A 55393-nucleotide genomic window follows, 5' to 3' on the forward strand; every position below is an offset into this window, starting at 1 on the left:
ACATCATCAGCAGGACCTCGAGCCCCGCCAGCTTGAGCAGCGCGTGCGGCTTCCCGTCGACGACGCCCTTCACACCGCGCTCGCGCTGGAAGTACCCGAACACGCCGAGCAGCAGCAGACACGCGACCTTGCCGAGCGTCAGCCAGCCGTACGTCGATGTCACGAGGTCGGCCGGTGTGACGCGCACGAGCGCGTTCACTACGCCCGAGACGGCCATGACGATCCAGCAGACCAGCGCCACCTTCGAGAACCGCGTCGCGGCGAGGGGAAGGTGCGCTCCGCCACGCCTGCCGTGCGCGAGCAACACGATCAGACCGCCCACCCACAGCACCGCGGCGATGAGGTGGAACAAGAGACTGTTCGTGGCCATGTCGTGCGAGCCACCCGACGACGAGTGTCCGGTGACCGCGACCGGCACCAGCGCGAAGATCGCCAGGAGCAGCAGGACCGTCGTCCACCCCCACGACAGCACGAGACGGCAGCCCAGTGCGAGCAAGCTCACGATGATCGCCGTCAGCAGCCACGCCTTCGACTGCTCCAGCAACATCGCCGTCGCGATCATCTGGCTGAAGGTGAACGAACTCACGGGCCGGTCGATCGCCGCCGCAGTGTTGAACGGCACGGAGAGCACCGCGCCGACCAGCCACACGAGCGCGAACCACCCGGCGGTGCGCATCGCGGCGTAACCGTCCGCTGCGAGAGTGCCGGACTTCTGCGGTGGCACGAGAAACGCCGCCAACAGCAACGAGCCGATGGTCACCACCGCGCCTGTCTCCGTCAGCACGCGCACGATCAGCAGCCCTGCCGGAGGGTTGGGCGAGAGCGCGCTCAACGCGACGGCGACGAGAGCCGCCACCGCGAAGCCGATGACGACGAGGGGCACCAATCCCGTTCTGGTGGAGCGTTCGATTGCCACGTCCTGGAGCCTACGACCCTCCGGCGCGGCGGCGTCGCTCACACGGATGCCGGCTGCCTCGCAGCCCGCCTGGCCAGCCAGGTCGCCGGGATGATCAGGGCCGTGACCAGCGCCACGAACCCCAGCGACACCACGAGAGAACTCACGTGCGCGAGCCCGCCCACGATCGGCGGCCCGGCGAGGAACCCCGTGTAGGCGATCGTCGTCACCAGACCCAGCTCGCGTTCACCGCCGCTGCCGTCCGCGCGTTTGCCCGTGTCGCTCGCGAGGTCCATGACCACGGGGAACGAGAACGCGAGCCCCAGCCCGGCCAGGCCGAACCCGAGGTAGCCCGCCGCGGGGAACGGCACCACGACGGCCAGCGCCAGACCCGTTGCCGCGAGCCCACCACCCGTGGCGAGAAGGCGATGCGGGCCGAGCGTGCGTTGGATCGGTTCGCCGAACCACCGTGCGAGCGCCATCGCCATGGAGAACCCCGCATACGCGTATGCACCCGCCGCGTCACCCATGCCGCGCTCACGAACCATGAACAACGCAGACCAGTCCGCCGCCGCACCTTCCGCGATGGCACTGCACAGCGCGACGCTCGCCAACAGCCAGAGAACTGGGCTCTTGAGCACGTTCGTGCGTTCGGTGGCCTCTGCCCTATGACGCTCCCCCACTCCTCCGGGAATTCTCTTGGCGATGAGCGCCGTGACGATGAGCCCCACCAACGCCGCGAGGAGGAAGTGCTTCATGGGCGACCAGTGCGCCTGAGCGGCGGCGGCGCTGCCCAACGACCCGATGAGGCCGCCGAAGCTGAATCCCGCGTGGAACTGCGGCATCAACGGCCGTTGCAGATCACGGACGACGACGACCGCCGCAACGTTCATCGACACGTCCATCGCCGCCACGCTCGCCCCCAGTGCGATGAGGATCAGTCCGAACTGCACTGGCGACTGCGAAAGCGCGAGCACGGGCAGAAGGAGCGGACTGAGGAGGCTGCTCGCCAACAGGACGTTGCGCGACCCGTGCACCGCGCAGATCCGTGCCGCGATCGGCGCCGTGACGGCCAGCCCGGCACTCGCCCCGAGCAACGCGAGGCCGAGGCTGCCGGGTTCGGCACCGATCTGCTCGGCGAGCGCGGGCACGCGGGCGGCCCAGGTGCCGAAGACGGCGCCGTTCAACAGGAAGACGACGAACGTGGCCAGACGTGGGGACATGCGTTCCAGCATGACTGAAGCGCTTCAGTCCCGCCACTCATCAGTGTCGGACCTCTCGCCTACGATGCTGTTCGTGGACTCCGATCGCCGACGAAGGCCGACGCTGGACACCGTCGCCGCCGCGGTCGGGGTCTCCAGGGCAACGGTGTCGAACGCGTACAACCGCCCCGACCAGCTCTCGTCGTCGTTGCGCGAACGCATCCTCGAGACGGCACGCTCTCTGGGCTATGCGGGCCCCGACCCCGTCGCCCGCTCCCTGGCCACACGGTCGTCAGCGGCCGTGGGTTTCATGCTGCCGCAGGGCCTGTCCGGCGCGTTCTCGGATCCGGCGCTGTCGATCGTGCTCGACGGCCTGGCCTCGACCGTCGACGGCCACGACCACAGCCTCGTCCTGATGCCCGGCGACGCCACGGGCGGTCCACGTCCCTCGATCGTGGCGCGCGCACAGGCGGACGTGATGGTCGCGTACTCACTCCCGGACTCCGCCCCGGCACTGGACGCGGTGGCCGCCAGAGGCCTCCCCCTGGTCGTGATCGACCAGCCGGTACTGCCGGGTTCGGCGCGGGTCGAGGTGCAGGACTACCTGGGCGCGACGCTCGCCGCGTCGTTCCTGCTCGAACTCGGCCACACCTCGTTCGGCGTGCTGATGTTCTCGCTGCACCCGGACGGAGTATCCGGCCCGGCATCCGTCGAGCGCCGTTCGGCCGTGTCGTTCCGCGTGAGCCGCGACCGCCTGGGCGGCTACCTCGACACTTTGGAAAAAGCCGGGGTGAAACCGGACAATGTTCCGGTGTGGGAGGCGCGCGGCAGTGATCGCGAGCTCGGACGTCTCGGCGCGCGGTGGTTGCTCACCCGCACGCCACGCCCGAGCGCTCTGCTGTGCGCGTCGGACCAACTCGCCTTCGGCGCCCTTCAGGCAGCCCGCGACCTCGGCTTGACCGTGCCGCGGGACGTTTCCGTCGTCGGCTTCGACGACGTCCCCGAAGCGGCCTACAGCGACCCGCCGCTGACTACCGTGCGTCAACCCCTGGCCGAAAAGGGCCGACGCGCGGGCGAGCTGGCGCTGAAGTTACTGGCCGGAGGCAGACCGCCGCGGCCCACGAGACTCGACGTTTCACTCGCGCAGAGAGACTCGACGGCCCCTCGGACGTGATACGCGTCACGTTTAGACCGTTTTCGTCACCCGTTCGGCGGTAAGGCGGAAACGGTCGATCGACTTCGGACGATGTGTCCGGTGGGGGCAGCGGCGACCACACATCGTGGCCGTCTCGGTCTCCTCAAGCCTCCGTAGCTCAGTGGAGAGAGCGAGGGACTTCTAATCCCGAGGTCGCAGGTTCGAATCCTGCCGGGGGCGCTCCACGACGAAGGCCCCTGACCTGCACCGACAGGTCAGGGGCCTTCTTCTGTACTGGTCGACCGGCGAGGCAGCAGCACCGGCTGCACGACTCGGCGCCGGTTCACCCCGGCGCGGCCGTTGACGAGAGCGATCAGCAGGTCGACCGCCTCATCGCCGACCCGGTCCGGGCGGAGCAGGAGGCGCACGGCCGCGTCGTGGTCGGGGTCCACCCACGCGTCGTCCCAGCGCGGGTCGGGTGGGCGGCCGTCGCTCATCATCGGGATGCCGCGCTCGTGTGCTGCTAGGCCGAGCACTCCGGTGCCGGTTGGGGCATAGCCGAATTCGCGGACGGCGGCGATCACGCGTTGCCTGGTTGCTTCGGAGAGGCGGCCAGTGCCGTTGAGCGCGTTCGACACCGTGGCCGTGGACGCCCCGGCTAGTGCGGCCACTGCCCCGAGCGTGGGACGCCGCCAGACACCCGTGCTCTTCAATGCCCATCCCGGCCAGCTTGTGGTTAAGGCGTTAATCACGCACCGTACCGGCGACAGCGGCCGGAACGGTCGCCGGTGTCATGTGGACGAAGGAGTGGCCGTGGAGGCGAGGATTTCTCAGGTGCGGCAACGCGCCGTACCTCCGGTTGTTGCGGCGCGGTGGGCGTTGTGGGCGTTCGTCATCGTCAACCTGGCGGTCGTCGAGGTCCTGTTCCTCACTGCAGGGACCGGCAAGAACGGGGTGCTCACGGTCGCCAGGTTCTTCGGCATGCACGCCGCTGTGCTGATGGTGTTCCAGCTGCTGCTGGTGGCTCGGCTGCCGTGGCTCGACCGGCGGATCGGCATGGACCGGCTGACGGTGTGGCACCGGTGGCTCGGCTTCACCTTGCTGTGGACCGTTCTCACCCACGCCGTGCTGGTGGTGCTGGGCTACGCGACGCTCGACGACGCGTCGATGGGCAGGACGTTCCTCGCGCTGGCCGGAGTGCCCGCGTCGCTGCTCGGGATGTGCGCCGCGCTGATCATCGTCGTGGTCGCGGCGGGTGCGAGCGCTGGTCGCGGACCTGGGTGGGCAGCTGCACCTGCTCACCGGCCGCACGGCCGACGGCGCGTCGCCGTTCGAGCCGGACAACCTCCGCGTCCTGGTGCCGGACATCGCCGAACGCGACGTGTACGTCTGCGGGCCGCCCGGGATGACTTCGGCTGTGCTCAGCGCGCTGCGGAAGCTGAAGGTTCCCGGCCGGCAGGTGCACTCCGAGCGGTTCGGCCTGGCCTGACGCGGCTCGCTGCCCCGGCGTTAGCGCCAGGTGGTGGCCACGTAGGTGTCGAAGCTCGTGGCCGGGCGGCCCAGCAGGCGGGGGACGTCGTCGGTCGGGGTGGCCAGCAGGCCCTGGCGCATGCCCTCGAACATCGCGTTCAGCTCATCGGCCTCGTGTTCGGGGACGCCGTGGGAGAGCAGGAGTTCGCGGTATTCGGCCGGGGTCAGCTTCACCAGTTCGGCCGTTGGAGAGATCTTGTTCAGGGCCGCGGTGAAGGTGATGGCTTCGGGGCCGGTCAGGTTGTAGGTCCGGCCGTCGTGGTCGCCGGATGACAGCAGGGCCAGTGCGGCCACTTCGGCGATGTCCTGGACGTCCACGAACGGTTCCGGGGTGTCGTCGACCGGGAGGGAGAGGCGGCCTGCGCGGACCTCGGCTTCCCAGACGTCCTCGGAGAAGTTCTGGTTGAAGTTGTTGGCGCGCAGGATGGTCCACGGCAGGTCGGTGGCGCGGACTGCCCGTTCGGCCGCGAGCATGCCCTGGAAGAACTGGTCGGGGATCTCGTCGAGGCCTCGGCCGGAGAGCAGGACGAGGCGGACGCCTTCTGCTTGGGCGAGGTGGACGAACGGGGTGGCCGCGGCCGGGTCGGGCGGGGCGATCACGTAGGCCGCGGTGACGCCGTGGAGGGCTGGGTGCCAGGTGGACTCTTCGGACCAGTCGAAGCGGACCGCGCTGGTGCGGGAGGCCGGGCGGACCTTCGCGCCGGACTCCTCGAGGGTGCGGACCACGCGGCGGCCCGTCTTGCCGGTTGCGCCCAGGACCAGGATCTCGTGTGACATGAGTTCAGCCAACGGCACGGCACTCGGATGGGCCATGCGTGAGAGTTCATCGATGATGTTCGATCGTATGGTGGTGGGCATGGAGGCGTTCGACGAACTGCTGCGCGGGGTGCGCGCGGACGGAGCCGGGGTGCGCCGGGTCGAGGTCGACGGCACGGAGGTCGTGTCGGGCTTCACGTTGTACGCGGTGGCGTCGGGGGCGCTGCGTGTTCTGGGGTGGACGGCGACCGCCGGGGACATCGTGGTGGTGCGGGAAACCGTTGCGGTGGAAGGACGTGCGACGGTCATCAGCGGGACCTACGACGTCATGGGGGCGGTGGCGCGGCGGCTCACGGCGGTGTTGCCCGCCGCGTTGGTGGTGGCCGGGTCCGAGGAGTGTGCGGGGTTCTATTCGAGCGTGGGCACCGATGGGCCCGGTGTGGTGGCCGATCGGTTGCTGGACTGGATGATGGTGTGCGCGTTGCGGGAGTGGTTCGACCGCGAGCACGGTGACGGGTGGCTGGCGGCGCTCGGGGACGAGGTGGTCGGGCCCGTGTTGCGGGCGATGCACGCGGAGCCGGCACGGCCGTGGACGTTGGCGTTGCTGGCCAAGGAGGCCGGGGTGTCGCGGACGACGCTGGCCGGGCGGTTCGCCCGGCTGGTCGGGGTGCCGCCGCTGACGTACCTGACGGAATGGCGGATGGCGGTGGCGGCGGATCTGCTGGCCGAGCCGGAGGCGACGGTGGCCTCGGTGGCGCGGCGGGTCGGGTACGCGGACGCGTTCGGGTTCAGCGCCGCGTTCAAGCGCGTGCTGGGGATGAGTCCGAGCGAGTGCCGGAGCCGGTGTGCCGTGAGCGCGTGAGCACCAGCGAAAGCTGGTGATCCACCAGCTCTTCCGCCGCTTCCGGTGACACCTGACCGATCAGCACCTGGAGCATCAGGCCGTCGGCGAACGCCAGCAACGCCGCCGCGTCCCGCTTCGGATCACCACCCGGACGCACCGCGGCGATCAACCCCGCCAGCCACACCACCATCTCGTCGTTGCCCCTGCGCAGCACCTCGGCGAAGCGCGGTTCGACCACGGCCTGCGCCAGGAACGCCGCGAGCACCGGGGCCTCGGCGCGGGCGGCCGGGCTCAGCGGCAGGAGTTCGAGCAGGATCGCGCGCAGGTACGTCGCGGGGTCGTCCGAGTGCACGGCGCCGAGGCGGGCTTCCACGCGTTCGCTGATCAGGTCGAACGCGAACATCAGCATCTCGTCCTTGGTCGCGAAGTAGTGCTGGACGCGGCCCATGGACACGCCTGTCTCCGCGGCCACGTGGCGCAGGCTCACCGTGTCCAGGCCTCGCGCGGCGATCACCCGGCACACGGCGTCGCCGATCTCGCGTCGGCGCTCGTCGTGGTCGACCTGCTTCGGCATGCGACATCTCCAATGCAATCGCATTGCATCCTACGCTCGGGCTGTTTTACGATGCGTTCGCATTGCAAAACGTCAGGGGGACGTCATGCAGCTCTGGGACTTCGCCGCACTCACCTACTACCGCGTGCTCGACCGGTTCTCCGGCACCCTCAACCGGCTCGCGATCGACGAGCTCGGACTCGAACCGGGCGAGGCCGTGCTCGACATCGGGTGCGGGACCGGGGCGTTGATCCCCGCGCTCGCGGAAGCCGTTGGGCCGCAAGGACGTGTGGTCGCGATGGACTTCAGCCCGCGCATGGTGGACGTCGCGAGGAAACGGGCCGCCAGGTGGCAGAACGTCGAGGTGCGGCTCGCCGACGCGTGCGACACCAACCACGGGGCCGGGGAGTTCGACGCGGCGGTGGCGCTGGGGGCGTTCAGCGCCATGCCGGACATGCGCCACGCCATCGCGAACGCGGCTGATGCGCTCCGGCCGGGCGGGCGGCTGTTCGTGTTCGACGTACGGCTGGCCAAGAAGACCCGCACCACGAGGTTTCTGCGGGCCGCCTACCGCAGGATCGCCGGCTTCGGCGGGGCCGACGTCGTCACGGAGCTGCGGGAGGTGTTCGACGAGGTCGAGCCGGTGTTCCGGATCGAGGGCGAGACCACGACGGTGGTCATGGCCAGGAAGTTCAGGGATAGGGCCACGGATTCGGCTTGCACACCTTTCCGTCCTGCGGGATGACCGCGCCCTGAGGAACACCGTTGGTGATGTGGACGATCTCGTCGTTGGACACGCTGAACGTCTGCTGCATCATCACCGGGGCCGGGGCTCCCGCCGCCTCGCAGGCGCGGTGGCCCTGGCCGAAGGCGTGACCGGTCTCGTGGTTGACCATGTACTGGCGGTACGAGGTCAGGTCCGGCAGGTAGGCGACGGCGCCGCGGAACCAGCGGGCCGCGCTCAGGAACACGAAGTTGCCGTCGCGGCACGAGACGTCGACCGGGATCTCGAAGCCGCACACCGAACGCGCGGTGTTCTGGGAAGTCAGCCTGATGCGCAACGACGCGGGGCCCGCGACGCGCTGGACCGAACGGGCGCCGCGGGCCGTCCAGCCGCGCGGGTCGCCGAGCGTGGCGTCCACGAAGGACGCGAACGCCTGCTCGTCGACGGTGATGCCGTCCTCGACCTCGACGGCGTAGGTGCGCAACGGACCCGTGCCGACGACCGGGCCTGATCCCGGGACCACGTGGAACGTGCCGGTGCCGGACGCCGGGAAGTCCGGGCCGTCGGGCAGTTCCGAGCTGGACGCGTAGACGCGAGCCGGTGGCGGAGGCGGGGCCGCAGAAGTGGAAGGCGGCACGGAGGACGACGTCGTGGCCGGGGCTGCCGCCGGGGACGTTTCGCCTGCCGGTTGGGTCGTCGTCAGCAGCAGGGCGGTGAGCGCCACCGCCCCCAGGACCAGGTGCACCTTCATGACGGCAACGCTCGCCGGAACTGATGAAGAACCTGTTTACGTTCCGCTTGACTGTCGTGAAGGACTGCATACTGCAGTGGTGTGTGCCCACATCCTCGTGGCCGAGGACAACGTTCACCAGGCGGAGCTCGTGCGCCGGTACCTCGAGCACGACGGGCATTCCGTGGTGGTCGTGCACGACGGGCGGGCGGCCATCGACGAGACGCGGCGGCGGAATCCGGACCTGCTGGTGCTGGACGTGATGATGCCGTTGGTGGACGGCATCGACGTGATGCGAGCGATCAGGACCGAGTCGGACGTGCCGATCGTGCTGCTGACGGCTCGGTCCACTGAGGACGACGTGCTGCTCGGGTTCGACCTGGGGGCGGACGACTACATCACCAAACCCTTCCGGCCGCGGCAGATGGTGGCTCGGGTGCGGACGATCCTGCGGCGCACCGGGCGGGCGCGCGAGACGAACGCGACGGTGCTGAAGGTCGGCGATCTGACGATCGATCCCATCAGGCACGAGGTGCGCATCAAGAACGAGCTCGTCGGCCTCACGCCCGCGGAGTTCCGGTTGCTCGCGAAGATGGCCGCGCAGCCGCAGCGGGTGTTCACGCGCGAGCAGTTGCTGGAGGACGGGTTCATCACCGCGCGCACGGTGGACGTGCACATGATGAAGCTGCGCCGCAAGATCGAGCAGGACCCGCGGCGGCCAGAACGGCTGCTGACGGTCTACGGCATCGGGTACAAGCTCGTATGAACAGCCTCCTGGTCCGGTTCTTCCTGTTCTCACTGGTGATCGCGGCGTGCTCGATCGCGGTCACGGCGTGGCTCGCGAGCCAGGCGACGACCGGCACGATCCGGCAGGAGCAGGGCGAGGCGCTCGAGACGGACGCCCAGATCTTCGACGAGGTGGTGAAGTACGCGGCCACGCACGAGGACTGGTCCCGAGCGAAGTCCGAAATGGACAGGATCGCCCGGCAGCACAACCGTCGCATCGCGCTGGCCGACCACAACGGCAAGAAGTTCCTGGACACCGGAGATGCGAACTCGCCACAACTGCCCATCACTCCCAAGGCGATCGTCGACCCGCTGAACGTCAACGGCAAGATCGACCCGAGAGCCGTCGGCCCGTTCAAGCTCACCGACGAGGAGTACGACAAGCTGCACGCCTACGCCAGGGAACTGTCGGCGTGCAACCCGCACATCAAGATCGTGGACGCACCCAACGGGCGACCTCGGCTCTCCAACGACCAGCCCGGCAACCTCTCGGTCTGGGAGGAGTGTCAGGTGGGTTACCGGCTGTACACGCTCACGGCGACCGAGCAGGCCGCGTACGACCAGTTGCAGCGGTTGTTCGACGGGTGTCTCGCCAATCTGCCCACGAGCCCGCAGACCGCGACCAAGCTGCCGGGCCTGCGGACGTTCGACTGGGAGATCACGACGGTGCGCGACTCTCCGCCGGAGGTGGGTGCCTGCATGGAAAGCGCGCGCCGCACCCAGCTGGAGCCGTACGTCGCCGACCAGGCACAGCTGTACCTCACCCCGCTGACCGGCGAGGAGCCGAGGCCGATCGACCTGTCGACGACGGGCGTCACGCGGATCACGGTGGTGGCGCTGGGAATCCTCGCGCTGGCCGGGTTCGCGTCGTGGATCACCGCGACGCAGCTGGTGCGGCCGATCCGCGCGCTCACCGCCGCCACGAAACGCACCGCGGAGGGCGACCGCACCGCACGGGTGGACGGCGGCGCCGGCGAGATCGGTGAGCTGGCCAAGTCGTTCAACGCGATGTCGGAGAAGCTCGCCGAGACCGAACGGCAGCGGCAGGCGATGGTCAGCGACGTCGCGCACGAGCTGCGCACGCCGCTGGGCAACATCACCGGCTGGCTGGAGGCCGCGCAGGACGGGCTCGCCGAACCTGACCCGCACCTGATCGGCATGCTGCTGGAGGAATCCCTTCTGCTGCAACGACTCGTGGACGACCTGCACGACCTGGCGCAGGCGGACGCCGGCACGCTCAGGCTCCACCCGGAACCGATCGCGCTCGACGACGTGGTGGACCAGGTCGTCAACGCGCAGCAGAACCGCGAGATCCTGCTGCGCGCCGAAACCGCACCCGTGCACGTCACGGCGGATCCGGTGCGGCTGCGGCAGGCCCTCGGCAACCTCGTCGCGAACGCCGTCCGCTACACCCCTCCCGGCGGCGAGGTCGTCGTGAAGCTGTTCGAAGACCAGGACAACGCCGTTCTCGAAGTCACCGACACCGGCACCGGGATCGCGCAGGACGACCTGCCGCACGTGTTCGACAGGTTCTGGCGCGCGGACAAGTCCCGCAGCCGCACGACGGGCGGCAGCGGGCTCGGCCTCGCGATCACCCGGCACCTGGTGGAGGCTCACGGCGGCACGGTGTCGGTGACCAGCACGCTCGGCGAGGGCTCGACGTTCCGCGTGGAACTTCCGCTCGACCGATGAGTTCCGCCGGGCCCGACGGTCTACCCGATCGAACCAAGGGAGGCAGTCATGATCACGCACTTCGTCCACCAGTCGGCCGACGGCTTCATCGAGGGCCCGAACGGCGAGTTCGACTGGCCGCTGATGGGCCCGGAGATGTCCGCCCACTCGCTCGAGCTCTCCGGCCAGGCCGACACGCTGCTCTACGGGCGCAAGGTCTGGGACATGATGTCGTTCTTCTGGCCCCAGGCCGAGCAGCTCGACCAGTCCGAGCACACGCTGCGGTACGCGCCGATCTGGCGCGAGTCACCGAAAGCCGTGGTGTCGCGGACGCTCACCGAGGCCGGCTGGAACACCCGCGTCTTCCACGACCCCGCCGACCTGCCGGACGAGCGCATGATCCTCTTCGGCGGGTCGACGCTCGCCGCGAGCCTGACCGAGCGGGACATGATCGACGAGTACCTGATCTTCGTCCACCCGGTCGTGCTCGGCGGCGGCAAACCCGTCTTCGAGCACCCCAAGCGGTTCGACCTCACGCTCAGCGAGTCGAAGATCTTCGACGGCAGGGTCGTGATGCTCAGGTACCGGCGGTGATCAGGTCCATGTTGATCATTCCGGCTGCCTGGGCGCCCTGCGCGGCGGCGACAATCACGATGGCCATCGGGTCCGTGACGTTGCCCGCCGCGTAGACGCCCGGCACGCTGGTGCGGCCCTTCGCGTCCGTGCGCACGAACGGGCCGACCGGCGTCTCCTCGGTCTCCGCGCCCAACGCCAGCAGGAACTCGTCGCGCGGCTTGACCGGCGCCGAGTACACGAGCGCGTCAGCGGGAATGCGCTGCGAACCGGAGAGCACCGCGACCAGGCGGTCGTCCTCCACCTCGATGCCGTCCACCGACGGAACGTGCGTGACGTCGTCGGACCACTGCCGCACCAGCGCGACCTTCGTCTCCTCGCCGAACACCACGAGCTTCTGGTCGCGGACCTCGTAGCCGTGGCAGTACGGGCAGCTGAAGACGTCACGGCCCCAGCGGTCCCGCAGGAAGTCCGGCACCTCGTCGACCAGGCCGGTCGCGAACAGCAGCCGCTTCGCCGTGACCACGCGGTCCGTGAGCTCGACCGCGAACCCGTCGTCGATCTTCGTGACACCGCGGACCGTGTCGTTGACGATCTCTCCGCCGTAGCCCTCGACCTCGGCGCGACCGTGCTTGAGCAGGTCCAACGGTGAGAGCCCGTCACGAGAGAGGTAGTTGTGCATGTGCGCGGCCGGCTTGTTGCGCGGCTCGGCACCGTCGACCACGAGCACGCTCCTGCGCGCCCTGGTCAGCATCAGAGCGGCGCTGAGCCCGGCCGCTCCCCCACCGATGATCACCACTTCGTGTTCCATGCCTCCACAGTGCGTTCGACAGTTCGGATTTGGCAACGTAAGTTGCTGTTATGGCAACAACCGTGGGGCAGAGGCTCGCCGCGCTGCGAGCGGAGCACGACCTGACGCTGGCCGCGTTGTCCGAGATGACGGGCATCTCGAAGTCGACGCTGTCGCGACTGGAGACCGACCAGCGCAAGCCGACGCTGGAGCTGCTGCTGCCGTTGTCGCGGACCTACCAGGTGTCGCTGGACGACCTCGTGGGCGCGCCGGAGGTCGGTGATCCGCGGGTCGTCATGAAGCCGCGCCAGCTCGACCACGGACGGGTCGGCATCCCGCTGACCAGGTCGATCGGGCCGCTGCAGGCGTGGAAGATGATCATCAAGGATCCGGTGCTGCACGAGCCGCGCGTGCACGAGGGGTACGAGTGGTTCTACGTGCTGAGCGGGCGGATCAAGCTGCGGCTCGGCGACAAGGAGGTCGTGCTGCGCGCGGGCGAGGTCGCAGAGTTCGACTGCCGGCAGCCGCACGCCCTCAGCAGCGCGGACGGCAACCCGGCCGAGATCATCAGCCTGTTCGGCAAGCAGGGAGAACGCATCCACACCCGCGCGGCGCCACCGAAGGGGTCATAGTGGAGCCATGTGCCGAAACATCCGGGTGCTCCACAACTTCGAACCGCCGGCGACGTCCGACGAGGTGCAGGCCGCGGCGCTGCAGTACGTGCGGAAGGTGAGCGGGTCGGCGAAACCGTCGGCGGCGAACCAGGCCGCGTTCGACAAGGCGGTCGCGGCGGTGGCGGCGGCCACCCAGGAACTGCTCGACGCGCTGGTGACGACGGCGCCGCCGAAGGACCGCGAGGTCGAGGCGGCCAAGGCGAAGGCCAGGGCTGCGGAGCGCTACGGGCGCTAGTTGCGGACGCGGGTGTCGAGGTACATGCAGATCAGCTTGGCCGCGACGCCCGCGGAGCCGACGATGAACGCCTGGTCGGGACCGAGCGTGAGGGCGATGGCCCACAGCAGCAGGGCGATCAGCACGAGGATGACCGTCACCTGCGCGGCGTGCGGCCAGTGCGCGAAGTGGACGAGCCACCTCGTCGGCTGCCGCGGCTGCGGAACTTCCACGTCACCCGCACTATCGGGTGAACGCTCCGCCTGTACCGCCATCTCGCTCCTCGCTCCGGTTACTCCTGCTGGACCTATTCTCCTGAGTTGATCTTCTACGGAGTGTTACTTCTGTCCACCATGCGGTGAGCGTTGCGTGAGCATCGCCGAACGGCAGACGAACGGTCATCACCGTGATCGGTTGCCGGTCCGTCACAGTCCGTTTACCGATTGAGGTCCAGGCCACCACATTGAGTGGTGCCCTGTGGAGTAGTCGCTCAACTCTACGTAGTCGTTACACCGTTCGGAGCAGCGCCGTTTTTGTCAGACCCCTCGGATAACGTCAGGTGAAGAGAGCGGTACGAGGGGAGAAAGCGTTGCCGGACAACAACGTCAGCGTCACCGCACTGTCGTTCACCGAGTACGTCATGAGCGGACAGCGTGGACGCATCAACATCGTGTCGGAGCAGCGGGGGATGTACCTGACCGACGACCCCAGGGTGTGCGGGTTCTACAACCCGATCCGCGACGCCATGCGACGAGCGGTCAACTCGACCGAACCTGAACTGGAGCTGAAGAAGGCGATCCTGAACGCCAACCGCACGGGGCAGCCGCGGGCGTTCGAGGAGATCGCCGACGGGTTCCTGCCCTGGCTGGCGTCGTTCAAGGCCACCGGGGTGCCGGTCGAACCGGCGACCTACCGGGTCGGCGACCTCACGCTGAAGGTCCGCCCGCACCTGGGGTTGCGCAAGAAGGACGGCTCCACCTACGCGGTGCTCGTGCACACCAAGGAGGTGCCGCTGACCAGGGAGGCGGCGAACGTCGGCCTGCGGATCCTGCAGCACACCATCTCGGACACGTTGCCGGGGGCGACGCCGATGGTGCTCGACGCGCGGCGGGGCAAGGCGTACCAGATGCCGGCGCGGACGAACCTCGGGAAGCTGGACGTGCTGATCGCGGCCGAGGCGATGGGGTACGTGACGCACTGGCAGCTGTCCGGTCTGTTCGAGTCCGTCAAGGCGGTGTAGGGGGAACGGACGTCGCGGCCCGTCCGGGGGGTCGGGCCGCGACGTCCGCTTCGGCCGTTCTGCCGTGGGCGGAGTCGCAGGCACGCGCGGGCGAGCTGAGGCAGGGTCGGGGTCATGAGCACGACAGGCCTGGGGTTCAGCGGCGAGGTCGCCGCCTACTACGCGAGGTTCCGGCCCGGCTATCCGCCGCCGGTCGTCGACGCGGTGGTACGCGAGCTCGGATTGACCCGCGAACACCGGGTGCTCGACCTCGGCTGCGGCACCGGCCAGCTCGCCGCACCGCTGTCGAGGCACGTCGAGCACGTGCTCGCGGTCGATCCCGAGCCGGACATGCTCGCGCACGCGCCGAAGCTGCCGAACGTCGAGTGGCGCGTCGGGTCGGACGCGGACGTGCCGCGGCTCGGCCGGTTCGACGCGGTCGTGGTCGGGCAGGCACTGCACTGGATGGACCACGAACGGCTGTTCCGCGAGGCGGACACGAGGAAGTTCGCGATCATCGCCAACGGAACGCCGCTGTGGCACCAGCACCCGGCGATCCGGAGAGTGCTCGAAGAGTGGTTCGGCAAGCCGATGACGGCCGGTTGCGGCACGGATGCCGATGCGCGCCGACGGTATGCGGACGCGTTGCGCGAGGCCGGCTACGAACCCCGCGAGTGGACCGTGAGCCACTCGCACGTGCACACGATCGAAGAACTGGCGGGCAGCCTGTTCTCCGCCATGTCACCGGACACCCTGCCGAAGCCGCACGAACGTCCGCTGTTCCAGGAGAACCTCCGCGCGGCGCTCGGGAGCGACAGCTACGTCGAGCCGATCACCGTGACCGTGCTCAGCACGCCTTGAGCATGGACGCGAGAGCGTCGTGCTCGGCCTGGTCCGCCGTGAGCTTGTAGGTGATCTTCACCGAGATCCAGTGCTGCGCGTAGGTGCACCAGTAGGCCTGCACCGGCGGCTTCCACTTCGCCGGGTCCTGGTCGCCCTTGGCGCGGTTGGACTTCGCGGTCACGGCGATGAGCTGGATGCCGCCGAGGTCGTTGGCGAACGCCTTGCGCTCGTCGTCGGTCCACTTGTCCGCACCGGAACGCCACGCCTCGGCCAGCGGCACGGTGTGGTCGATGTCGACGTCACCGGCGTCCTTGATCACCACGTTGTCGTAGGGACTGTTCCAGGTGCCCGACACGGCCTTGCAGTCCTTGTCGGACTTCACGTCGGTGCCCTGGCGCTGCAGCACGATCTCCCTGGTGTCGCAGGAGTTTCCCTGCGAGGCCCAGTGCGGGAAGCGGTCGCGGCTGTAGCCGGCCATCTTCCCCTCCGGTGCGATCTGCAGCGCGCCGAGATCGGACGAACCGGTCGGAGCGGACCCCGTGGGCGCGGGCTGGTTCTCCTTGGAGGACTGGAGATTCGTCAGGTACCAGCCCACGGCCACGAGCAGCAAGAAGACCACCAGTGACGTCACCGCCGCGCGATTCATGCGCCCATGATCGAGCATGCCGATCACAGACCGATCAACCGGCCTGTGATCGGCATGTCGTCGTTACGGACGCGACGTCAGGTAGCCGCCCATGGTCTTGAAGTACTCGTGGGCCTTGAGCTCGACCCCGTCGGCGGTGCGAACCTTCTTGACCAGCAACGCCTTGCTGCGGCCACGCCGGGCCTCCGCGCCAGCGACGATCGCCACGCCGTCACCCTCGCGGTAGAAGATCCGGCCGGGAGTGCCGCCGTAGACGGCCTCGGACACGTCCGCCTCGATGATCTCCAGGCGCTGTCCGCGGTGGAAGCAGAACGCGCTCGGGTACGGCGCGCACTGCGCGCGCACCAGGCGGTCGAGCTCCTCCGCGGTCCAGGTGAAGTCGATCCGCAGGTCCTCCTCCGCGCGCTTGTGGAAGAACGAGGCCTGCGAACGGTCCTGCTTCACGAAGTCGGTGCGGCCGGACGCGATCTCGGCGAGGCCGTCGACCGTGATCGGGCCGAAGAGCTCCAGCGTCTTGGCGAACAGGTCCGCCGTCGTGTCGCGCGGGCCGACCGGGACCGAGCGCTGCAGCACGATGTCGCCGGCGTCGAGCGTGTCGTCCATCATGTGCGCCGTCACGCCGACCTCCTTCTCGTCGTTGAGCAGCGCCCAGATCAACGGCGAGAAGCCCGCGTACTTCGGCAGCAGCGAGTCGTGCACGTTCAACGTGCCGTGCTTGGGCAGCGCGAAGACCTGCGGCGGGATCCACGTGCGCCAGTTGCAGGCGACGATCACGTCGGGGTCGACGGACTTGAGCTTGTCGAGCAGCTCCTGGTCCTCAGGGCGCTCGCGGACGACGACCTCGATGCCGTTCTCACGAGCGAGGTCCTCGACCGAATCGCTCCAGATCTTCTCGTACGCGCCCTCACCCCTGGGATGGGTCACCACCAGGACGACCTCGTGCTCGGACGCCAAAAGTGCCTGCAGGGTGCGGTGACCCCAGGTCTGGAACCCGAACATGACGACCCTCATGGGGGTGTCCTCCTTCACTCCGGTGAGATACGGTCAGGCTAACCTAACCGGCGGCTTGCAAGGGAAGCTTAGCCTCACCTAAGTTCAATGCTCATGCATCCGATCTACGACATCGTCGGCATCGGGTTCGGTCCCTCGAACCTGGCGCTCGCCATCGCTCTGACCGAGCACAACGAGCAGGCCGAAACCCCTGTCACCGCGGTGTTTCTCGAACGCCAGGAGGCGTTCGGCTGGCATCGGGGCATGCTGCTCGACGACGCCACCATGCAGGTGTCGTTCCTCAAGGACCTGGTCACGATGCGGAATCCGGCCAGCCGTTTCTCGTTCCTGTGCTACCTGCGGGATCGCGGCCGGCTCGTCGACTTCGTGAACCACAAGAACCTGTTCCCGCTGCGCGTCGAGTTCCACGACTACTTCGAGTGGGCGGCGGCGCAGGTCGACGACCTGGTGGCCTACAACACCGAAGCCGTTGGCGTGCAAGCGATCCAGGACGACCTGTTCGAGGTGACCACCGCCACTGGTGACGTGTACCACGCCCGCAACCTCGTGTTCGCCACGGGACTGCGGCCCACCGTGCCGGACGGCGTCGAGCTGTCGGACCGCGTCTGGCACAACAGCCAGTTCCTGCACCGGATCGGCGAGCTGGAGAACCCGAAGCGCTGCGTCGTCGTCGGCGCCGGGCAGAGCGCCGCGGAAGCCGTGGCGTACCTGCACCGCGAGTTCCCGGGCGCCGAGGTGTGCTCGGTGTTCTCGCGCTACGGCTACTCCCCCGCGGACGACAGCTCGTTCGCGAACCGCATCTTCGACCCCGAGGCAATCGACCACTACTACGACGCCCCGGACGCCGTGAAGCAGCGGTTGATGGACTACCACCGCAACACCAACTACTCGGTGGTCGACGTCGACCTCATCGCGCAGCTCTACCGCACCGTGTACCAGGAGAAGGTCCTCGGCAGGCAACGCCTGCGGATGATGAACATGACCCGGCTCGTCGCGGTCGAGGAGACCTCGACGAGCACGCGAGCGGTGATCCAGTCGCTCGTCACCGGCGAGCAGGAGGTCCTGGAGGCCGACCTCGTGCTGCTCGCGACCGGCTACGACGAGGCCGCGCCGCTCCTCGGGTCGCTCGACGAGACCTGCGCCCGCGACGAGCGGGGTCGCCTGGTCGTGGGACGGGACTACCGCGTGCAGTCGTCGTTGCGCGGCGGCATCTACCTGCAAGGCGGCACCGAGCACTCGCACGGCATCACGTCGTCGCTGTTGTCCAACGTCGCGGTGCGTTCGGGTGAGATCCTTGCCTCCGTACTGACCAACACTGCCGTGCTGACCAACACTCCTGTGCCAGTCCTCGCGACCGCGTGAAACTCGACCTGAAGCTGACGGGCTGCCGGGCCGTCACGATGGACCCGGCACACCCGGCCGCGCACACGATCGGCATCTGGCAGGGCCGCATCGCGGGCCTGGACGACCAGGTCGCGGACCTGCCCGCCGCCGAGACCGTCGACCTCGGCAACGCCGTGGTGCTGCCCGGTTTCATCGACGCCCACACGCACCTCGCGTGGAACGGCCGCCGCAGCCGCACCGTCGACGTGACGGGCCTGACCACGGTCGCCCAGATCCTCGAACGGCTGGCGACCGCGCCGGGCGAGGGCTGGATCGAGGCCTCCGGCTACGACCGGCGGATCATGGACCGGCCGCTCACCGCCGCCGACCTGGACCCGGTCACCGGCGACCGGCCGCTCTACGTCGCGGACATCTCCGGCCACGCGTGCGTGGTGAACTCCGCGGTGCTGAACCAGCTTCCGGGTGTCACCGGCGACGGCTGGCTGACCGAGAACGAACAGCTGGCCGCGCGATCGTTGCGGCTGCCGTACTCGCTGGAGGAGATCACCGCCGAACTGCACGAGAGCGCGCGGCAGGTCCTGGCCGAGGGCGTGACGATGTGCGCGGAGGCGGGCATCGGCGCGGGCCTGATCGCCAGCAGCCCGCTGGAAGCGGCCGCGTACCAGCGCGCCCGGTTGCCGATCCGCGTGCAGCTCATGGTGTCCGCGTACGTGCTGCACGACGTCGCCGCCGACCCGGCCGACGGCATCGCACGGGCGATCGACCTCGGCCTGCACACCGGGTTCGGCGACGACATGCTGTCGATCGGCGCGATGAAACTGTGGACCGACGGCGGCATGATCGCGCGCACGGCCGCGTTGTCCGAGCCCTACGCCGGCACCGAGAACTCCGGTCAGCTCGCGGAGTCCGAGGAGTTCATGCGCGCGGCGATCGTCGACGGGCACAACGCGGGCTGGCAGCTCGCGATCCACGCGATCGGCGACCGCGCGATCGACTTCACCCTGGACGCGGTGGCGGAAGCGCAACGGCAACGCCCGCGCGCCGACGCCCGCCACCGGATCGAGCACTGCGGCCTCGTGCGCCCTGACCAGCTCGACCGCATCGCCGCCCTCGGCCTGATTCCCGTTGTCCAGCCGACGTTTCTCTGGTCCTACGGCGACGACTACAGCGAGATCATGGGACCGGACCGCGCACCCTGGATGTACCGCGGCCGGTCGTTCCTCGACCGCGGGATCACCGTCGCGGGCAGCTCGGACCGGCCGGTCGCGGACGGTTCCCCGTTGCGCGCCATCGAGTTCATGGTGCGGCGGCGTTCCTCCGGCGGCCGCGCGGTCGGCCCGGACGAGGCGATCACCGTCGAGGAGGCGCTCCACGCGTACACGCTCGGCAGCGCCTACGCGTGCCGCAAGGAGCACGTGCTGGGCAGCCTCACTCCGGGCAAGCTCGCGGACCTCGTGGTGCTGGGCGACGACCCGCGCACGAGCGACGCGATCGCGGACATCCCCGTGCTGGCCACGATGGTCGGCGGCACCCTCACGACTCAGCGATCTTCTTGATCGCCGCGAGCCGCCGATCCCACTGGGAGGCGAGCGAGGCCATCCACGTGGCGGTGGCGTCGAGAGCGCCGGACCGGACGGAGAAGTTGTTCTCCCGACCGGCCCTTTCGGACGCCACGAGCTCGGCCTTCTCCAGCACTCCCAGGTGCTTCACGATCGCCTGACGGCTCACTGGCAACTCGGCGGCGAGCGCCGACGCCGAGATGGGCCCCTTCTCCGCCACGAGATCGAGCACCCGCCGCCGCATCGGATCAGCGAGCGCGGCCAGCACGTCGTCGACCTGACTCACTTCTCCAGGTACTCCCGCAGCTCGTCCAGTTCGTGACCCCAGCCGTCGACGTTCCCGGAGGCGTAGCGCTCCTGCTCCTCCGACGGCAGGTCGAGCTGCGTGAACCCGCTCTCCACGACCTGCAGCAACGTGCCGCCGTCCGCGGGCGTGAGCGTGAACTCGACCAGCGTCGCGTTGCCGGGCACCGGATCCGGCCCGAGCGGACCCGACCAGCGCCACGAGAAGAACGACTCGGGCTCGACCTTCTCGATGATCGCACGCCCGGTGCCGTGCTCGGCCCACGTGAGCGTGACCTCGCCACCGGGCTCGAGCTTCGACACGGTCGCCCCGGAGTCGCCGAACCACGTCCCGAGGTGCTCGGCGGAGGTCAGCGCGGCCCAGACGCGCTGCGGTGACGCGTTGATCAGCACATCGCGTTCGATCCGGTCCACGCCCCACCTCCTGCAACCGAGCGGTTGCAGAAAAGCCTACTGCAGGTGGAACGTGGCGGCCAGCGTCGTGAGCCGGTCGGTGATGTCCGCGTAGACGTTCGTGCGCCGCACCCAGTTCTGGCACCCGCTCGACGCCGACGGAGGCGTCCCGAGCGGCGACACCGCGTCCGTCACGCCGTACTCCAGCCGATACGCGAGCACGGCGATCGCCGACTCGAGCCAGAACGACGGATCCGGCGTGGGGATCTCGCCGAGCCCGACCCGGAACCACACGGGCATCCGCGCGTACTGCCCGAGCGCCTCGGAGATGCGCCGCGCGGCCGCGTCCTTGATCTCCCCGCGAGCCTTGTCCCCGGCGAGCACCGCCTCGGTCCGCCACTCCTCGCTCATGGCGTCCTCATCGGCCGCCAACCGCTCCGCAGCCCTCTTCGCGCTGGCCTCGTTGGCGTTGATCAGCCACTCCATCTGGCGAACCTCGTGCGACAGCGCGTCCCGCTCGAACCGCGGCACCCGCCCACCGTCCAGCTTGGACCGAGCCTCGTCCCGCCGAGCCTTGAGCCCGTCGAACTCGAGCACCTCCTGCTTGAGCTCCACCCGAGCCGGATCGGCCAGGATCTCCTGCTCGGCGTCCCAGGCCTTGCGCAACGCCTCGACCAACGGCGCAACGTCCCCGGTCACCGCGTCCAGGTCCACCAACGGCCCGTCCCCGGCCCCGGACAGCCGCCTCTCCAGCACGGTCAACCGAGCGGTGACGCGTTCCAGCTCCGCCGCCAGCTGACCGACATGACTGATCAAGGTCGCGACCTGCGGCTCGACCACGTCGAGCCGTTCCTTCTCCGTGGGCACGCGCCCAGCGAACCGGACACCACACCCCCGGCCAAGGCACTGATCACCAAATGCACGCATTAGGGGCCGGACTTCCGCCCAGCCGTGGCACCCGCCCCTCACGCACCGTCACCGCGGTGGGTGAACAGCGACAAAACGAGGTATTACTAGTAAATGGCGACCTCCGTTACTGAGACCGAACGCAAGTACGAGGCACCATCGGACGCGAGCCTGCCGGACCTCACGGAGATCACCGGCGTGGCGAGTGGCCCGGAGGAGTTCGACCTGGCCGCCACGTACTACGACACCGACGACTACCGCCTGGCCCGAGCCGGCGTGACCCTCCGCCGTCGCGTGGGCGGCGAAGACGAGGGCTGGCACCTCAAACTCCCCGCAGGCGAAGACTCCCGCCAGGAAGTCCGAGTCCCCCTCGGCCGAGCGGCGAAACAGCCCCCGAAGGACCTCTCCTCCCTGGTCCGAGCCCACACCCGTGGCTCCACCCTGACCCCCGTCGCCGAAATCCACACCAACCGCCGCCGCTGGCAACTGACCAACGGCAACGGCGAACTCCTGGCCGAGGTGGTCGACGACGTGGTGACCGCCCAAACCATGGGCTCCTCGACCACCACCACTTCCTGGCGCGAAATCGAGGTGGAACTGGGCGAGGACGGCGACCGCACCCTCCTCGACACCGTCGAACGCCACCTGGCCGACGCGGGCATCCACCCGTCGTCCTCAAAATCCAAGCTCTCCCAAGTGATCGGCGTGAAACGCGACCCGATCCCCACCGTCGGCAAAAAGGCCACAGCAGGCGAAGTCGTCCTCGCCTACCTCCACGAACAACGCGCGGCCCTGCAAAACCAGGACCCCCGAGTCCGCCGCAACGAGCCCGACGCCGTCCACCAGATGCGCGTGGCCACCCGCCGCATGCGCTCGGCCCTGCAAGCCTTCGGCACAATCGTGGACCGCGAAGCCACCCGCCCTCTGACCGACGAACTGAAGTGGCTCGCCACCGTCCTCGGCACCTCCCGAGACCTGGAAGTCCTCCGAGCCCGCTTCGAAAACGCCCTCCACACCCTCCCCCCGGAGCTGGTGCTCGGCGATGTGGCCGCCCGCCTGACCCGACACTTCGCCCCACTGGAAGCCAAGGCGCACAACGACTCCGTGGCAGCCCTCGACGGCAAGCGCTACCTCGCCCTCCTCAACTCCATCGACACCTTGCTGGCCACCCCACCTCTCACCACACTGGCCTCGGGCAAGGCGAAGGACGTCCTGCCCAAACTCGTGGAAAAGGCCCGCCACCGCCTGGACGTCCGCATCAAAGCCGCCCTGGCAACCAAGAACAGCGACGAACCCCTCCACGAGGCCCGCAAGGCGGCCAAACGCCTCCGCTACTCGGCCGAGGTGGCCGAGCCGGCCCTGGGCAAGCACGCCAAGGCACTGCGAAAGCGAGCCAAGGACGTCCAAACCCTCCTGGGCGAACACCAGGACTCGGTGGTGGCCCGCCCCGTCCTGCTGACCCTGGGCCGAGGCGACGAGAACGGCTTCACCTTCGGCCTGCTGTACGGCCGAGAGGTGGAGTTGGCGCACAAGACCGAGGCAGCACTCCCAGCGTTGTGGCAGAAGCTGAGCAAGGAACACCTCTAACGCCCAGGCAGCCTTCGCAAGGCGAGGCCGCAGGCGAGCCCCAAGCGAAGGCGCAGCCGAGCAGTCCTTGGCATACCGGGCTGGTGGGGTGGGTCCCGTCACGAGTCGTGCCTGATCGTTCGCCGCGCCCAGGGAGGGATGTCAAGCGGGCACGCTTTTCGCCTCTTCAGTCTCAGCTGAGTTGACACAGTTCGTGTCACGGAGCAAGTGACACACCCTGGCTGGGTGATGTTGCGGGGTCTGTCGCCTGATCGGCGTTGTGGTGTCGGCCATGGCGCGGAAAGAGGCGATGATGCGGCTGATGGACGCGATGCATGCCGCCGGGGTGCATATCCCGAACGTGTCGGAGTGGTGCCGGGTCAACGGGGTGGACCGGCGGACCTTCTACCGGCATCGGGCTCGTGCGCTGGCCGAGGGCCAGTGGACGCCTCGATCCCGGCGGCCGAAGACAATCCCGCACGCCACGCCGGAGCTGGTGGTGGCCGAGATCGTGCGGTTGCGCGGCGCTTTGGCTCCGGACAGCGGCGCGGACTACATCCGCGACGCGCTCACCACCCTCGCCGCCGAGCAGGACTGGGCCGGGCAAGGCCTGCGGGTGCCGTCACGGGCCACGATCAACCGAATCCTGGCCCGGCACGACCTGCTCGAATCCAACCCACGCAAACGACCCCGCTCGTCGTGGCGGCGCTTCAGCTACGCCCGGCCGCGCGACTGCTACCAGATCGACGCCACCCAGACCCAGCTCGCCGACGGCACCACCGTGGTCGTCTTCGACGTGCTCGACGACCACAGCAGAATGCTGGTGGCCTGCCACGCCGCCCCCAGCGAGACCAGCCCCGCGGCCACCGCCGCGATCACCGCCGCCTTCGCCGACTACGGCGTGCCCGCAATCGTGCTGTCCGACAACGGATGCGCGTTCACCGCCCGGCGCCTGCGCGACGACGCCGGACCCACCCAGTTCGAACTCGCCGTCACCACCGCCGGCGCCCGGCTGATCCACTCCAGCCCCTACCACCCGCAAACCTGCGGCAAGGTCGAACGCCACCATCAGACCCTCAAGAAATGGCTCGCGCACCAGGCCGCACCCGCCACCCTGGCCGACCTGCAGACACTGCTGGACACCTACCGGACCCGCTACAACACCCGCGCGCACGGCGCGCTCGGCCGCCGCACACCCAAGCACGTCTGGGACCACGCACAACATCACGGCGGCCCCGGTCACCCGCCCGCCCAGACCGACGCCACCGTCCACCGCCTCACCGTCGACCGCCGCGGCGTCGTCAGCATCGGCAGGAAACTGACGTTCCGCGTCGGATCACACCACGCAGGCCACGCCATCACCCTCATCCGCGACCTCGACCGCGTCACCGCCTACACCAGCGACGGCCATCCGATCGGCTACATCCACCTCGACCACACCAAGCACTACCAAGGCACAGTCATCCCGGCCGCCTAACCTTGTGTCACAACAACCGAGACAAAACCGCGGCAGATCACCCGAGACACGACAGGCACGCTTTTCGCCCGCTTGACATCCCTCCCTGGGCGTGGCTCGCTCCGGTACGGCTCGTGACGGGACACGCCCCACCCGGAACGCAACCACCTACGCAACAGCAAGCCGCCCAACGCAACCGGCGTGCCATCAACCCGCCCGCGGCGCTGGTGGGTCTTTGATCAGATTGGCGGGGTCTGGGGCGGAGCCCCAGAAATCAACCGGCACATACGCACGCAACAGCACCACCTACGGACAACAAACAGGAAGACGCCAACGCACCAGGGGGACGACCTACGGACCCCATGCGCCCCCCATTGGTCTAAACCTTGACACCCCACCCCACCACCTGAAACGGTAACGATTCGCCGCCACCAAGGTCCCCCCTTGCCCTGGAGGATTGGCGTGACATCAATCCGAGTGCCAGCAGCACTCACAGCGCTGGTGATCGCCGCATCAGGAGTCCTGGTGACCAACCCAGCAGCAGAAGCCGCAACCTCCCTGCAGGAACTGGTCCCCCAACCAGCCCAGCTGCAACCAAGATCAGACTCCTTCACCCTGACCACGAACGCCAGGATCCAACTGACCACGGAAGAGGCCCGCAAACCAGCGGAACTCCTGGCAGGCATCCTCCGCCCGTCCACCGGGTTCGCTCTCCCGATCACCCCAGGCGTGTCCGGCGACGGCATCGTCCTCACCACAGGCGCAGACCCGAAAACCGGCCAAGAGGGCTACCAGCTGGACGTGACCCCGAAGCAAGTCATCATCCGAGCCAACACAACAGCAGGCCACTTCAACGGCATAGCAACCCTCCGCCAACTCCTCCCGGCAAAGGCGGAGGCGAAGACCAAGCAGCCGGCCCCCTGGACCGTCCCGGGCGCCAGCATCCTGGACTACCCGAGGTACCACCACCGAGGCGCCATGCTCGACGTGAGCCGCCACTTCTTCACCCCGGACCAGGTGAAGCGCTACATAGACCAAATCGCGGCGTTCAAAATCAACTACTTCCACCTCCACCTGTCCGACGACCAGGGCTGGCGCCTGGAGATCAAGAGCTGGCCGGACCTCACGAAAATCGGCGGCAGCACAGAGGTGGGTGGCCGCAAGGGCAACCTGTACTACACCCAGGACCAGTACAAGGACCTGATCACGTACGCGGCCAACCGCGGCATCACGGTGATCCCGGAGTTCGACATGCCGGGCCACACCAACGCGGCCCAGGCGAGCTACGGCGAGCTGAACTGCGACGGCAAGAAGCGCCCGCTCTACACCGGCACGGACGTCGGTTTCTCCTCGCTCTGCATCAGCAAGGAGATCACGTACAAGTTCATCGACGACGTGGTCAGGGAAGTCTCCGCGATCACCCCGGGCCAGTACTTCCACATCGGCGGCGACGAGGCCCACAGCACGCCCGACGCCGACTACGTCAAGTTCATGGAACGGGTTCTGCCGATCGTGAAGAAGTACGGCAAGACCACCACGGGCTGGCACGAGTTCATCAAGACCACCAAGGACACCGCGCTGGTGCCGCAGTTCTGGGGCACCACGACGTCCGACGCCAACGTGGCCGCGGCGGCCCAGCGCGGCCACAAGGTCCTGATGTCGCCGGCGAACCGGCTCTACCTCGACATGAAGTACAACAAGAACACCAAGCTCGGCCTGAACTGGGCGGGCTACGTCGAGGTCAAGGACGCCTACAACTGGAACCCCGGCGCGTACCTCAACGGCGTGACGGAAGCGTCGGTCCGCGGCGTGGAGGCTCCACTGTGGACGGAGACCATCCGGACGAACGCCGACATCGAGCAGATGGCGTTCCCGCGCCTGCCGGTGGCCGCCGAGCTCGGCTGGGCGCCGGCAAGCGTGCACAACTGGGGGCACTTCGCGCCACGGCTGGGTGCGCAGGCTCCGCGGTGGAAGGTCCAGGGCATCAACTACTACGCGAGCAGCCAGGTGCCCTGGAAGAAGTAGGTCCTAGAAGTAGCCCTGCGCGCGGTCGGAGTAGCTGACCAGCAGGTGCTTCACGCGGCGGTACTCGGCGAGCGCCGCGGTGTTCGCCGGGTACGCGTAGTAGTTGTTGACCCACACCCGCTCGGCGGTGAGCTCCTGGCCGACGTTGTGCGCCAGCGCGACGTCGCGGCTCCAGATGCCGGCGCCGAGCTGGGCGGTGGCCTCGTTGGCGATCTTCACCGCGTCGTCGCGATCGTCGAACCTCGTCACCGAGACGATCGGGCCGAGCACCTCTCCGGAGAACACGGCGGAGCGGTGGTCGCCCTCGAAGATCGTGGGCTGGACGTAGTGGCCGGAGGCCTCGCCGCCGGTCACCAGCCGCGCGCCCTCGGCCTTGCCGCGCTCGATGTAGGCGAGGACGCGGTCGCGCTGCCGCAACGACACCATCGCGCCGACCATCGTGTCGGTGTCGAGCGGGTCGCCGGATGTGAGCTGCTCGGTGCGCTGGGTCGCGAGGTGCAGCAGCTCCTCGTAGACGCCGGTCTGGATCAGCGCGCGGGACGGAGCCGTGGAGACCTCGCCCTGGTTCGCCGCGAACATCGCGAAGCCCTCGAGGGCCTTGTCGAGGAAGTTGTCGCGTTGCGCGGCCACGTCGGCGAAGAAGATGTTCGGGCAGCGGCCGGCCACGACCGGGTGATCTTCGGATCCGGTGACGACGTTCACCACACCGGGCGGCAGCAGGTCCGCGATGACGTCGAGCAGGACGTGGATCGACGCGGGCGTCTGCAGTGCGGGCTCCAGCACCACGGCGTTGCCGGCGGCGAGCGCGGGGGCGAGCACGCGGCCCGCGTTCATCAGCGGGAAGGTCCAGGAGAGCCGTTCGTGCACCACGCCGAGCGGCTGGAACGAGCGGTAGTCGCAGGTGTCGCGGCCGACCTGCTCGACCTCGCCGACCTCGGTGCGGATGGCGGCGGCGAACTGGCGGAACTGCTCGATCAGCAGCGGGACGTCGGCGACCAGGGCCTCGCGGACCGGCTTGCCGTTGTCCCACGTCTCGGCGACCGCGAGCTCCGTCGCGTGCTCCTCCACCCGGTCCGCGATCTCGCCCAGGACCGTGGCGCGCTCGCGGGCCGTGGTGCGTCCCCACGACCGCGCTGCTCCGCTGGCCGCGTGCAGCGCGCGGGCCCGGTCGGCGTCGGTACCGCGGGCGACCTCGGTGAACACCTCACCCGTCACCGGCGTGACGTTCTCGACGTACTCGCCGGAGACGGGCGGCACGTGGTCACCGCCGATGAAGTGGTCGTACCTCTGCCGGTACGCGACCACGCTGCCGGGCTGACCCGGTGCCGCGTACTGCGTCATTCTCGACTCCCGTGGATGAACGGCCCGCTGAACCGTTGAGGTGCAGCAGGTGAGAAAGTAGGCAGCAGAACGTTGCATGCTCGTTGCAAGCCGTGGATGGACCAGTGACCCACGACCCCGTGCAACACGCACTGTTGCTGAGTCGCGTCAGAGATGCCGTGTTGAGTGGTACTCGCACGGCGAATTCGCCACGCTCGGTGATTTCCGCGTCGTGGCAACGGTCACTCGCCGCCAACGTCGATCCCGACCTGCACACCGCGCCCACCGTGTTCGCCGCCGACGAGCTTCCCGGCCTGCGGGAGCGGCATCCGCTGCACCAGAGCCTGCCGGTGCTGCGCGAGACCCTGCTCGGCTTCGCGGAAGAGGCAGGGCACATCATGATCGTCGCGGACGCGCAGGGCCACATCCTGTGGTGCGAGGGCGCGCACGACACCCGCACGAGCGCGGAGGACGTCGGCCTCGCGGAGGGAACGCGCTGGTCGGAGGACGCCGCGGGGACGAACGGCATGGGCACTGCGCTCGCCACGAACTCGGCCGTCACGGTCCACTCCGCCGAGCACCTCGTGCGGACATACCACCGCTGGACCTGCGCGGCGAGCCCGATCCGCGACCCGGACACCGGCACGACGATCGGTGTCGTCGACCTCAGCGGCCCGATCCAGACCGTCCACCCCTCGATGGTGGCGCTGGTGTCCGCGTCGGCCCGGCTCGCCGAGTCGGAGATGCTCACCAGGATGCACGCGCAGGACGAGGAGCTGCGGGCGCGCAACATGCGGCACCTGATCGCGTTGCGCGGCGAGCCGGGCGCGCTGCTCAGCCCCACCGGCCGGGTCGTCGCGGTCGAGCCGTACGGACTGCTGCCCGCCCGCGTCGACGTCTCCAGCGACCGGCTGCGGCTGCCGGACGGCCGTGAGGCGCTGCTGGAGCCGCTCGCCCAGGGCTACCTGCTCAGGGTGCCGAGGCAGCGGCACGTGCGACGCTCGGTGCTGTCGCTGTCGTTCCTGCTGCAGGAGCCGAAGGTCGTGCTGGACGGCCGCGAGGTGCCGATCTCGTTGCGGCACGCGGAGATCCTGTGCGCGCTGGCGTTGCACGGGCGGCTGTCGGCCGACCAGCTCGCGTTGCGGCTCTACGGCGAGCGCGGCAACCCCACGACCGTACGCGCGGAGCTGCACAGGCTGCGGGCGCAGCTGGGCGCCAATGTGCTCACGACCAGGCCGTACGGGCTGACGGCGGACGTCGAGGCCGACTTCCTCGCCGTGCGCGCGGCGCTCAAGGAGGGCGACGTCAAGCTGGCCGCCTCCCGCTACCGCGGCGCCCTGCTCCCCCGGTCCGAGGCGCCGTTCGTGCTGGCCGAGCGGGACGAGCTGGCGAGCGGCGTGCGCAAGGCGGTCCTGTCGCGCGGTGACGCGAACGCGCTGTGGACGTTCACCCAGACCGACTCCGGCGAACACGACTGGGAGGCACTGGAACAGCTGGTCAGGCTGCTGCCGCCGAACGACGTGCGGACCGCGATCGCGAACGCGCGGATGCGGAGACTCAGTCAGGAGGATTGACAAGAGTCTCAGGAACTGAATATCTTCCCAACTAAGAGACTTAGTGGGGAGGATTCTCATGCGCGTACTCATCATCGGAGCGGGGACCGGGGGCCTGTGCCTGGCGCACGGGTTGAAGAAGGCCGGCGTGGACGTGGCGTTGTTCGAACGCGACCGCACGCCGCGCAGCATGCTGATCGGCTACCGGGTCGGGATCAGCCCGGACGGCAGCAAGGCGCTGCACAGCTGCCTGCCGCCGGACGTGTTCGCCGAGTTCGTCCGCACCACCGCCCGCCCGGCCACGCGGATCAACATGCGGACGGAGAAGTACAAGGAGCTGCTGGTCGCCGACATCCCGCAGGCCCGCAACCCCGCCCACCGCGAGAACTCGGTCAGCCGGATCGCGATGCGGACGGCCCTGCTGAAGGGCCTGGAGGACGTCGTCCGGTTCGACAAGACGTTCACGCACTTCAGCCGCAACGACGACGGCTCGGTGACCGCGTTCTTCGACGACGGCACGTCCGAGACCGGCGACGTGCTGGTGGGTGCGGACGGCGCGCAGTCCAAGGTGCGCAAGCAGTACCTGCCGCACGCGAAGGTCGTGGACTCCGGCATCACGACGATCGCGGCCAAGCTGCCGTTGACACCGGAGAACGTGAAGCTGCTGCCGCCTCAGGCCGACGGTGCTGTCACGTTGCTGTACGCGCCGAAGGGCGCGTTCGTGATCATCCACGTGATGCGGTTCGACGGCAAGGGCGTGGAAGACGACTACATCATGTGGGGTTACGCGGCCTCGCACGACAAGTTCCCGGACCTGAAGGGCATGGACGGGGAGCAGCTCAAGCAGGTCGTGCTGGACCTGACGCCGAAGTTCCACCCGAACCTGCGCGAACTGTTCCGGCGCGGCAACCCCGAGACGGCGTTCCAGATCAAGGTCCGCACGTCGGAGCCGCTGCAGCCGTGGGAGTCGAGCAACGTCACGCTGATCGGCGACTCGGTGCACCTGATGACGCCCGGCCGCGGCATCGGGGCCAACACCGCGCTGCGGGACGCCGAACTGCTGTGCCGCAAGCTCACCGAGGCCCACCACGGCAAGGACGTCGTGCAGGCGATCTCCGAGTACGAGAAGGAGATGATCAGGTACGGGTTCGAGGCCGTGCAGTCGTCGCGCGAGCAGATGGACGGCAACGGCGCGATCCACAAGCCGGTCATCGGACGGGTCGTGCTGGCGTTCTTCCGCACGTTCCTGCGGGTCACGAACGCGCTGCCGCCGCTCAAGCGCCGGATGATGGCCAGGGACATGGCCGAACGTGATCACGTAGATTCAGCGCATGAGGTGGTTCACGCCGGGTGAGGTGGTCGTGCGGCGGGAGGTGCTGCACGGCAAGGTCTGGTCCGAGATGCCGACCAGGGTGGTCGTCGACGAGCCCGGCCTGCTCGCGGTGTTCGTGGAACCGGGCACCAGGCTCACCTACCCCGACCACCACCACCCGCACCCGTGGGACAAGCCCGATCGCGGGTTCTGGCGAGGGCACGGCAAGCTCATGCTGCACCGGCCCCAGGACGCCTACTCGGTCGACCTGTTCTGGAAGGGCGACGACCGGGTCTTCGGCAACTACTACCTGAACCTGCAGGCTCCCTACCGCCGCACGTCCGACGGCTTCGAGACGCTCGACCACGCACTGGACTACACGATGGCGCCGGACGGCACGTGGGCGCAGCGCGACCTCGACGAGTTCGAGGAGCAGGTCGCGTCCGGCAAGTACTCGGCGGAGGAAGCCGAGGCGATCCGGGCGGAGGGCCACAAGATCGAGAAGATGCTGGCGTCCGGCGAGATCTGGTGGGACACGGCCTGGGCGGACTGGCACCCTCCTGCGGAGTGGCGGTGAAGGTCAGGCCGCTCACCTTCGACACGCTGGTCTCCGAGATCGTCGGCAGGGTGTCGGCTCTGCCGGGCCGGGTGCGGGTGCTGATCGACGGAGCGCCCGCGGCCGAGCCGGGCAAGCTCGCGGACGCGGTCGTGGAACCGTTGCGCGCCCTCGGTCGCGCGGTGCAGCGGGTGTCCACTGAGGACTTCCTGCGGCCGGCGTCGGTGCGGCTGGAACACGGCCGCACCGACCCGTACTCCTACCGGCACGACTGGTTCGACTTCCACGGACTGCAACGCGAGGTGCTCGACCCGGCGATGGACGGCAAGGTGCTGCCGTCGTTGTGGAACGCGGCCACCGACAGGGCCAGCCGCGCCGAGTACGTGGACGTGCCGGAGAACGGTGTGGTGATCGTCGACGGCACGTTGCTGCTGGACCGCTGGCTGCCAGCGGAGCTCACCGTGCACCTGTGGCTCTCCCCCGGCGCGCTCAAGCGCAAGACCGCCGAGCAGTGGACGCTGCCGGCGTTCGACGACTACGAGCCGGTGGCGGACCTTTTCGTGCGCTACGACCACCCGGATCGGCCGGGTCTGGTCGAATCGTGAACCACTCCTCCCCCTGCGGACATAAGCGGGGCAGAGAGGAGGGTCCGTGACCGACGAAGAACTCTGGGGGCAGGTCCGGGCGGGTGAGAGCGAGGCGTTCGGGCGGCTGTTCGAACGCCACGCCCAAGCCGTGTTCGCCTACTGCCTGCGCCGCACCGGCACGTGGACGGTCGCCGAGGACCTGGTGTCCGTGGTGTTCATGGAGACGTGGCGCAAACGCACGTCCGTGACGGTCGAGGAGTCCCTGCTGCCGTGGTTGTACACAGTCGCGCTCAACGTCACCCGCAACCACCAGCGCGCTCGAACGCGGTACAGGGCCGCACTTGGCAAGGTTCCGCCGCACGGCGCGCACGACGACCACGCCGATGACGTGGCACGACGGGTGGACGCCGAATCCAGGACCAGAGCGGTGATCGCCGAGCTGGAGAAGCTGCCCGCCGGGGATCGGGAGGTGCTGGAGATGTCCGCGTGGTCGGACCTGAGCCAGGCGCAGATCGCCCGGGTGCTGGGCATCCCGGTCGGCACGGTGAAGTCCCGACTCGCTCGCGCGCAACGCACCGTGCGTGGCGCATTGGTTGAGGAGGCACTGTGAACACAACGCCTGGGAACATCACGCCCGACATCCCGCAGCTCGACCCGATGCGGCTGCAAGCCCGCAAACACGCTCTGCTGAACGAGATCAGCACGAAGCCGTCCCGTCGCTGGTGGCGGTTCGCCGTGCCCGCGACCACCCTCGTGGCCGCCGTGGCCGCGACGCTGGTGCTGTGGACGCCGACGAATCCGAACGCCTACGCGTCGTGGACCGCTGAGCCGAGGGCGCCCGGCGACCTGGCACCCGTGCTCGCGGACTGCGGGAAGAGGCTCGACCAGCACGACGTGGACAGGGGCGTGAACGGGCCGGACTGGCCGGCTCCCCGTGAGGTGTCGGTCGTCGACTGGCGCGGAGACATGACGATGGTGCTGTACACCGGTCCGCAGTCCGAGTCGCTGTGCATGCGGACGCCGAAAGGCGTCGCCATGAGCGACCACGGGAACGTCAAGGGCCGCGAGCCGCTCGGCGACCGGCTGTTCGCCGACTTCGCCCCGCAAATGGGCATGACCGACGTGCACACCGGCAGCAGCGTGCAGTTCCTGACCGGCCGGGTGAGCCCGAAGGTCGGCAAGGTGGTCATCGGCACCCAGGACGGGCTGAAGGTGACCGCGACCGTCGACAACGGCTGGGTCGTCGCGTGGTGGCCGAGCCTGGGCAAGCCGGAGCACGTCGAGCTGTACGACGAAGCAGGCGGCGTTCTGCAGACTGCCCCGATCCCGGTTCGCGTTCGGTAGGCTGCAAGGCATGTTGCGGCCGGAGACCAGGACCCGAGCGATGCTGATGCTCGCGGTCTTCCTGCCTGCCCTCTACGCCTTCACGTTGTTCTCGTCGCCGACCGAGGTCGTCGCGGCCGTGACCGCGCTCGCCCTCGCGCTGATCGTGATCGTCTCGCTGGTGCCGCTCTCGGTGGCACCAGCGCGGTCGCTGTCGATCCGGGAACGAGCACAGCGATCAGCCCAGCTGCGCCTGCGCAACCCTGACGCCGCAGGCAGGCCCCGTCCTCGAGCACCGGGATGCGGGACGTTCTGACGTCCCGCCCAAATCCCAACTCGATACGGAGAAACGACCCTTGTTCGCTGACCTGGGCGCTGCCCTGGCGAGCTTCGGCATGCCCGCGCTCGCCATCGTTCTGTTCACCATGGCGGTGCGGCTGATGCTGCACCCGCTGGCCCGCGCGGCCGTGCGCGGCGAGAAGGCCAAGGCCAAGCTCGCCCCGGAGATCCAGAAGCTGCAGAAGAAGTACGGCAAGGACCTCGTTCGGTTCTCGGAGGAGTCGCAGAAGGTCTACAAGGCCAACGGCGTCTCGATGTTCGCGGGCATGCTCCCGATGCTCGCGACGATGCCGTTCTTCATGGTCATGTACCAGATCGTCACGACCCCCAACCCCCTCCTGGAGGGGACGATTTTCGGGGTTTCGCTCAGTGCTCACTTCACGAGCAGTTTCGCCTGGGTGTTCTTCGTGCTGTTCGGGCTGCTCGCCGTGGTGGCCTACCTGACCGTGAAGTGGCAGCAGTCGCGGATGACCACCACGCCCACGCCGGGGTTCATGACCGGGCTGATCAAGGTGCTGCCGTTCGGGACGATCCTGGTCGCGGCCTACCTGCCGCTGGCGGCAGGGCTCTACCTGCTCACCACGACGACGTGGACGATCGCGGAACGCGCGCTGCTCTACCGCATCCTGAGCTGAAGCTGGGCGATGAGCCGCACCAGCGGGTCGTCCAGGTCGAGGTCGATGCGCTTGAGCCGGTACCGCAACGTGTTGGGGTGGACGTGAAGCCGTTCCGCGGCGGCTCGCACGTCGCCCAGCGCGTCCAGGTAGGCGAGCAACGACTTCGCGAGCTCCGGGTCGAGCGCGTCGATCCGGGGATCGCGGATCCGGGGATTGTCCTGCAGCAGGGCCAGGATCTCGCTCACCAGCACCTGCGAGCGGACGTCGGCGAGCGTCGCGACCTCGGCGTCGAGGTCGCGCGCCATCGCGTCGAGCACGCGTTCGGCCTCCTGCCGCGAGATCTGCGCGTCGTCCAATGTGGACACCGTGGAGCCGACCGCCGCCTGGACGGACGTGTGCAGGTGCCGCCTGGCCGTGTGCACGATTTCGCGTGTCAGGTTCAGGAGCTGGGCGTTCGGGGCGAGGTCGGGGAGCAGCACGTAGGTGCGGCCGCCGGACTCGCTGACCAGGGCGCTGCGCCGGTACGCCGCCGCGTGCACGGAGATCAGGCCGGTCATCTCGGCGCGGCGCAGCTCGTGTTCGCTGCGGTCGCCTTCGCCGCCGCGGAGTGCGAAAACCACCACGGCGGCGGGTTTCTTCGGGTCGGCGCCGATCTGGCCGGCGACGGTGGCGGCGTCCATCCGGCCGGTGAGCAGCGCGGCGAGGAGGTTCTCGCGGAACCGCGACGTCGGCTGGTTGCGCTGCTGGATGAGGTGCGGGGCGGTGACGCGGGCCGCGCCGAGCAACGCCCGTTCCGCCTGCTCGGTCAGCGGCTGGTCGCCCTCCTGCACCCAGATCGTGCCGAGCGGTTGCGAACCCGCGTGGATGCCGACGGCGATGCGGCGGCGGATGCCGAGCTCGGGGCGTTCGTCGATCCGCACGACCTCTTCCGACGAGCGCAGCAGGTTGTAGACGCCCCACTCGCGCAGCATCTTCAGGTACGGCTCGGGGCCCTGCCGCCCGAGGATGGAGAGCCTGCGCAGTTCGTCGACCTCGTCGGACGAGCGGGAGTAGGCCAGCACGCGGCTCGCGGTGTCCTCGATGCTGACGATGCCGCCGGTCAGCGTCGCAATCGTTTGCGCGAGGGCGAACAGGTCGCCGAGGACCTCGCCGTCGTCGGTCGTGGTCGTGAGCACACCCTTGGCGAGCGACTCCAGGTGCCCCCACCGAACCTCGGGACGGACCTCCAGCAGCGCCACACCCGCGTCGATCGCGGCCTGTTCAAGCGCTTGAGAGCTTTCCTTGACCGCGACAGCCGCGGCTTTCGCCCGGCCAGCCGCTCTGATCAGCGGCAATGCGGCCCGGCCACGCGCGCCGATGATCAAGGCGAAGTCTCCGGCAGCCACGTCCGGCGGGTCGTCCGGATCCACGATCACGACATCGCGCACGTCGACTTCCAGGCCGTTCGGTGCGACCTGCAGTTCGACGAGTGGATCGCCCAGCGCGATCAGGATGTGCCTGAGACTCATGGTTGTTCGATCGTACATCTGACCCTGCCAATCTTGGCTGGTTGCACAAAGGAGGCGTGGATGCGCGGATTTACGGTGTGGGCATCCCAAGACGGAAGAGGAGTTGCCGAGTGGACGCTGTCACCCAGGTTCCCGCCCCGGTCAACGAGCCGGTCCTGCAGTACGCCCCCGGTACTCCGGAGCGCGCGGAACTGCAGGCCAAGCTGGCGGAGCTGCAGAAGGAGCCGCTCGAGCTGACGCTGACCATCGGCGGCGAACAGCGCATGGGTGGCGGGCAGCGCTTCGACGTCGTGCAGCCGCACAACCACCGCTCGGTCCTCGGCACCGTGGCGGGCGCGACCCAGCAGGACACCCAGGACGCCCTGCGTGCCGCTCGTCAGGCCGCCCCGGCGTGGCGCGCGATGTCGTTCGACGACCGCGCGGCCATCCTGCTGCGCGCCGCCGACCTGCTCGCGGGCCCGTGGCGTTCGACGCTCAACGCCGCCACGATGCTCGGCCAGTCGAAGACCGCGATCCAGGCCGAGATCGACTCCGCGTGCGAGCTGATCGACTTCTGGCGCTTCAACGTGCAGTTCGCCCGGAACCTGCTGGCCGAGCAGCCGATCTCCTCCCCCGGCGTGTGGAACCGCACGGATCACCGTCCGCTCGAGGGCTTCGTCTACGCGATCACGCCGTTCAACTTCACCGCGATCGCCGGCAACCTGCCGACCGCGCCCGCGCTGATGGGCAACGTGGTGCTGTGGAAGCCGTCGCCGACCCAGTCGTTCGCGGCGCACCTCACCATGCGGCTGCTGGAAGAGGCGGGCCTGCCGCCCGGCGTGATCAACCTGCTGCCCGGTGACGGCCTGGCGGTGTCCGAGGTGGCGCTGAGCTCCCCCGACCTCGCGGGCATCCACTTCACCGGCTCCACCGCGACGTTCCAGAAGCTGTGGGCGCAGGTCGGCGCGAACATCGCGAACTACCGCTCGTACCCGCGGATCGTCGGCGAGACCGGCGGCAAGGACTTCGTGCTGGCGCACCCGTCGGCCGACCCGGACGTGCTGCGCGTCGCGCTGATCCGCGGTGCGTTCGAGTACCAGGGCCAGAAGTGCTCCGCCGCGTCGCGCGCCTACGTGCCGCGCTCGGTGTGGAACAAGATCAAGGACCAGTTCCTGGCCGAGGTCGAGGCGCTCACCTACGGCGACGTCACCGACTTCTCGAACTTCGGTGGCGCGGTGATCGACCGCCGCTCGTTCGACAAGCTGTCCGGCGTGCTGCAGGCCGCTCGCGCCGACTCGACGCTGAAGATTGCCGCCGGTGGCACCGCGGACGACTCGGACGGCTTCTTCGTCCGGCCGACCGTGCTGCTCGGCTCTGACCCGTCGAACTCCGTGTTCACCACCGAGTTCTTCGGCCCGGTGCTCGCGGTCCACGTGTTCGACGACGCCGACTACCTGACCGTGCTCAAGCAGATGGAGAGCGCGGCGCCGTACGGCCTGACCGGCTCGATCATCGCCCGCGACCGCGCCGCCGTGGCGCACGCGATGGAGGAGCTGCGGTTCGCCGCCGGCAACTTCTACGTCAACGACAAGCCGACCGGTGCCGTCGTGGGTCAGCAGCCGTTCGGTGGCGGCCGCGCGTCCGGCACGAACGACAAGGCGGGGTCGGTGCACAACCTGCTCCGCTGGGTCAGCCCGCGCTCCATCAAGGAGACCTTCGTGGCGCCCACCACCCACCTCCACCCGCACCAGGGGCTCTGATGTTGCGCAACAGCCTTCTCCTGGCGTCGCGTTCGAAGGGCGCCCGCAAGCTCGTCGAGTCGACGCCGCTGACCCGGCCCGTCGTCGAGCGGTTCGTCGCCGGTGACGACGTCTCCTCGGCGATCCGCGCGACCGCGGAGGTGCTCGCCGACGGACGGCTGGTCACGCTGGACCACCTCGGTGAGGACACCGTCGAGGAGTCGCAGGCCAACGACACGGTCGAGGCGTACCTGACGCTGCTGGCGCGGCTGGAGCAGCACGGCCTGACGCAGGGCGCCGAGGTGTCGGTGAAGCTGTCCGCCGTCGGCCAGTCGCTGCCGGTGGACGGCGAGAAGATCGCGCTGGAGAACGCGCGGCGGATCTGCTCGGCCGCGGCGGTCGTCGGCACGACCGTGACGCTGGACATGGAGGACCACACCACCACGGACTCCACGCTGGGCATCCTGCGTGAGCTGCGGGTGGACTTCCCGTGGGTCGGCGCGGTGCTGCAGGCGTACCTGAAGCGCACCGAGCAGGACTGCCGCGACCTCGCGCACTCCGGTTCGCGCGTGCGGCTGTGCAAGGGTGCGTACCAGGAACCTGCTTCCGTTGCCTACCAGGACAAGCACGACGTCGACCTGTCGTACGTGCGGTGCCTGAAGATCCTGATGGAGGGGCAGGGCTACCCGATGGTGGCCTCGCACGACCCGCGCCTGATCGCGATCGCCGCCGACCTGGCGTCCGCGCGGTCGAAGAACTCCTACGAGTTCCAGATGCTGTACGGCATCCGACCCGAGGAGCAGCGCCGCATCGCGGCCGAGGGCAACCGCATGCGCGTGTACGTGCCGTACGGCGACGAGTGGTACGGCTACTTCATGCGTCGCCTGGCGGAGCGGCCTGCCAACGTGGCGTTCTTCCTGCGGTCGCTGCTCACGAGGAGCTGAGCGCCTCGACCGTTTCGAGGGCGAACTCCAGCTTCACCGGCTCACCCACCTCGCGCATGATCTTCACCGCGCGGTGGGTGAGCCGGAGTGCTTTCTGCAGCTCGTGCTTCGTCTCCGCGCAGAGGCGTGCGTAGATCGTGAGCGCGTCGGCGTACCCGGCCTCCCGGTCGAGGTCCTTGCCCGTCAGGTGCCACAGGACCACGGCCGTGTGCGCGGTGTTGCGGGCCTCCACCCGTCGTTCCGCGCCGCGGAGTTTGCACGCGTGCTGCTGCACGGCCCCGATGTAGGCGCCCGCACCGGACGGCGACTTGTCCTTCAACGCCCGCCAGATGTCGAGCATCAGCTCGGACGACTCCAGCGCGTGCCCGTGATACTCCATTTCGGACAGTGTGGAGGTCATGGGCTGCATGGCGACCGCGAGCTCGGCACCGAAGAAGTCGACGAGCTGGGACGGCAGCCGCCGCACGATGTCGAACACCTCGGCGGCGCTGGTCAGCGCCTTGTCCGCCTGGTCACCGATGAGCTGCTGCTCGGTCAGCACGGCCAGGGCTTTCGCGAGGTCGGCCTGGTGCCAGACGGTGTCCTCGGCGGCCAGTTCCCGGTACACCTCCACGGCTTCCTGCGCCGCGAGGAGCGCGGTGTCGAAGTCGAAGGCGACCCTGACGACGTTGAGCAGCGCGGTGCCGAGACCCTTGCGGTCGCCGGTCTCCCGCCACAGCATCACGGCTTCCTGCGCGGTGAGCTTGGCGTCCGGGTCCTCGCACAGGTCGCGCAACGCCTGGCTGTGCCGCATCAGCGCGTCCGCCAGCTCCGGCTGGAACGTCTGCGGGTTCACCACGGCGAGCCTGCGGAAGACCTCGACGGCCTCCTTGAGGGTCTCGTTGGCCGCCTCCGCCCGGCGCAGTTCGACGAGCATGGTGCCCGCCGCGGCGAGGTTGCGGGCCAGTTCCGGTTCGTAGCGCGGGTCCTCCCTGGAGAGGATGCGCCAGTTCGCGATCGAGAGCTGCATGGAGTCCGCGGCGTTGGTGTTGTCGCCCTCGGCGTGGTAGCGGCGGGCGACCGTGGCGGCGACCCTGGCGAAGTCGACGCGGAACAGCGCCGGGTGCAGCTTCGCCAGTTCCTGGTACATCAGCGTGGCGCGGCTGATGGCGTCCATCGACGCCTCCGGCATGCCGAGCGCGTGGTAGCGGTAGCTGATCTGCTCCAGCGCGGACGCGAGCTGCGGGGTGGTCTCCGGGTCGTCGATCGCGATCTCGTGCCAGAGCCGGATCGCCTCCTCGGAGACCTGCAGAACCTCCTCGGTGCGGTGCACGGCGAGCAGGCGCATGCCGAGGTCTCCCAGCGAGTCCGCGAGCAGCGGCCGGTTCTCGCGGTCCTGCTCGACGAGCTCGCGGTAGCACCCGACCTCCTGCTTCGAGGCCTCGACGGCCTCCTCGCGCAGGCCGCACACAGCACAGCGGGCGCTGAGCATCCCGTACATCTCGGCGCGTTCGAGGGTGTCCTGGGCCCGGTCGATGAGACGTCTCGTGAGCGTGGAGGGGATCGAGTCGGTGGCGAACCGCTCGTCGCGGAAGACCTGGCGGGCGATGTGCTCGACCGTCGCGAAGGAGCCGATCTCGGCCGCGATGCGGAGGCTGTCGCGGGCCATGTCGCGCACGATCTCCGGGGTGGCGGCGATGACCTCGTCGAGCCTGGGGCGCAGGTGCGGCCAGCGGTGCGCGGCGCGGGCGAGCAGGTCCGGGTCGGGGGTGTCCGGGGTGGCGACGGCCAGGTAGTCCTCGGCCAGGCGGCCCCTCTTCGGGCCGTCGTCGCGAGTGAGGAGCTGGCGGACCAGCTGGGTGCGGTTCACGTCGCACGGGTCGCCGTGGACCGCGGTCAGGGCGGCCAGGTGCAGGTCGAGGACCGTCTCCTTGGCGATGTTGGGCGGCGGTTCGTCCGGTGCCGTGACGTTGAGCTGCTTGGCGAAGTGCTGGCAGGCCAGCGTGAACGACTCGGTGCGGTCGTCGAGGGTCGGGCTGAGCTCGGAGTCGGTGACCTCGTGGTCGAAGTCCGCGATGCGCTGGCGGGCGGAGGACCACCACCAGCCCGTGGTTCTCGCCGCCAGCAGCACCCGCGTGCGCGCCGGTCCGTGCCGGAGCGTGTCCTGGAGCCGTTCGAAGATGTCGGTCCAGGCGAGGCGGTCGGCGTCGTCGATCAGCAGCAGCCTGCCGTGCTCCTCGTCGTCCCAGTGCTCGTCCCGGAAGTGCTGGAGGAGCCTGGTCTTGCCCGCGCCGGCCGGTGCGTGCAGCAGCAGAGACGCCAGGGGCGCCGGGCTGTCGCGCCACTGCGCCAGTGCCCGCAGTTCGGATTCTCTGCCGTGAAAGGGGACCACCTGATGGGTGGGGTCCAGCAGTGCGGCGACGCTGAGTGCTCGGTCCACAGCCTCATAGTCGGCCGATGGTCAGGCCAGGGGTAGGAAGACCACACCATCGGGGAGTTTTCCCGTTTTTCCTTCACTCCTTTGCTGACTGGCTTGGAGATCCTCCAACGGTTAGGACGGCCGCGCGAGGTGGTGGCGGCGAACTCGTGGAAGAACCGCTCGACGTCCGGGTGGCTATTTCCCGGCCATTTTCCCGGCTACCCGGTTTCAGTCCGGACTGAAACTGTCAGACCTCCGCTGCACAATCAGGGGGTGCTGGTCGCCCTCGTCCCGGAAGCGGACGGTGCGGGCCGGTGGCAGAAGCTGCACGACGACGGGACGCCCGCTGGTCCCGCGATGGCGGCCTCGTCACTCGCCTCCGCCGTCGCGTCGCTGGAGCGCGCCCACCGGCCGCGGTGGGTGTGGGCGGACACCACCGAGGTCTACCCGGCGCTGCTGCGCGCCGGGGTGCGCGTCGACCGGTGCTGGGACCTGCACCTGACGGAGGCGTTGCTGCTCGGTGCCGAGGGCAGGCACCGCGAACCCCGCGAGCTCGCGGCGGCGGTGGCGCGCGAGCTGGGGCTGCCCCCGCCCGCGGATCTGGGGCCGCGCAAGAAGGACGTCGAGCTGACGCTGTTCGAGCCGGAGCCGGTGGTGTTGCCGGGCGGCACCGACCCGTTGACGGCGTTGTCGCTGGTTTTCCGCGCACAGCAACGGAATCCGGCGCTGGGTCTGCTGATCGCGGCGGAGTCGGCGTCGGCGTTGGTGGCGGCGGAGATGACGCACCACGGGCTGCCGTGGCGGGCGGACGTGCACAACGCGATCCTCGAGGAGATGCTGGGGCCGCGGACGGCGCCGGGGGTGCGGCCGAAGGTGTTGCAGGCGCTGGCCGATCAGATCCGGGAGGCGTTCGGCGGCAAGGAGGTCAACCCGGACGCGCCGGCGAGCATCGTGCGGGCGTTCGCGCGCGAGGGCATCGACGTGCCCTCGGCGCGGCGGTGGGTGCTGAAGAAGATCGATCATCCGGCCGTGGAACCGTTGCTGGAGTACAAAGAGCGCGCACGGCTGTGGGTCGCGCACGGCTGGACGTGGCTCGACGCGTGGGTGAAGGATGGGCGGTTCCGGCCGGACTACGTCGTCGGTGGCGTGGTGTCCGGGCGGTGGGCGTCGCGGGGTGGTGCGGCGCTGCAGATTCCGCGGTTGATGCGGAAAGCCGTTGTCGCGGACGAGGGCTGGTGCCTCGTGGCGGCGGACGCGTCGCAGCTCGAACCGCGGATTCTCGCTGCGCTGTCAGGGGATCAGCGGTTGATCGAGGTGTGCGGGGACGACGATCTGTACTCCGCACTGGCCGCCGACTCGTTCAAGGGCGAACGGCCGCGCGCGAAGATCGCGATGTTGTCGGCCATGTACGGCGGGACGTCCGGCGAGGCGGGACCGCTGCTCGCCGTGCTGCGCAAGAGGTTCCCGCAAGCCGTGGGGTACGTGGAAGCCGCGGCGCAGGCCGGTGAACAGGGACGGATGGTGCGCACGCGGCTGGGCCGTACGTCGCCGGCGCCCTCGGAGGCGTGGCGAGAGCTGACCGGCGGCGCGGACGACTCGGGTGAGGTGTCGAGCTCGTCGCGGCAGGCGGCGCGGAACTGGGGGCGGTTCACGCGCAACTTCGTCGTGCAGGGCAGTGCGGCGGACTGGACGGCGGCGCTGCTCGCCGTGTTGCGCAACAGGTTGCCCCTCAACGCTCATCTGGTGTTCTTCCAGCACGACGAGGTGCTCGTGCACTGCCCGCGGGAGGACGCCGACGCGGTGATCGAGGCGATCGCCGACGCCGGCCGTGAGGCGACGCGGTTGCTGTTCGGTGACACGGCGGTGCGGTTCCCGATGAACGCCGTACCGGTCGAGTGCTACGCCGACGCCAAATAAGTCCAAACGAGACGCGGCGCCACCTGCCGCGTTCCGGTTCGTTGCTCCGAATGGCCGCTTGCCTCCGGTGGCGTGAGAGCGCTCTCATAAATGGACTGCACCCGTGACAAGGAGGTCACTCGCGCATGAAGCCACGCCGCCGCATCCTCGCGGCCACGACAGCTCTTCTTGCCGCGGTACCCCTGGCGATCGCCGCCATGTCCGCCAACGCTTCGATCCCACCCCCTGCAGCGGGATGGACGCAGGTGTGGGGTGACGACTTCAACGGCCCGAACGGATCGCTGCCGTCGAGCTCCAACTGGATCTTCGACCTGGGTCACAGCTACCCGGGAGGCCCCGCGAACTGGGGCACAGGAGAGATCCAGAACTACACGAACAGCACGCAGAACATCAAGCTCGACGGCGCGGGCAACCTGCGCATCACCGCGCTGAAGGACGGCGCGGGCAACTGGACGTCGTCGCGCATCGAGACCCAGCGCGCGAACTTCAAGCCCCCGGCGGGCGGCAAGCTCGCGATCGAGGGCCGCATCCAGATGCCGAACGTCACCGGCCAGGCCGCGCTGGGCTACTGGCCCGCGTTCTGGGCGCTCGGTTCGCCGTTCCGCGGCAACTACTGGAACTGGCCGGGCATCGGCGAGTTCGACATCATGGAGAACGTCAACGGCATCAACTCCGTGTGGGGCGTGCTGCACTGCGACGTCGCGCCCGGCGGTGCCTGCGGCGAGTTCACCGGCATCGGCAACTCCCGGACGTGCCCCGGCGCGTCCTGCCAGTCCGCGTTCCACACCTACCGCTTCGAGTGGGACGACGCCGCGAAGACGTTCACGTGGTTCGTCGACGGCCAGAGCTACCACCAGGTGACCCGCGACCGCGTGGGCGCGGGCGTGTGGGACCAGATGACGTCGCACGCGGGCTACTTCATCCTGCTGAACCTCGCGATGGGCGGCGCGTTCCCGAACGCCCTGAACAACAACCAGCCGACCCCTGTCGCGGCCACCCAGTCCGGACACTCGCTGGTCATGGACTACGTGGCCGTCTACACGGCTGGCGGCGGCACCACCACTCCCCCGACGACCACCACGACGAACCCCGGCGGCGGGGGTTCCGCGTACAGCGAGCTGCAGGCGGAGAGCGCCTCTGAGCGTTCCGGCGGTTCCGTGGCACCGGCCGAGGGCGGCTCCGGCGTGCACCAGATCGCGAACGGCGGCTACCTGAAGTTCTCCGGCGTGAACTTCGGCTCCGGTCCGGCCAGGCAGTTCTACGCCCGCGTGGCGTCGGGTGCGTCCGGCGGCGTGAGCGGGCTGGTCGAGGTGCGGCTCGGTTCGCGGACGGCGGCTCCGGCCGGGTCGTTCGCGGTCGGCAACACCGGCGGGTGGGACGCGTGGAGAACCATTCCCGCGAACATCTCGAACATCAGCGGGACGCACGACGTGTACATCACGTTCACCTCGGGGCAGCCTGCGCCGTACGTGAGCGTGAACTGGGTGAAGTTCGGAACCTGACCCTGCGCGAGTGGCCTGGTCCTGCTGTGAGCTAGAATCTCGTCCGTTGGCTCGGACGATTAGCTCAGCGGGAGAGCACTACCTTGACACGGTAGGGGTCACTGGTTCAATCCCAGTATCGTCCATCTGGCGCCGCATCCTTCGGGATGCGGCGCCATTTGCTTTGATGGGTCTGTGTACGCCGAACGCCCCGCTCCCGCGGGCCTGGCCTGCCTGTGGACGCGCACAGTTTCCTCGGAGACCGTGCAGCGCGTGGTGCCGGACGGCTGCACGGATCTGATGTGGACACCTGCCACCGGTTCGCTGTTCGTGGCCGGTCCGGACACGCAGGCTCAGCTCGCCACGGTGGCACCAGGAACGTTGTACGGGGTGCGGTTGCCACCGGGAGCGTTTCCCTCGGTGTTCGGGGTGCCCGCGCATGCCGTGCGCGATCTGCGGGTGCCGCTGTCGGAACTCGTTCCGTCAGCGCGGCTCGAGTCGTTCTCGGACATGGTGGCGTTCTGCGCTTCCCGCGTGGTGGTCGATCCGGCGCTGGCCGCGACCGCCTCGCTGCTGCGCACCGGTGACGTTGCTTCCGCAGCCTGGGAGATCGGGCTGAGCTCGCGTCAGCTGCGGCGCCGGTGCCTGGACGCGTTCGGGTATCCGCCCAAGGTGTTGCAGCGGGTGCTGCGGTTCGACGCCGCGATGCGCCTGGCGTGGGGCGGCATGCCGTTCGCCTCGGTGGCGTTCGAGGCCGGCTACGCGGACCAGGCGCATCTGGCGCGTGAGGTGCGGTCGTTGGCGGGTGTGCCGCTGGGTCAGCTGATCCGGCCGTAGCGCCTGAGGGTCAGCAACGCGTCGATCGTAGCGATGGAGCGCCATTCGAAGTTGACGACCGGCGTGAACGCGGGGAAGTGGAAGTTCCAGCCGCCGTCGTCCTGCTGGCCGTTCTGGAGCGCGTCGAGGTCCTTGCCGAACTCCTCGTCGGTGAACCAGTTGCGGGCGAGGCTGGTGGGCTTGGCCGCGAACTCGTGCATGGCCAGGCCTTCGTCCTCTTCGTAGCCGTCCATGTGCAGGTGCCTGAGCTTCTCCGCCGCAAGCTCCGCGCGCTTCCGGTCCTTCGTCTCGTCCAGGAACATCACCGCCGCCCGGAGCTCGTACGGGTGAGTCTTCTCCAGGTTGTCGATCTCCTGCCAGCAGTAGGCGATCGCCTTGTCCAGCCAGAGATCGGTGACGCCGAGGGCCATCAGCGCAGCCGCGATCTGGGCCGTCAGGAGGAGCCCGCCCTGGTCGTCGGCGGCGATCCACGGGGCCATGGGGTGCCCCTTCGAGGTGGACAGGCCGAACGGGACCGAGCCGTCGGGGCAGGTGTTCTTCAGCCAGGTCAGGATCGATTCGGCGTGCTCGGGGGCGTTGACCTCACCGAACAGTTGCAGGGCGCGCAGGGCGTGCAGCGGCTGGCTGGTGGGGCCGCGGTGGTCGGGTTCGAGGGCATGGCCGTAGCCGCCGTCGTCGTTGCGGTAGGCCAGCACGGCCTGGACCACCGCGTTCGCCGAGCCACCGTCGAAGGCGTGCTCGAACCAGCGTTGTTCCAGCGTGCGGGCGTTCAGCCAGATGAAGTTCCTCGCTCGTTCGATCATGTCTCGAACGTAGGCCCGTCACCCTTCCGGGTCTTGAACGAATCGGCCATGTGACCTGATCAGCTGATTCGATCGCCTCCATGGGGAACCGGCGCTGTGCGAAAATCCTCCAACAGGGGTGTGGAGTTCTGAGGGGAGCTGGCCAAGATGCTGATGTTCGACGCGATCGTGCCTGTGGCAACCGTCGGCGCGGCAGTGGGAGCAGCGGCGGGCAACGTCGCCGCCGGAGCCGGTGGGGCTGGAACCACCAGGTTCAGCGTCGACCCGGACCAGGCCCAGAACATGATCAAGGGCCTGAAGGACGCCGTCGAGAAGCTGCAGGAGCTTCGGAAGCACGGCGACCTGCTGACGCAGGCGGGAGCCCCGGGACCTGATCCGTACAGCGGCATGGCCACGCTCGCGATGCGCAAGACGGCGGGTACCGAGGCCGGCGGCTACAGCTGGGCGAACGACAAGGCCGTCGCGGCGCTCGAGAAGACGATCGAGAACATCGAGAAGGCTCTGGCCGAATACCGGGGCACCGACGAGGCGGCGAAGAACGCCGTGAAGGGCTGACACGATCTTGAAGCGCATTACCGCCCTGTTGACCGCCGTCCTCACCATTGGTGTCCTCGCCGGCTGCTCGGAGAAGACTCCTGGCAACGCCAACACGACGGCTCCGACCACGGCCGACCAGACGAGCACCGCGCCCACGAGCGGCGGCTCGTCCTCCGGCCTCAGCATCGCCAAGTTCGTGAGCAAGCCCTGCGACATCCTCACCGCTGCGCAGGTGGCGAAGCTCGGGCAGGTCAAGGCGCCTCAGCCCGGTACCACCGTTCTCGGCCCGGAGTGCGTGTGGAAGGGCCAGGACGTCATCAAGAACTCCACGTACACGGTGGTGATCACCGAGGACAAGAGCGTGGAGGAGATGGTCGCCCAGCTCAAGTCGAGCCCGATCTTCACCGACAAGAAGGTCGCTGACGTGCGCGTCATCGTCAACGACTCGACCGACGGGGTCATGCACTGCCGTGCGCTCATCGAGGTCAGCAAGACCGACTCCGTCACCCTTGACGCCAGCATCGCCAAGGATGAGCGACCGACGAAACCGGCCTGCAACGAGGTCGAGTCCTTCGCAGCGATGGTCATCGAGAACTTGAGGGGGTAGCGGAAATGGCTGGGGATGAGCCGAACATCGGTGGCTTCTTGATGCTGCCCTTCGCGGGCGGCGAAACGGTCTACAAGTGGTTCGAGAAGGGCAAGGGGCCGAGCCAGAGCACGGCACCGACCGCGCAGGCCTGGCGTGACCTCGCCGGTGGCCACAACGACGTCGCGAGCCTGATCAACAAGGCCGTGCGCGACTCGGGTGCATCCTGGGAGGGCGCTGCCGCCGACACCGCGCGCAGCAACACCTCCCCGCTCGCCACCTGGGCGGACGTGACCGGACAGTCCGCGACCACCGCGGCCACGACGTCGGACACCATCGGCCAGGCGTACACCAACGCCAAGAACTCGATGTCGAAGCCGCCCGAGGTGCCGGACAAGCCGTTCCTCAACGACCTGGCGTGGTGGGAGACCGACTACGACGAGGCGGTCGAGAAGAACCAGAAGGTCAACGAGCAGAACATGCGTGCGTTCACCCAGTACGGGGAGGCCGTCACGGCCAGCACGAACAGCATGCCGACCTTCATCTCGCCCAACGCCGACGACGCCAACCTGCAGGAGCAGGGCAGCGGCAAGAACATCGACGGGGTCGACAAGCCCGGCTCGAACAAGCCGTACACGCCGCCCGGCACCGGTCAGCCGCCTGGCACGAACCAGCCTCCCGGCACCCCCGGCGGCGACGACACCAACCTGTCGCAGTGGAAGCCGCCAGGCAGCGGCGACGGCGACACCAAGCCGCAGTGGACCGACCCCAACGATCCGCGCAACCGGCCACCGGGTGGCATCGGCGACCCGAACGACCCCCGCAACCGGCCTCCCGGCGGTGACCCGAACATCCCGCCCGGCGGCAGGTGGGACCCGAACAACCCGAACGACCCGCGCAACCGCGGCCGGTTCGACCCCAACGACCCGCGCAACCGTCCTGGCGGGCCCGGTGGACCCGGCCGCGCCGGTGGACCTGGTGGCGGACCCGGCGGCGGCGGTCGTGGCATGGGTGGTCCTGGCGGCCTCGGTGGGGCCGCGGCGGCTCGTGGCATGGGCGGTCCTGGCGGTATGGGCAGCGGCTTCGGTGGCGCGGCCGGCGTCAGCGAGCAGGGTCGTGGTGGTGCCGGCGGCTTCGGGCCGGCGGGTGCCGCCGGTGCGGCCGGGCGTGGTGGCGCGGCCGGCATGGGTGCCGGAGGTATGGGCGCCGGTGCCGGCAAGGGCCAGGGTGACGAGGACAAGGAGCACAAGTCCGCGTCGTACCTGCAGGAGACCGAGGACATCTTCGGCGACGGAACGATGGTCGCTCCGCCGGTCATCGGCGGATAAGGGGGAAACGTGCTGAGAAGCAGGGTCGCCATCCCTGTCACGGCGCTCTACCAGGCGTGGCAGGCGGCGGGCCTGCCGTCGTTGCACCGCGCGTTGCTCACGCAGGTCGACTTCGACGAGGACCTCCTCGAGTCGGGTGACCTGAGCGAGCTCGAACGGTTGCAGCGCACGGCATGGGCACAACTCGAGCAGTACGGGCTGGCGCGCGGCAACGAGATCCACCCGGACCTCGCCAACGCGCTGCGGCTCGTGGTGGAGGCGGGCGTCGAGTACTGGGCGTTCTTCAGCCTGAAGGACGGCCCTCAGCAGAGCGTGCTGGTCGTGACGAACGGCCAGGACGCGCTGCGCATCGTGCTGACGCCGGACCAGCAGTTCGTGCTGGAGCCGGTCCGTCCGGACGAGGCACCGCAGGCGCTGGTCGGCGCCCTGCCACCGGCGCAGGCCGGGAAGGGCAGCCCGATCACGCTGCCAGAGGACGCGCTGAAGCAGAAGCCGCAGTCCTACGAGGACACCGGTTCGTTCATGCAGCAGAGCCGCCCGACCAGCACGCCGAACGACCAGCTGGTCGCGCAGCTCAAGCAGATCATGGGCCAGCCGCGCACCGGCGGCGGCCAGGTCTACTCGGCCAAGCGCGACCACCTCGGCCGCAAGCAGCGCTGCATCAACCCGCTCACCTACATCGACACGGCGAGCGGGCGCTACGTCGCGGCCAGGGACCAGGGCTGGCTGCGGGTGCAGCCGGCCGATTTCGGCACCCTCGCCCACATGACGGCGACGATGCCCTAAGGGGTGAACCGCAGCGCGTCCGGACCCAGTTCGGCCGGGCTGCGGTGACCCGAGAGCCCGAGCGTGAGGTCGAAGTCCGCGAGCAGGCTCCGCAGCACGTGCTTCACGCCGACCTGGCCGCCGTGCGCCAGCCCGTACGCGTACGGGCGCCCCACCATCACGGCCTTGGCACCGAGCGCCAACGCCTTCACGATGTCGGCGCCGGTGCGAATCCCGGAGTCGAAGAGCACGTCGACCTGCTCCCCCACCGCCTCGACGATCGACGGCAGCGCGTCCAGCGACCCGACAGCGCCGTCGACCTGACGCCCGCCGTGGTTCGACACCACGATTCCGTCCATTCCGGACTCGACGGCCTTGCGCGCGTCGTCGGGGTGCTGGATTCCTTTGAGGACGATCGGCCCGTCCCAGTGCTCGCGCAGGAAGGTGAGCTGGTCCCACGACTTGTCGGTGCCGGTGAACAGCTGCACCCACCGCAGGATCGCCATCGGCAGATCCTCCTCCGGCGCCTTCTGCAGCCCGGCGCGGAACACCGGGTCGCTGAACGGGATCGCCGTGCCGACCCCGCGCAGGAACGGCAGGTAGGCCTGGTCGAGGTCGTGCGGCCGCCACGCCAGCGTCCACGTGTCGAGCGTGACCACCAGCGCCGTGTACCCGGCCTTGCGCGCCCGCTCCAGCAGCGACGCGCAGACGTCCGGATCGTTCGGCCAGTACAGCTGGTACCAGCGCGGCCCGTCGCCGGAGGCCTCGGCGACCTCCTCGATGGTGTGCGAGGAGGCCGTCGACAACACCATCGGCACCCCCAGCTCGGCCGCCGCCCGCGCGGTGGCCAGCTCCCCGTCCGGGTGCAGAATCGACTGCACGCCAACGGGTGCGAGCATCACGGGCGCGGGCAGCTCGGTGCCGAGCACCGACACGCCGAGGTGCCGCTCGGTCGCGTTGGTCAGCATCCGCGGCACGATCCGCACCCGGTCGAACGCCTCCCGGTTCGCCCGCACGGTGGCACCGGACCCGGCACCTCCCGCCACGTACCAGAACGGTCCCGGCCCCAGCCTCTCGCGCGCCGACTGCTCCAGCGCGTCCGGATCGGTGGTGAACGGCGGCACCGCGCCGCCAAGCCCCTGCAGGTAGATCTCGTTCTGGTACGCGGAGAAGGAGGTCATGCCGCCTACTCTGCTACGAAGCGGGCTGGACGAGGAAGAACTCGTTTCCGAACGGGTCGCTGAACCACGTCGCCCGGTCGCCCCACGGCATGGTGTCCGGCGCGGCCTTGACCTGCACGCCCTTCTCCTGGAAGGCCGCGCAGTCGCCGTCGATGTCGTCGGTGATCAGCGAGATGCCGCAGCCCGTCGTGAACGACACGTTGGGCGTGTCGGACAGCGACAGCGCGAACGCCGTCTGGGCGCCGGGAGGAGCGACGGTCAGCCAGCGCATGTCCGCCTCGCTGCTGTCCTGGTGCGCGTGTGTGATCATGCGAAAAACTAGGCCCGTGCCCCCGCCGTGCGCTTCTTGGAAACTGCTCGGCTCGGCCAGCGCGACTCCAACCAGATCGCGACCGGCGCCGCGGTGACCACTGTGGACAACGTCCCCGCGACCAGGCCGATCAGCAACGCCGTGGCGAAGTTCGCCAGGGAGCCGTCGCCGAGCACCAGCAACGCCGAGAGCACGAACAGCACGCCGATGCCGGTGTTCACGGTGCGCGGCACGGTTTGCACCACCGCGTCGGACACCACGTCCGGGTAGGGCGCCGAGCGGCGGGAACCGCGCAACGAACGGAGGCGGTCGAAGACGACGACGGAGTCGTTGACCGAGTAGCCGATCACGGTGAGCAGGGCGGCGAGGAACACGCCGACCGCCGTGTTGCCCAGCCACGCGAACACGCCGACGAGCACCAGGACGTCGCTGAGCAGCGCGGCGACGGTGGCGACGCCGAGGCGCCAGTCGAAGCGGACTGCCAGGTAGACGAGCTGGGCGGCGACGGCGATGGCCAGGCCGATCACGGCGTTGCGGCGCAGTTCGGACGACAGGGACGGGCCGATCAGCTCGTTGCTCGACTGGCGGGCGCCGCCGTCGACGGCCGACGACACGATCGTGCCGATGCGGGACGAGTCGGCGTCGTTGATCGGGCCGGTGCGCAGGGACACCTCGTTGCCGGAGGTGGACACCACGACGTCGCTGAAACCGCCGTCGGCCAATGCGGTGCGCACGCGGGCCGCGTCGACGGGGGTGCCCGCGGTGAAGTCGAGCATACGGCCGCCGGTGAACTCGACGCCCAGGTTCAGGCCGCGGACGAACAGGCCGGCGACGGCCACGAGGACCAGCACACCCGCGCTGATCAGCCACGCGGACGGGCGCCGGTACAGCACTGCGGAGAGGCGCTGGCGCACCCAGCCCAGCGTGTGCAGACCGCTCAACGAAGGGCGCTTCGCGACGAAACGCGTGCCCAGCAGCCACAGGACCAGCACGCGCGACAAAACCAAAGCGCTGAACATGGACGCGAGCACACCGATGGTCAAAGTGACGCCGAAGCCGCGCACCGGGCCCGTGGCCAGCCAGAACAGCAGCCCGGCCGCGAGCAGGGTCGTGACGTTCGAGTCGGCGATCGCGCTCAGCGCGCCGCGGAAGCCGTTCTCCGCGGCACGGCGCAGGTTCGGTTTTCGGGCGTACTCCTCGCGGGCTCGCTCGAAGATCAGGACGTTCGCGTCGACCGCCATGCCGATCGCCAGCACGAAACCGGCCAGACCGGGCAACGTCAGCGTCGCGCCGACCGCCAGGAGTCCCGCGTAGGCGACGGCCGCGTAGCCGGCCAGTGCCACGACGGCCAGGAAACCGGCCAGCCGGTAGGCGAAGATCAGGAACACCGCGGTCAGCGCGATGCCGATGATCGCGGCCTTGGCGCTGGCCTCGATGGCCTCCGCGCCCAGGGTCGCGCCGACGGTACGTTGTTCGATCACCTCGACCGGTACGGGCAGCGCGCCGGAACGGATGACCAGTGCCAGTTCCTTGGCCTCCGCCTCGGAGAAGCGGCCGGTGATCGAGGTTGCGCCACCTGCCTGGCCGCCACGGCAGGGCGTGTCGGCGCTGACCTCGGGCGACGAGATGGTCTTGCCGTCGAGCACGAACGCGATCTGGCGGCCGGGCGTGCCGGACGGTTCGCAGGCCGCCTCGCCGGTGACCTGCTGCCACTTCGCGGGGGCGTCGCCCTGGAACTGGACGTTCACCAGGAAGCCCGCGCCCTGCGGGTTGCGGACGGCGTTGGCGTCGGAGATGCCTTCGCCGGTCATGACGGTCTGGCCGTTGCGCTGCACGGTCAGCTGCGCGGTGCGGCCGAGGACCTTGACGGCCTCCTCCGGGTTCTGGACGCCGGGGAGTTCGACGACGATGCGGTTCTCGCCGGAGCGGGCGATGACCGGTTCGGCGACGCCGAGCGCGTCGACGCGGCGGCGCAGGACCTCCAGGGATCGGTCGGCGGCGTCGGAGTCACCCTTCGCCTCGAGGACGATCTGGGTGCCGCCGCGGAGGTCGAGGCCGAGGCGGGGATCGGTGGTGAGCAACAGGAATGCGGATGCGACGAGGACCCCGAGCGCTGTCAGACCGCGCACGAGCAGACCCCGTCGCGCGGTGTCGCGCGACATGGGTGAGTAGGCCTTCCGAGAAGAAAGTGGTTGCTGAGAAACGGGTTTCAGCGACCGGAAGGCGGCGAGCGGTCCCGCTGCGGGGTCCAGCGGATGCCGTCCGGCGTGCGGTGCACGCGCCGGACGAAGGAGACGATGAAGCGGACCGGCAGCGCGGGCTTGGCGACCGGCGGCACGTCCATCGGCAGCTGGGTCTGCGGCACCTGGGCCGAGTGGAGGTTGTGCGGCTTGGGCGCGGCGCCCGGCAGGTTCGCGAAGTCGTGGCCGTGCCGGACGACGGAACCGGAGGCGGGCGCGGGCTCGGCGGGCGCGGCTACGACGAACAGCTGCGTGAGGAACAGCATGAACGCGAGCGCGACCGCGTTGCGACGCATCACCGCTTCCTGCCTCCCCCGACGTACACGAGCGCACCACCCACGACAGCGCACAACCAGGAAAGCACAAGAGGCTGCATCGTGGTTGCGCCGAACAGCAACGCGATGGTCCACGCGGAGAGGATCAGGGCCGAGGCGGCGAGCAGCGACACCGTCACGGCGAGCTTGCGCAGGCCGAACAGCAGCTTGAACGGACGCAGCCGCAGCGCCACGACAACGCAGCACAACACCAGCGCACCGGTGAAGAAGCCGAGGTACGGCGTCGGCCGCGGCATGCCGGCGACGAGTGCCAGCAAGCCGCCGCCGACCAGCAGCAGCGAGAGCGTGCGCAGCGCACGCCACACCTGGACCTTGTTCAACTGCGTCGGCGCGGGCTTCGCGGACCGGCGCCGTTGCACGGTCGCGAGGTTCGCCTTGGAGTCCGCGTCGGACGGGTCCAGCTTGATCGCCGTGCGGTAGGCGTGCTCGGCGGTGCCCCAGTCGCGCATGCGCAGGGCCGCGTCGCCGAGCACCTGGAACGCCCGTGCCTCCGTCGGGGCGAGCTGCGAGGCGTGCAGGGCCGAGTCGAAGGCTTCGACGGCTCCGTCCGGCAGGTCGGCGAGCACCTCGGCCAGCACGACGTAGCAGCGCCAGTCGCCGGGCTTGCGGCGCACGGACTCCCGCGCCGCGACGACGGCCTCCTGGTGCCGCCCGAGGTCGCTCAACGCGAGCGCCGCCAGCCGCTGCGGCCAGGCGGGCTCGCCGTCGAGGACCATCGCGCGCTTCGCCGAGTCGAGGGCCTGGTCCGCCTCACCTGCGTCCAGGTGGGCCGCCGCGAGCCGGCACCACGCCTCGGCGTGCCGGGGGTTCGCCGCCACCAGGGGCCGCAGCAGGTCGATCGCCTGCCGCGGTTTCCCCGAGGCGGTGAGCTCGGCAGCGCGCAGCAGCACCGCGGTCATCGGCTCGGACACGCCGCACAGTGTGACAGCGCGCCCTCAGCCCCCGAACGGGTGACCTCAGCCCTGGGTGTTGGAGCGCCTCCAAGCCGTCCGCACGTACTCAGGCGGCCGCACCGAACCAGCGCGCGAGCTCCCCCTCCAGGTCCTCCTGGGCCGACCCGGCCCACGCCACGTGCCCGTCCGGCCGCAGCAGCACGGCAGGCGCGTCCAGTTCCTCGCTGACGTCGACGAGGTGGTCGACCCGGTCCGCCCATCCCCCGACCGTCAACGACCCGGTCTGGTCGAGCAGGATCCCGCGGCCGGCGTGCATCTGGTCGTAGAGCCCTCCCCGCTTCAGGGCGAGGTCCCCGATCCGCCGCCCCACCAGGTCGTCGGAGGAGCCGAAGTCGTACCGGATCCGGACGGCGATGATCTTCTCGATCAGGTACCGGTTGACCTCCTCGAACTGCACCAGCTCGGTGAACACCCGCCGCACCGACTGCGGGCCCGGCTCGACCTTCATCAGCTCGATCTGGGCGCGGGTGTTGTTCAGCACCTCCTCGGCGACCGGGTGCCGTTCGGCCTCGTAGGTGTCGAGCAACCCTTCCGGCGCCCAGCCGTGCACCGCGGCGGCCAGTTTCCAGCCGAGGTTGAACGCGTCCTGCAGGCCCAGGTTCAGGCCCTGGCCGCCGGTCGGCGGGTGGATGTGCGCCGCGTCGCCCGCGAGGAACACCCGGCCGGACCGGTACTGCGAGGCCTGCCGGGTGGCGTCGCCGAAGCGGGACATCCACCGCGGCGAGTGCACGCCGAAGTCGGTGCCGGCGACGCGCACCAGCTGCTGCTTGAAGTCGTCGAGGGTCGGCATCACCGCCCTGTCCTCGCTCACGCCGTCAGCGGGCACGACGACGCGGTAGGCGCCGTTGATCGGACCGATGCCGAACCGCTTCTGAGTCTTGCGGATCTCCAGCATCAACGGCATCGCCTCCTCCCAGGGCACGCCGATCTCCATCTCCCCCAGCAACGTCTCCACGCGCGTCGGCTCGCCGGGGAAGTCGATGCCGGCCAGCTTGCGCACGGTGCTGCGGCCGCCGTCGCAGCCGACGAGGTAGCGCGCCCGCAACGAGGTGCCGTCGGCCAGTTCGACGGTCACGCCCTCGTCGTCCTGCGCGAGACCCACGACCGTGCGGCCGCGCCGGATCTCGGCGCCGGACTCCACGGCGTGTTCGGTGAGGAGGCGCTCGGTGATCGGCTGCGGGAGACCGAGCGTGTGCGGGTACTTGGTGTCGAGTCGTTCCGGCGCGGGCCTGTCGATGCCCGCGAAGAACCCGGCGAGCGGGTGCTTCGTGCCGAGTGCGAGGAACCGGTCGACGATGCCGCGCTGGTCCAGGATCTCGAGGCTGCGCGCGTGCAGGCCGAGCGCCCTGACCACCTCGGTGGGTTCCTCGTCGCGCTCCAGCAGGACCACGCGCACGCCGTGCAACCGCAGTTCGCCGGCCAGCATCATGCCGGTCGGTCCGCCGCCGGCGATGATGACGTCGATCATGAACTCCCCATTTCCCCAGGTAAAACGCGTTGGCTGCGAAATGATGAAGCATCACCGGGGTCTTGCCGCAAGCCCTGGGGTGCGCTATATGTTGAAGTGGGAGGAGAGCGATCTCCTCCCTTCGTCGTT

56 protein-coding genes, 2 tRNA genes and 1 pseudogene (1 of these 59 running past the window's edge) are annotated in these 55393 nt (G+C 69.2%); 36 read left to right on the forward strand and 23 right to left on the reverse strand.

The window, feature by feature from the left end; genetic code table 11:
* On the reverse strand, positions 1-916 hold the start of the coding sequence (locus tag IEZ09_RS19135) for a bifunctional copper resistance protein CopD/cytochrome c oxidase assembly protein (protein WP_189255087.1). The gene continues 1016 nt to the left of window position 1, outside the view; the window shows 916 of its 1932 coding nt (coding positions 1-916); the start codon lies at positions 914-916; its stop codon lies off the left edge, out of view.
* 38 nt (positions 917-954) lie between these two features.
* Positions 955-2118, reverse strand: a complete 1164-nt coding sequence (locus tag IEZ09_RS19140; protein ID WP_189255088.1) for an MFS transporter — start codon at positions 2116-2118, stop codon at positions 955-957.
* A 64-nt stretch (positions 2119-2182) separates the two neighbouring features.
* Here IEZ09_RS19140 and IEZ09_RS19145 point away from each other — a divergent pair, with 64 nt between their 5' ends.
* Together IEZ09_RS19145 and IEZ09_RS19150 are read left to right on the forward strand one after the other, a co-directional pair.
* A complete protein-coding gene (locus IEZ09_RS19145; protein WP_370467728.1) occupies positions 2183-3271 on the forward strand; it encodes a LacI family DNA-binding transcriptional regulator in 1089 nt (362 codons plus the stop codon).
* A gap of 128 nt (positions 3272-3399) precedes the next feature.
* Positions 3400-3472, forward strand: a tRNA-Arg gene (locus tag IEZ09_RS19150).
* A gap of 35 nt (positions 3473-3507) precedes the next feature.
* On the opposite strand, the gene IEZ09_RS19155 is transcribed toward IEZ09_RS19150, so the two are convergent.
* Positions 3508-3903 (reverse strand): LacI family DNA-binding transcriptional regulator, encoded by a 396-nt coding sequence (locus tag IEZ09_RS19155; RefSeq protein ID WP_229812709.1) that lies wholly within the window; start codon positions 3901-3903, stop codon positions 3508-3510.
* A 328-nt stretch (positions 3904-4231) separates the two neighbouring features.
* Between IEZ09_RS19155 and IEZ09_RS47890 the strand changes: the two are divergent.
* Positions 4232-4426, forward strand: a pseudogene (locus IEZ09_RS47890) (ferric reductase-like transmembrane domain-containing protein); the annotation flags it as partial.
* Positions 4427-4487: 61 nt separating this feature from the next.
* Positions 4488-4721, forward strand: a complete 234-nt coding sequence (locus IEZ09_RS46525; protein ID WP_229812710.1) for a ferredoxin reductase domain-containing protein — start codon at positions 4488-4490, stop codon at positions 4719-4721.
* Between the two features lie 20 nt (positions 4722-4741).
* Here the strand turns inward: IEZ09_RS46525 and IEZ09_RS19165 are convergent, their stop codons facing one another.
* Positions 4742-5539, reverse strand: a complete 798-nt coding sequence (locus IEZ09_RS19165; RefSeq protein WP_189255091.1) for an NmrA family NAD(P)-binding protein — start codon at positions 5537-5539, stop codon at positions 4742-4744.
* A gap of 52 nt (positions 5540-5591) precedes the next feature.
* Between IEZ09_RS19165 and IEZ09_RS19170 the strand changes: the two genes are divergently transcribed.
* Entirely contained in the window at positions 5592-6380 is a 789-nt protein-coding gene (locus IEZ09_RS19170) for an AraC family transcriptional regulator (protein ID WP_229812711.1), read from the forward strand.
* Here IEZ09_RS19170 and IEZ09_RS19175 read toward each other — a convergent pair.
* Positions 6319-6936, reverse strand: coding sequence for a TetR/AcrR family transcriptional regulator (locus IEZ09_RS19175; RefSeq protein WP_189255092.1), 618 nt, complete (start codon positions 6934-6936; stop codon positions 6319-6321). The genes IEZ09_RS19170 and IEZ09_RS19175 overlap by 62 nt on opposite strands.
* Positions 6937-7021: 85 nt before the next feature.
* Between IEZ09_RS19175 and IEZ09_RS19180 the strand changes: the two genes are divergently transcribed.
* Positions 7022-7660, forward strand: coding sequence for a class I SAM-dependent methyltransferase (locus IEZ09_RS19180; protein ID WP_189255093.1), 639 nt, complete (start codon positions 7022-7024; stop codon positions 7658-7660).
* Here IEZ09_RS19180 and IEZ09_RS19185 read toward each other — a convergent pair.
* Entirely contained in the window at positions 7608-8390 is a 783-nt protein-coding gene (locus IEZ09_RS19185) for a DUF3152 domain-containing protein (RefSeq protein WP_189255094.1), read from the reverse strand. The genes IEZ09_RS19180 and IEZ09_RS19185 overlap by 53 nt on opposite strands.
* A gap of 79 nt (positions 8391-8469) precedes the next feature.
* Here IEZ09_RS19185 and IEZ09_RS19190 point away from each other — a divergent pair, with 79 nt between their 5' ends.
* The 3 genes from IEZ09_RS19190 to IEZ09_RS19200 are packed head-to-tail and all read left to right on the forward strand — an operon-like array spanning position 8470 to position 11420.
* The gene (locus IEZ09_RS19190; RefSeq protein ID WP_189255095.1) at positions 8470-9135 is read left to right on the forward strand and encodes a response regulator; all 666 of its coding nucleotides are present in this window, start codon (positions 8470-8472) and stop codon (positions 9133-9135) included.
* Positions 9132-10847 carry a sensor histidine kinase gene (locus tag IEZ09_RS19195; protein ID WP_189255096.1) on the forward strand — a complete coding sequence of 572 codons (1716 nt, stop codon included), beginning with the start codon at positions 9132-9134 and terminating at the stop codon, positions 10845-10847. The genes IEZ09_RS19190 and IEZ09_RS19195 overlap by 4 nt, the downstream gene beginning before the upstream one ends.
* A 48-nt stretch (positions 10848-10895) precedes the next feature.
* Positions 10896-11420, forward strand: coding sequence for a dihydrofolate reductase family protein (locus tag IEZ09_RS19200; protein WP_189255097.1), 525 nt, complete (start codon positions 10896-10898; stop codon positions 11418-11420).
* Here the strand turns inward: IEZ09_RS19200 and IEZ09_RS19205 are convergent.
* Positions 11404-12210 carry an NAD(P)/FAD-dependent oxidoreductase gene (locus IEZ09_RS19205; RefSeq protein WP_189255098.1) on the reverse strand — a complete coding sequence of 269 codons (807 nt, stop codon included), beginning with the start codon at positions 12208-12210 and terminating at the stop codon, positions 11404-11406. The genes IEZ09_RS19200 and IEZ09_RS19205 overlap by 17 nt on opposite strands.
* A gap of 50 nt (positions 12211-12260) precedes the next feature.
* Between IEZ09_RS19205 and IEZ09_RS19210 the strand changes: the two genes are divergently transcribed.
* Both IEZ09_RS19210 and IEZ09_RS19215 read left to right on the forward strand, forming a co-directional pair.
* Positions 12261-12821, forward strand: coding sequence for a helix-turn-helix domain-containing protein (locus IEZ09_RS19210; protein WP_189255099.1), 561 nt, complete (start codon positions 12261-12263; stop codon positions 12819-12821).
* A gap of 7 nt (positions 12822-12828) precedes the next feature.
* Positions 12829-13098, forward strand: coding sequence for a DUF2277 domain-containing protein (locus tag IEZ09_RS19215; protein WP_189255100.1), 270 nt, complete (start codon positions 12829-12831; stop codon positions 13096-13098).
* On the opposite strand, the gene IEZ09_RS19220 is transcribed toward IEZ09_RS19215, so the two are convergent.
* A complete protein-coding gene (locus tag IEZ09_RS19220) occupies positions 13095-13310 on the reverse strand; it encodes a hypothetical protein (protein WP_189255101.1) in 216 nt (71 codons plus the stop codon). The genes IEZ09_RS19215 and IEZ09_RS19220 overlap by 4 nt on opposite strands.
* Positions 13311-13636: 326 nt before the next feature.
* On the opposite strand from IEZ09_RS19220, the gene IEZ09_RS19225 reads away from it, so the two are divergent.
* Complete coding sequence (locus IEZ09_RS19225; protein WP_229812712.1) at positions 13637-14317, forward strand: hypothetical protein; 681 nt, start codon at positions 13637-13639, stop codon at positions 14315-14317.
* Positions 14318-14431: 114 nt separating this feature from the next.
* Entirely contained in the window at positions 14432-15157 is a 726-nt protein-coding gene (locus tag IEZ09_RS19230) for a class I SAM-dependent methyltransferase (RefSeq protein ID WP_189255102.1), read from the forward strand.
* Here IEZ09_RS19230 and IEZ09_RS19235 read toward each other — a convergent pair.
* Positions 15144-15785, reverse strand: coding sequence for an HNH endonuclease family protein (locus IEZ09_RS19235; protein WP_189255103.1), 642 nt, complete (start codon positions 15783-15785; stop codon positions 15144-15146). The two genes, IEZ09_RS19230 and IEZ09_RS19235, sit on opposite strands and share 14 nt — an antisense overlap.
* A 63-nt stretch (positions 15786-15848) precedes the next feature.
* Entirely contained in the window at positions 15849-16796 is a 948-nt protein-coding gene (locus tag IEZ09_RS19240) for a methionyl-tRNA formyltransferase (protein ID WP_189255104.1), read from the reverse strand.
* 87 nt (positions 16797-16883) lie between these two features.
* Here IEZ09_RS19240 and IEZ09_RS19245 point away from each other — a divergent pair, with 87 nt between their 5' ends.
* Together IEZ09_RS19245 and IEZ09_RS19250 are read left to right on the forward strand one after the other, a co-directional pair.
* Positions 16884-18158, forward strand: coding sequence for a lysine N(6)-hydroxylase/L-ornithine N(5)-oxygenase family protein (locus IEZ09_RS19245; protein ID WP_189255105.1), 1275 nt, complete (start codon positions 16884-16886; stop codon positions 18156-18158).
* Complete coding sequence (locus IEZ09_RS19250) at positions 18155-19696, forward strand: amidohydrolase (protein WP_229812713.1); 1542 nt, start codon at positions 18155-18157, stop codon at positions 19694-19696. Before IEZ09_RS19245 ends, IEZ09_RS19250 begins: the two co-directional genes overlap by 4 nt.
* Here the strand turns inward: IEZ09_RS19250 and IEZ09_RS19255 are convergent.
* Genes IEZ09_RS19255 through IEZ09_RS19265 form a run of 3 tightly spaced genes read right to left on the reverse strand, consistent with a single transcriptional unit; the run spans position 19674 to position 21262 of the window.
* On the reverse strand, positions 19674-19985 hold the full coding sequence (locus IEZ09_RS19255; protein WP_229812714.1) for an ArsR/SmtB family transcription factor: 312 nt from the start codon (positions 19983-19985) through the stop codon (positions 19674-19676). The genes IEZ09_RS19250 and IEZ09_RS19255 overlap by 23 nt on opposite strands.
* Positions 19982-20416, reverse strand: a complete 435-nt coding sequence (locus IEZ09_RS19260) for an SRPBCC family protein (RefSeq protein ID WP_189255106.1) — start codon at positions 20414-20416, stop codon at positions 19982-19984. The genes IEZ09_RS19255 and IEZ09_RS19260 overlap by 4 nt, the downstream gene beginning before the upstream one ends.
* A 36-nt stretch (positions 20417-20452) precedes the next feature.
* Positions 20453-21262 carry a hypothetical protein gene (locus IEZ09_RS19265; protein WP_189255107.1) on the reverse strand — a complete coding sequence of 270 codons (810 nt, stop codon included), beginning with the start codon at positions 21260-21262 and terminating at the stop codon, positions 20453-20455.
* Between the two features lie 153 nt (positions 21263-21415).
* On the opposite strand from IEZ09_RS19265, the gene IEZ09_RS19270 reads away from it, so the two are divergent.
* From IEZ09_RS19270 to IEZ09_RS19280, 3 genes are all read left to right on the forward strand, one after another.
* A complete protein-coding gene (locus IEZ09_RS19270) occupies positions 21416-22888 on the forward strand; it encodes a CYTH and CHAD domain-containing protein (protein WP_189255108.1) in 1473 nt (490 codons plus the stop codon).
* A gap of 271 nt (positions 22889-23159) precedes the next feature.
* Positions 23160-24344, forward strand: a complete 1185-nt coding sequence (locus tag IEZ09_RS19275) for an integrase core domain-containing protein (RefSeq protein ID WP_189255109.1) — start codon at positions 23160-23162, stop codon at positions 24342-24344.
* Positions 24345-24848: 504 nt separating this feature from the next.
* Positions 24849-26348 (forward strand): beta-N-acetylhexosaminidase, encoded by a 1500-nt coding sequence (locus IEZ09_RS19280; RefSeq protein WP_308202412.1) that lies wholly within the window; start codon positions 24849-24851, stop codon positions 26346-26348.
* 3 nt (positions 26349-26351) lie between these two features.
* Here the strand turns inward: IEZ09_RS19280 and IEZ09_RS19285 are convergent, their stop codons facing one another.
* Positions 26352-27689: an aldehyde dehydrogenase family protein gene (locus tag IEZ09_RS19285; protein ID WP_189255110.1), complete on the reverse strand. Its 1338-nt coding sequence runs from the start codon at positions 27687-27689 to the stop codon at positions 26352-26354.
* A 119-nt stretch (positions 27690-27808) separates the two neighbouring features.
* Here IEZ09_RS19285 and IEZ09_RS19290 point away from each other — a divergent pair, with 119 nt between their 5' ends.
* Genes IEZ09_RS19290 through IEZ09_RS19325 form a run of 8 tightly spaced genes read left to right on the forward strand, consistent with a single transcriptional unit; the run spans position 27809 to position 33973 of the window.
* A complete protein-coding gene (locus IEZ09_RS19290; RefSeq protein ID WP_502255044.1) occupies positions 27809-29242 on the forward strand; it encodes a GAF domain-containing protein in 1434 nt (477 codons plus the stop codon).
* A gap of 58 nt (positions 29243-29300) precedes the next feature.
* Entirely contained in the window at positions 29301-30575 is a 1275-nt protein-coding gene (locus IEZ09_RS19295) for an FAD-dependent oxidoreductase (protein ID WP_189255112.1), read from the forward strand.
* Complete coding sequence (locus IEZ09_RS19300) at positions 30553-31110, forward strand: ribonuclease FAU-1 family protein (RefSeq protein WP_189255113.1); 558 nt, start codon at positions 30553-30555, stop codon at positions 31108-31110. The genes IEZ09_RS19295 and IEZ09_RS19300 overlap by 23 nt, the downstream gene beginning before the upstream one ends.
* On the forward strand, positions 31107-31694 hold the full coding sequence (locus tag IEZ09_RS19305; protein ID WP_189255114.1) for a nucleoside/nucleotide kinase family protein: 588 nt from the start codon (positions 31107-31109) through the stop codon (positions 31692-31694). The genes IEZ09_RS19300 and IEZ09_RS19305 overlap by 4 nt, the downstream gene beginning before the upstream one ends.
* A gap of 46 nt (positions 31695-31740) precedes the next feature.
* A complete protein-coding gene (locus tag IEZ09_RS19310) occupies positions 31741-32286 on the forward strand; it encodes an RNA polymerase sigma factor (RefSeq protein ID WP_189255115.1) in 546 nt (181 codons plus the stop codon).
* On the forward strand, positions 32283-33020 hold the full coding sequence (locus tag IEZ09_RS19315; protein ID WP_189255116.1) for a hypothetical protein: 738 nt from the start codon (positions 32283-32285) through the stop codon (positions 33018-33020). The genes IEZ09_RS19310 and IEZ09_RS19315 overlap by 4 nt, the downstream gene beginning before the upstream one ends.
* 10 nt (positions 33021-33030) lie before the next feature.
* Positions 33031-33315: a DUF6412 domain-containing protein gene (locus tag IEZ09_RS19320; protein ID WP_229812717.1), complete on the forward strand. Its 285-nt coding sequence runs from the start codon at positions 33031-33033 to the stop codon at positions 33313-33315.
* 40 nt (positions 33316-33355) lie between these two features.
* Positions 33356-33973, forward strand: a complete 618-nt coding sequence (locus tag IEZ09_RS19325) for a YidC/Oxa1 family membrane protein insertase (protein WP_189255117.1) — start codon at positions 33356-33358, stop codon at positions 33971-33973.
* Here IEZ09_RS19325 and IEZ09_RS19330 read toward each other — a convergent pair.
* Positions 33955-35463 carry a PucR family transcriptional regulator gene (locus IEZ09_RS19330; RefSeq protein WP_189255118.1) on the reverse strand — a complete coding sequence of 503 codons (1509 nt, stop codon included), beginning with the start codon at positions 35461-35463 and terminating at the stop codon, positions 33955-33957. The genes IEZ09_RS19325 and IEZ09_RS19330 overlap by 19 nt on opposite strands.
* Before the next feature lie 110 nt (positions 35464-35573).
* Here IEZ09_RS19330 and pruA point away from each other — a divergent pair, with 110 nt between their 5' ends.
* Positions 35574-37202 carry an L-glutamate gamma-semialdehyde dehydrogenase gene (gene pruA / locus IEZ09_RS19335; protein WP_189255119.1) on the forward strand — a complete coding sequence of 543 codons (1629 nt, stop codon included), beginning with the start codon at positions 35574-35576 and terminating at the stop codon, positions 37200-37202.
* Complete coding sequence (locus IEZ09_RS19340) at positions 37202-38125, forward strand: proline dehydrogenase family protein (protein ID WP_189255120.1); 924 nt, start codon at positions 37202-37204, stop codon at positions 38123-38125. The genes pruA and IEZ09_RS19340 overlap by 1 nt, the downstream gene beginning before the upstream one ends.
* Here IEZ09_RS19340 and IEZ09_RS19345 read toward each other — a convergent pair.
* Positions 38112-40544, reverse strand: coding sequence for a hypothetical protein (locus tag IEZ09_RS19345; RefSeq protein ID WP_189255121.1), 2433 nt, complete (start codon positions 40542-40544; stop codon positions 38112-38114). The two genes, IEZ09_RS19340 and IEZ09_RS19345, sit on opposite strands and share 14 nt — an antisense overlap.
* A gap of 255 nt (positions 40545-40799) precedes the next feature.
* On the opposite strand from IEZ09_RS19345, the gene IEZ09_RS19350 reads away from it, so the two are divergent.
* From IEZ09_RS19350 to IEZ09_RS19365, 4 genes are all read left to right on the forward strand, one after another.
* Positions 40800-42440, forward strand: a complete 1641-nt coding sequence (locus IEZ09_RS19350) for a bifunctional 3'-5' exonuclease/DNA polymerase (protein WP_301325477.1) — start codon at positions 40800-40802, stop codon at positions 42438-42440.
* Between the two features lie 125 nt (positions 42441-42565).
* A complete protein-coding gene (locus tag IEZ09_RS19355; RefSeq protein WP_189255123.1) occupies positions 42566-43942 on the forward strand; it encodes a carbohydrate-binding protein in 1377 nt (458 codons plus the stop codon).
* A 53-nt stretch (positions 43943-43995) separates the two neighbouring features.
* Positions 43996-44067 (forward strand) — tRNA-Val (locus IEZ09_RS19360).
* A gap of 49 nt (positions 44068-44116) precedes the next feature.
* Positions 44117-44758, forward strand: a complete 642-nt coding sequence (locus IEZ09_RS19365; protein ID WP_229812718.1) for a helix-turn-helix domain-containing protein — start codon at positions 44117-44119, stop codon at positions 44756-44758.
* On the opposite strand, the gene IEZ09_RS19370 is transcribed toward IEZ09_RS19365, so the two are convergent.
* Positions 44740-45561 (reverse strand): hypothetical protein, encoded by an 822-nt coding sequence (locus IEZ09_RS19370; RefSeq protein WP_189255124.1) that lies wholly within the window; start codon positions 45559-45561, stop codon positions 44740-44742. The two genes, IEZ09_RS19365 and IEZ09_RS19370, sit on opposite strands and share 19 nt — an antisense overlap.
* 147 nt (positions 45562-45708) lie before the next feature.
* On the opposite strand from IEZ09_RS19370, the gene IEZ09_RS19375 reads away from it, so the two are divergent.
* The 4 genes from IEZ09_RS19375 to IEZ09_RS19390 are packed head-to-tail and all read left to right on the forward strand — an operon-like array spanning position 45709 to position 48798.
* Positions 45709-46116: a hypothetical protein gene (locus IEZ09_RS19375; RefSeq protein WP_189255125.1), complete on the forward strand. Its 408-nt coding sequence runs from the start codon at positions 45709-45711 to the stop codon at positions 46114-46116.
* A gap of 7 nt (positions 46117-46123) precedes the next feature.
* Entirely contained in the window at positions 46124-46705 is a 582-nt protein-coding gene (locus tag IEZ09_RS19380; protein WP_189255126.1) for a DUF3558 domain-containing protein, read from the forward strand.
* Between the two features lie 5 nt (positions 46706-46710).
* Entirely contained in the window at positions 46711-48012 is a 1302-nt protein-coding gene (locus IEZ09_RS19385) for a PPE domain-containing protein (protein WP_189255127.1), read from the forward strand.
* Between the two features lie 9 nt (positions 48013-48021).
* Complete coding sequence (locus IEZ09_RS19390) at positions 48022-48798, forward strand: ESX secretion-associated protein EspG (RefSeq protein WP_189255128.1); 777 nt, start codon at positions 48022-48024, stop codon at positions 48796-48798.
* Here IEZ09_RS19390 and IEZ09_RS19395 read toward each other — a convergent pair.
* The 6 genes from IEZ09_RS19395 to rox all read right to left on the reverse strand — a co-directional run bounded on the left by IEZ09_RS19395 (position 48795) and on the right by rox (position 55264).
* Positions 48795-49958, reverse strand: a complete 1164-nt coding sequence (locus tag IEZ09_RS19395; RefSeq protein ID WP_189255129.1) for a lactate 2-monooxygenase — start codon at positions 49956-49958, stop codon at positions 48795-48797. The two genes, IEZ09_RS19390 and IEZ09_RS19395, sit on opposite strands and share 4 nt — an antisense overlap.
* 13 nt (positions 49959-49971) lie before the next feature.
* Complete coding sequence (locus IEZ09_RS19400) at positions 49972-50268, reverse strand: VOC family protein (protein WP_189255130.1); 297 nt, start codon at positions 50266-50268, stop codon at positions 49972-49974.
* 8 nt (positions 50269-50276) lie between these two features.
* Positions 50277-52397, reverse strand: a complete 2121-nt coding sequence (gene secD, locus IEZ09_RS19405) for a protein translocase subunit SecD (RefSeq protein WP_308202411.1) — start codon at positions 52395-52397, stop codon at positions 50277-50279.
* Between the two features lie 80 nt (positions 52398-52477).
* Positions 52478-52804 carry a hypothetical protein gene (locus tag IEZ09_RS19410; RefSeq protein ID WP_189255132.1) on the reverse strand — a complete coding sequence of 109 codons (327 nt, stop codon included), beginning with the start codon at positions 52802-52804 and terminating at the stop codon, positions 52478-52480.
* The gene (locus IEZ09_RS19415; RefSeq protein WP_189255133.1) at positions 52804-53754 is read right to left on the reverse strand and encodes a tetratricopeptide repeat protein; all 951 of its coding nucleotides are present in this window, start codon (positions 53752-53754) and stop codon (positions 52804-52806) included. The genes IEZ09_RS19410 and IEZ09_RS19415 overlap by 1 nt, the downstream gene beginning before the upstream one ends.
* Before the next feature lie 88 nt (positions 53755-53842).
* On the reverse strand, positions 53843-55264 hold the full coding sequence (rox, locus tag IEZ09_RS19420) for a rifampin monooxygenase (RefSeq protein WP_189255134.1): 1422 nt from the start codon (positions 55262-55264) through the stop codon (positions 53843-53845).
* Positions 55265-55393 lie beyond the last annotated feature (129 nt).

Source organism: Lentzea flava (assembly GCF_014648475.1).
Classification (GTDB): Bacteria; Actinomycetota; Actinomycetes; order Mycobacteriales; family Pseudonocardiaceae; genus Lentzea; species Lentzea flava.

Excerpts from the sequence above, each read along its gene's own strand:
- IEZ09_RS19140 (WP_189255088.1), bottom strand. The coding sequence starts at position 2,118 with ATGTCCCCACGTCTGGCCACGTTCGTCGTCTTCCTGTTGAACGGCGCC.
- IEZ09_RS19145 (WP_370467728.1), top strand. The coding sequence starts at position 2,183 with ATGCTGTTCGTGGACTCCGATCGCCGACGAAGGCCGACGCTGGACACC.
- IEZ09_RS19165 (WP_189255091.1), bottom strand. The coding sequence starts at position 5,539 with ATGTCACACGAGATCCTGGTCCTGGGCGCAACCGGCAAGACGGGCCGC.
- IEZ09_RS19170 (WP_229812711.1), top strand. The coding sequence starts at position 5,592 with ATGATGTTCGATCGTATGGTGGTGGGCATGGAGGCGTTCGACGAACTG.
- IEZ09_RS19175 (WP_189255092.1), bottom strand. The coding sequence starts at position 6,936 with ATGCCGAAGCAGGTCGACCACGACGAGCGCCGACGCGAGATCGGCGAC.
- IEZ09_RS19180 (WP_189255093.1), top strand. The coding sequence starts at position 7,022 with ATGCAGCTCTGGGACTTCGCCGCACTCACCTACTACCGCGTGCTCGAC.
- IEZ09_RS19185 (WP_189255094.1), bottom strand. The coding sequence starts at position 8,390 with ATGAAGGTGCACCTGGTCCTGGGGGCGGTGGCGCTCACCGCCCTGCTG.
- IEZ09_RS19195 (WP_189255096.1), top strand. The coding sequence starts at position 9,132 with ATGAACAGCCTCCTGGTCCGGTTCTTCCTGTTCTCACTGGTGATCGCG.
- IEZ09_RS19200 (WP_189255097.1), top strand. The coding sequence starts at position 10,896 with ATGATCACGCACTTCGTCCACCAGTCGGCCGACGGCTTCATCGAGGGC.
- IEZ09_RS19205 (WP_189255098.1), bottom strand. The coding sequence starts at position 12,210 with ATGGAACACGAAGTGGTGATCATCGGTGGGGGAGCGGCCGGGCTCAGC.
- IEZ09_RS19210 (WP_189255099.1), top strand. The coding sequence starts at position 12,261 with ATGGCAACAACCGTGGGGCAGAGGCTCGCCGCGCTGCGAGCGGAGCAC.
- IEZ09_RS19215 (WP_189255100.1), top strand. The coding sequence starts at position 12,829 with ATGTGCCGAAACATCCGGGTGCTCCACAACTTCGAACCGCCGGCGACG.
- IEZ09_RS19230 (WP_189255102.1), top strand. The coding sequence starts at position 14,432 with ATGAGCACGACAGGCCTGGGGTTCAGCGGCGAGGTCGCCGCCTACTAC.
- IEZ09_RS19235 (WP_189255103.1), bottom strand. The coding sequence starts at position 15,785 with ATGAATCGCGCGGCGGTGACGTCACTGGTGGTCTTCTTGCTGCTCGTG.
- IEZ09_RS19240 (WP_189255104.1), bottom strand. The coding sequence starts at position 16,796 with ATGAGGGTCGTCATGTTCGGGTTCCAGACCTGGGGTCACCGCACCCTG.
- IEZ09_RS19245 (WP_189255105.1), top strand. The coding sequence starts at position 16,884 with ATGCTCATGCATCCGATCTACGACATCGTCGGCATCGGGTTCGGTCCC.
- IEZ09_RS19270 (WP_189255108.1), top strand. The coding sequence starts at position 21,416 with ATGGCGACCTCCGTTACTGAGACCGAACGCAAGTACGAGGCACCATCG.
- IEZ09_RS19275 (WP_189255109.1), top strand. The coding sequence starts at position 23,160 with ATGGCGCGGAAAGAGGCGATGATGCGGCTGATGGACGCGATGCATGCC.
- IEZ09_RS19285 (WP_189255110.1), bottom strand. The coding sequence starts at position 27,689 with ATGACGCAGTACGCGGCACCGGGTCAGCCCGGCAGCGTGGTCGCGTAC.
- IEZ09_RS19295 (WP_189255112.1), top strand. The coding sequence starts at position 29,301 with ATGCGCGTACTCATCATCGGAGCGGGGACCGGGGGCCTGTGCCTGGCG.
- IEZ09_RS19300 (WP_189255113.1), top strand. The coding sequence starts at position 30,553 with ATGAGGTGGTTCACGCCGGGTGAGGTGGTCGTGCGGCGGGAGGTGCTG.
- IEZ09_RS19320 (WP_229812717.1), top strand. The coding sequence starts at position 33,031 with ATGTTGCGGCCGGAGACCAGGACCCGAGCGATGCTGATGCTCGCGGTC.
- IEZ09_RS19330 (WP_189255118.1), bottom strand. The coding sequence starts at position 35,463 with ATGAGTCTCAGGCACATCCTGATCGCGCTGGGCGATCCACTCGTCGAA.
- IEZ09_RS19340 (WP_189255120.1), top strand. The coding sequence starts at position 37,202 with ATGTTGCGCAACAGCCTTCTCCTGGCGTCGCGTTCGAAGGGCGCCCGC.
- IEZ09_RS19355 (WP_189255123.1), top strand. The coding sequence starts at position 42,566 with ATGAAGCCACGCCGCCGCATCCTCGCGGCCACGACAGCTCTTCTTGCC.
- IEZ09_RS19370 (WP_189255124.1), bottom strand. The coding sequence starts at position 45,561 with ATGATCGAACGAGCGAGGAACTTCATCTGGCTGAACGCCCGCACGCTG.
- IEZ09_RS19375 (WP_189255125.1), top strand. The coding sequence starts at position 45,709 with ATGCTGATGTTCGACGCGATCGTGCCTGTGGCAACCGTCGGCGCGGCA.
- IEZ09_RS19385 (WP_189255127.1), top strand. The coding sequence starts at position 46,711 with ATGGCTGGGGATGAGCCGAACATCGGTGGCTTCTTGATGCTGCCCTTC.
- IEZ09_RS19395 (WP_189255129.1), bottom strand. The coding sequence starts at position 49,958 with ATGACCTCCTTCTCCGCGTACCAGAACGAGATCTACCTGCAGGGGCTT.
- IEZ09_RS19400 (WP_189255130.1), bottom strand. The coding sequence starts at position 50,268 with ATGATCACACACGCGCACCAGGACAGCAGCGAGGCGGACATGCGCTGG.
- IEZ09_RS19410 (WP_189255132.1), bottom strand. The coding sequence starts at position 52,804 with ATGCGTCGCAACGCGGTCGCGCTCGCGTTCATGCTGTTCCTCACGCAG.
- rox (WP_189255134.1), bottom strand. The coding sequence starts at position 55,264 with ATGATCGACGTCATCATCGCCGGCGGCGGACCGACCGGCATGATGCTG.